The 57671-nt window shown below is 36.5% G+C and carries 53 protein-coding genes and 1 tRNA gene (1 of these 54 running past the window's edge); 15 read left to right on the plus strand and 39 right to left on the minus strand.

Going from position 1 to position 57671, the window contains the following annotated elements; genetic code table 11:
* Positions 1-89: 89 nt before the first annotated feature.
* The gene (gene rpsO / locus B8967_RS11415; RefSeq protein ID WP_034704056.1) at positions 90-359 is read right to left on the minus strand and encodes a 30S ribosomal protein S15; all 270 of its coding nucleotides are present in this window, start codon (positions 357-359) and stop codon (positions 90-92) included.
* Between the two features lie 173 nt (positions 360-532).
* Here rpsO and B8967_RS11420 point away from each other — a divergent pair, with 173 nt between their 5' ends.
* The 7 genes from B8967_RS11420 (at position 533) to B8967_RS11430 (ending at position 4599) form a co-directional block, all read left to right on the plus strand.
* A complete protein-coding gene (locus tag B8967_RS11420; RefSeq protein ID WP_084086181.1) occupies positions 533-1081 on the plus strand; it encodes a pyruvate decarboxylase in 549 nt (182 codons plus the stop codon).
* Between the two features lie 270 nt (positions 1082-1351).
* A complete protein-coding gene (locus B8967_RS22485) occupies positions 1352-1495 on the plus strand; it encodes a bacteriocin-like protein (protein ID WP_156126039.1) in 144 nt (47 codons plus the stop codon).
* Between the two features lie 35 nt (positions 1496-1530).
* Positions 1531-1674, plus strand: a complete 144-nt coding sequence (locus B8967_RS22490; RefSeq protein ID WP_156126038.1) for a bacteriocin-like protein — start codon at positions 1531-1533, stop codon at positions 1672-1674.
* Between the two features lie 177 nt (positions 1675-1851).
* Positions 1852-1995, plus strand: coding sequence for a bacteriocin-like protein (locus tag B8967_RS22775; protein WP_410493783.1), 144 nt, complete (start codon positions 1852-1854; stop codon positions 1993-1995).
* A 38-nt stretch (positions 1996-2033) separates the two neighbouring features.
* Positions 2034-2198 (plus strand): hypothetical protein, encoded by a 165-nt coding sequence (locus B8967_RS22495; protein WP_156126037.1) that lies wholly within the window; start codon positions 2034-2036, stop codon positions 2196-2198.
* Between the two features lie 314 nt (positions 2199-2512).
* The gene (gene mgtE / locus B8967_RS11425) at positions 2513-3835 is read left to right on the plus strand and encodes a magnesium transporter (RefSeq protein ID WP_047487697.1); all 1323 of its coding nucleotides are present in this window, start codon (positions 2513-2515) and stop codon (positions 3833-3835) included.
* 26 nt (positions 3836-3861) lie between these two features.
* A complete protein-coding gene (locus tag B8967_RS11430) occupies positions 3862-4599 on the plus strand; it encodes an ABC transporter substrate-binding protein (RefSeq protein WP_084086182.1) in 738 nt (245 codons plus the stop codon).
* A 415-nt stretch (positions 4600-5014) separates the two neighbouring features.
* On the opposite strand, the gene B8967_RS11435 is transcribed toward B8967_RS11430, so the two are convergent.
* Positions 5015-5464: a GAF domain-containing protein gene (locus B8967_RS11435; RefSeq protein ID WP_047487693.1), complete on the minus strand. Its 450-nt coding sequence runs from the start codon at positions 5462-5464 to the stop codon at positions 5015-5017.
* 11 nt (positions 5465-5475) lie between these two features.
* On the minus strand, positions 5476-6903 hold the full coding sequence (locus B8967_RS11440) for a hypothetical protein (protein ID WP_047487690.1): 1428 nt from the start codon (positions 6901-6903) through the stop codon (positions 5476-5478).
* A 54-nt stretch (positions 6904-6957) separates the two neighbouring features.
* Here B8967_RS11440 and B8967_RS11445 point away from each other — a divergent pair, with 54 nt between their 5' ends.
* Both B8967_RS11445 and B8967_RS11450 read left to right on the plus strand, forming a co-directional pair.
* The gene (locus tag B8967_RS11445) at positions 6958-7725 is read left to right on the plus strand and encodes an MBL fold metallo-hydrolase (protein WP_047487687.1); all 768 of its coding nucleotides are present in this window, start codon (positions 6958-6960) and stop codon (positions 7723-7725) included.
* 68 nt (positions 7726-7793) lie between these two features.
* Positions 7794-7875: transfer RNA gene (locus tag B8967_RS11450), tRNA-Leu, on the plus strand.
* Positions 7876-8039: 164 nt separating this feature from the next.
* Here the strand turns inward: B8967_RS11450 and B8967_RS11455 are convergent.
* From B8967_RS11455 to B8967_RS11515, 13 genes are all read right to left on the minus strand, one after another.
* A complete protein-coding gene (locus tag B8967_RS11455) occupies positions 8040-8306 on the minus strand; it encodes a hypothetical protein (RefSeq protein ID WP_143330509.1) in 267 nt (88 codons plus the stop codon).
* A gap of 126 nt (positions 8307-8432) precedes the next feature.
* Positions 8433-9377 carry a hypothetical protein gene (locus B8967_RS11460; RefSeq protein WP_084086183.1) on the minus strand — a complete coding sequence of 315 codons (945 nt, stop codon included), beginning with the start codon at positions 9375-9377 and terminating at the stop codon, positions 8433-8435.
* Between the two features lie 3 nt (positions 9378-9380).
* Complete coding sequence (locus B8967_RS11465; protein ID WP_084086184.1) at positions 9381-10751, minus strand: DUF4280 domain-containing protein; 1371 nt, start codon at positions 10749-10751, stop codon at positions 9381-9383.
* Positions 10739-11440, minus strand: coding sequence for a hypothetical protein (locus B8967_RS11470; RefSeq protein ID WP_084086185.1), 702 nt, complete (start codon positions 11438-11440; stop codon positions 10739-10741). Before B8967_RS11470 ends, B8967_RS11465 begins: the two co-directional genes overlap by 13 nt.
* Positions 11440-13266 carry a phospholipase effector Tle1 domain-containing protein gene (locus B8967_RS11475; protein ID WP_084086186.1) on the minus strand — a complete coding sequence of 609 codons (1827 nt, stop codon included), beginning with the start codon at positions 13264-13266 and terminating at the stop codon, positions 11440-11442. The genes B8967_RS11470 and B8967_RS11475 overlap by 1 nt, the downstream gene beginning before the upstream one ends.
* A gap of 10 nt (positions 13267-13276) precedes the next feature.
* Complete coding sequence (locus B8967_RS11480) at positions 13277-14359, minus strand: DUF2931 family protein (RefSeq protein ID WP_084086187.1); 1083 nt, start codon at positions 14357-14359, stop codon at positions 13277-13279.
* Between the two features lie 362 nt (positions 14360-14721).
* On the minus strand, positions 14722-16581 hold the full coding sequence (locus B8967_RS11485) for a type VI secretion system Vgr family protein (RefSeq protein WP_115918260.1): 1860 nt from the start codon (positions 16579-16581) through the stop codon (positions 14722-14724).
* Positions 16582-16841: 260 nt separating this feature from the next.
* Complete coding sequence (gene tssD, locus B8967_RS11490) at positions 16842-17249, minus strand: type VI secretion system tube protein TssD (protein ID WP_047487665.1); 408 nt, start codon at positions 17247-17249, stop codon at positions 16842-16844.
* A 343-nt stretch (positions 17250-17592) separates the two neighbouring features.
* The gene (locus B8967_RS11495; RefSeq protein ID WP_084086309.1) at positions 17593-18288 is read right to left on the minus strand and encodes a VIT1/CCC1 transporter family protein; all 696 of its coding nucleotides are present in this window, start codon (positions 18286-18288) and stop codon (positions 17593-17595) included.
* 83 nt (positions 18289-18371) lie between these two features.
* A complete protein-coding gene (locus B8967_RS11500) occupies positions 18372-19292 on the minus strand; it encodes a carbohydrate kinase family protein (protein WP_084086188.1) in 921 nt (306 codons plus the stop codon).
* A 54-nt stretch (positions 19293-19346) separates the two neighbouring features.
* Positions 19347-20078 (minus strand): hypothetical protein, encoded by a 732-nt coding sequence (locus B8967_RS11505; protein WP_084086189.1) that lies wholly within the window; start codon positions 20076-20078, stop codon positions 19347-19349.
* A 96-nt stretch (positions 20079-20174) separates the two neighbouring features.
* Positions 20175-21521, minus strand: coding sequence for an MFS transporter (locus B8967_RS11510; protein WP_084086190.1), 1347 nt, complete (start codon positions 21519-21521; stop codon positions 20175-20177).
* Between the two features lie 6 nt (positions 21522-21527).
* Positions 21528-22964 carry a mannitol dehydrogenase family protein gene (locus tag B8967_RS11515; protein WP_143330510.1) on the minus strand — a complete coding sequence of 479 codons (1437 nt, stop codon included), beginning with the start codon at positions 22962-22964 and terminating at the stop codon, positions 21528-21530.
* Between the two features lie 163 nt (positions 22965-23127).
* Between B8967_RS11515 and B8967_RS11520 the strand changes: the two genes are divergently transcribed.
* Complete coding sequence (locus B8967_RS11520; protein ID WP_084086192.1) at positions 23128-24132, plus strand: LacI family DNA-binding transcriptional regulator; 1005 nt, start codon at positions 23128-23130, stop codon at positions 24130-24132.
* A gap of 180 nt (positions 24133-24312) precedes the next feature.
* Here the strand turns inward: B8967_RS11520 and B8967_RS11525 are convergent, their stop codons facing one another.
* Complete coding sequence (locus B8967_RS11525; protein ID WP_084086193.1) at positions 24313-25068, minus strand: SDR family oxidoreductase; 756 nt, start codon at positions 25066-25068, stop codon at positions 24313-24315.
* Between the two features lie 711 nt (positions 25069-25779).
* Between B8967_RS11525 and B8967_RS11530 the strand changes: the two genes are divergently transcribed.
* Complete coding sequence (locus B8967_RS11530) at positions 25780-26208, plus strand: cold shock domain-containing protein (RefSeq protein ID WP_047487645.1); 429 nt, start codon at positions 25780-25782, stop codon at positions 26206-26208.
* A 201-nt stretch (positions 26209-26409) separates the two neighbouring features.
* On the opposite strand, the gene B8967_RS11535 is transcribed toward B8967_RS11530, so the two are convergent.
* The 8 genes from B8967_RS11535 to queG all read right to left on the minus strand — a co-directional run bounded on the left by B8967_RS11535 (position 26410) and on the right by queG (position 35798).
* On the minus strand, positions 26410-27861 hold the full coding sequence (locus B8967_RS11535) for a TolC family protein (protein ID WP_047487643.1): 1452 nt from the start codon (positions 27859-27861) through the stop codon (positions 26410-26412).
* Positions 27842-30964 (minus strand): efflux RND transporter permease subunit, encoded by a 3123-nt coding sequence (locus B8967_RS11540; protein WP_084086194.1) that lies wholly within the window; start codon positions 30962-30964, stop codon positions 27842-27844. The genes B8967_RS11535 and B8967_RS11540 overlap by 20 nt, the downstream gene beginning before the upstream one ends.
* 28 nt (positions 30965-30992) lie before the next feature.
* Complete coding sequence (locus B8967_RS11545; protein ID WP_228406135.1) at positions 30993-32033, minus strand: efflux RND transporter periplasmic adaptor subunit; 1041 nt, start codon at positions 32031-32033, stop codon at positions 30993-30995.
* A gap of 105 nt (positions 32034-32138) precedes the next feature.
* A complete protein-coding gene (locus tag B8967_RS11550; protein ID WP_047487635.1) occupies positions 32139-32471 on the minus strand; it encodes a hypothetical protein in 333 nt (110 codons plus the stop codon).
* A gap of 236 nt (positions 32472-32707) precedes the next feature.
* Positions 32708-33160 (minus strand): SRPBCC family protein, encoded by a 453-nt coding sequence (locus B8967_RS11555; RefSeq protein ID WP_084086196.1) that lies wholly within the window; start codon positions 33158-33160, stop codon positions 32708-32710.
* 10 nt (positions 33161-33170) lie between these two features.
* Complete coding sequence (locus B8967_RS11560) at positions 33171-33818, minus strand: murein L,D-transpeptidase catalytic domain-containing protein (protein ID WP_084086197.1); 648 nt, start codon at positions 33816-33818, stop codon at positions 33171-33173.
* A gap of 1 nt (position 33819) precedes the next feature.
* Positions 33820-34467 (minus strand): TIGR02117 family protein, encoded by a 648-nt coding sequence (locus B8967_RS11565; protein ID WP_410493784.1) that lies wholly within the window; start codon positions 34465-34467, stop codon positions 33820-33822.
* Between the two features lie 386 nt (positions 34468-34853).
* Positions 34854-35798: a tRNA epoxyqueuosine(34) reductase QueG gene (queG, locus tag B8967_RS11570; protein ID WP_084086199.1), complete on the minus strand. Its 945-nt coding sequence runs from the start codon at positions 35796-35798 to the stop codon at positions 34854-34856.
* Between the two features lie 172 nt (positions 35799-35970).
* Here queG and B8967_RS11575 point away from each other — a divergent pair, with 172 nt between their 5' ends.
* Positions 35971-36270, plus strand: a complete 300-nt coding sequence (locus B8967_RS11575; protein WP_047487614.1) for a rhodanese-like domain-containing protein — start codon at positions 35971-35973, stop codon at positions 36268-36270.
* Between the two features lie 29 nt (positions 36271-36299).
* Positions 36300-36917: an HD domain-containing protein gene (locus B8967_RS11580; protein WP_084086200.1), complete on the plus strand. Its 618-nt coding sequence runs from the start codon at positions 36300-36302 to the stop codon at positions 36915-36917.
* A gap of 11 nt (positions 36918-36928) precedes the next feature.
* Here B8967_RS11580 and B8967_RS11585 read toward each other — a convergent pair whose 3' ends face one another.
* On the minus strand, positions 36929-37702 hold the full coding sequence (locus B8967_RS11585) for an alpha/beta fold hydrolase (RefSeq protein ID WP_084086201.1): 774 nt from the start codon (positions 37700-37702) through the stop codon (positions 36929-36931).
* A 379-nt stretch (positions 37703-38081) separates the two neighbouring features.
* Between B8967_RS11585 and B8967_RS11590 the strand changes: the two genes are divergently transcribed.
* Entirely contained in the window at positions 38082-38699 is a 618-nt protein-coding gene (locus B8967_RS11590; protein WP_084086202.1) for a hypothetical protein, read from the plus strand.
* Positions 38700-38784: 85 nt separating this feature from the next.
* Here the strand turns inward: B8967_RS11590 and B8967_RS11595 are convergent, their stop codons facing one another.
* From B8967_RS11595 to B8967_RS11635, 9 genes are all read right to left on the minus strand, one after another.
* On the minus strand, positions 38785-39774 hold the full coding sequence (locus B8967_RS11595; RefSeq protein WP_228406138.1) for an NAD(P)H-dependent flavin oxidoreductase: 990 nt from the start codon (positions 39772-39774) through the stop codon (positions 38785-38787).
* Positions 39775-39847: 73 nt separating this feature from the next.
* The gene (locus B8967_RS11600) at positions 39848-40345 is read right to left on the minus strand and encodes a hypothetical protein (RefSeq protein WP_084086203.1); all 498 of its coding nucleotides are present in this window, start codon (positions 40343-40345) and stop codon (positions 39848-39850) included.
* A gap of 141 nt (positions 40346-40486) precedes the next feature.
* The gene (locus tag B8967_RS11605) at positions 40487-41854 is read right to left on the minus strand and encodes a peptidylprolyl isomerase (RefSeq protein WP_047487601.1); all 1368 of its coding nucleotides are present in this window, start codon (positions 41852-41854) and stop codon (positions 40487-40489) included.
* 87 nt (positions 41855-41941) lie between these two features.
* Positions 41942-42865: a PfkB family carbohydrate kinase gene (locus B8967_RS11610; RefSeq protein ID WP_047487598.1), complete on the minus strand. Its 924-nt coding sequence runs from the start codon at positions 42863-42865 to the stop codon at positions 41942-41944.
* Between the two features lie 27 nt (positions 42866-42892).
* Complete coding sequence (gene gldD / locus B8967_RS11615) at positions 42893-43450, minus strand: gliding motility lipoprotein GldD (protein WP_084086204.1); 558 nt, start codon at positions 43448-43450, stop codon at positions 42893-42895.
* A gap of 44 nt (positions 43451-43494) precedes the next feature.
* On the minus strand, positions 43495-44529 hold the full coding sequence (gene mutY / locus B8967_RS11620) for an A/G-specific adenine glycosylase (protein WP_084086205.1): 1035 nt from the start codon (positions 44527-44529) through the stop codon (positions 43495-43497).
* An 82-nt stretch (positions 44530-44611) separates the two neighbouring features.
* Positions 44612-45073: a hypothetical protein gene (locus B8967_RS11625; RefSeq protein ID WP_084086206.1), complete on the minus strand. Its 462-nt coding sequence runs from the start codon at positions 45071-45073 to the stop codon at positions 44612-44614.
* Between the two features lie 79 nt (positions 45074-45152).
* Positions 45153-46514: a DUF5458 family protein gene (locus tag B8967_RS11630; RefSeq protein WP_047487587.1), complete on the minus strand. Its 1362-nt coding sequence runs from the start codon at positions 46512-46514 to the stop codon at positions 45153-45155.
* Between the two features lie 21 nt (positions 46515-46535).
* Positions 46536-46982, minus strand: coding sequence for a type VI secretion system contractile sheath small subunit (locus B8967_RS11635; RefSeq protein WP_047487911.1), 447 nt, complete (start codon positions 46980-46982; stop codon positions 46536-46538).
* A 340-nt stretch (positions 46983-47322) separates the two neighbouring features.
* On the opposite strand from B8967_RS11635, the gene B8967_RS11640 reads away from it, so the two are divergent.
* Complete coding sequence (locus B8967_RS11640; protein ID WP_084086207.1) at positions 47323-48369, plus strand: hypothetical protein; 1047 nt, start codon at positions 47323-47325, stop codon at positions 48367-48369.
* A gap of 64 nt (positions 48370-48433) precedes the next feature.
* Here B8967_RS11640 and B8967_RS11645 read toward each other — a convergent pair whose 3' ends face one another.
* The 4 genes from B8967_RS11645 to B8967_RS11660 form a co-directional block, all read right to left on the minus strand.
* Positions 48434-50530, minus strand: a complete 2097-nt coding sequence (locus B8967_RS11645) for a M13 family metallopeptidase (RefSeq protein ID WP_084086208.1) — start codon at positions 50528-50530, stop codon at positions 48434-48436.
* A gap of 448 nt (positions 50531-50978) precedes the next feature.
* Positions 50979-53036: a M13 family metallopeptidase gene (locus tag B8967_RS11650; RefSeq protein WP_047487574.1), complete on the minus strand. Its 2058-nt coding sequence runs from the start codon at positions 53034-53036 to the stop codon at positions 50979-50981.
* A gap of 77 nt (positions 53037-53113) precedes the next feature.
* Positions 53114-56512, minus strand: a complete 3399-nt coding sequence (locus tag B8967_RS11655; protein ID WP_084086209.1) for a glycosyltransferase — start codon at positions 56510-56512, stop codon at positions 53114-53116.
* An 87-nt stretch (positions 56513-56599) separates the two neighbouring features.
* Positions 56600-57671 carry the 3' portion of a CinA family nicotinamide mononucleotide deamidase-related protein gene (locus B8967_RS11660; RefSeq protein ID WP_084086210.1) on the minus strand. It continues 179 nt past the right edge of the window, so the window shows 1072 of its 1251 coding nt (coding positions 180-1251); its start codon lies beyond the right edge, outside the window; its stop codon occupies positions 56600-56602.

The raw sequence follows: 57671 nt of genomic DNA on the forward strand, positions 1-57671 counted from the left end.
AGGATTATTCTTTCAATACATTTTTTGACACCAAACAAAAAAAAGCAACCTCTTTCGAAGTTGCTTTTTTTGTTGAAAATCTTTACAGATTATTTTCTTAAACCTAGTTCAGCAATGATAGCTCTGTATCTTGTAATATCTTTTTTCTTAAGATAATCCAATAAGCTTTTTCTTTTACCTACCAATTTCACCAAAGATCTTTCAGTATTGAAGTCATGACGATTAGCCTTCAAATGCTGAGATAAGTGATTGATTCTAAATGTAAAAAGAGCTACTTGTCCTTCAGCGCTTCCTGTGTCTTGTGCAGATTTTCCATGTTTTGCGAAAATTTCTGCTTTTTTTTCTGTTGTTAAGTACATTCCAATATTGTTTAATGATTATTATGTAACGGGTGCAAAATTACGACTATTTTTTGATTCTGCAAACATTATTGATTTCATAAATCAAAATTGATAGAAAAAAATGTTAAAAATTTCTTAATAAATTATACGGAATCCAACGAAAAGGCAGTAATTTTGCATTCGAATTACAAATGAGAAAAATTATACTTCTTACAACGGTTACTACTTTCTTATTAATTGGCATTATTTCAGTACAAGCACAGAAAAATGCTGATGATAAAATAAAGAAAGTTCTTTACTTCAATCCCGAGGTAGAGCCTGATATTGATGAAATAAAAGAGCCTACCAATAATGCCTTCTTTGATGTTGTTTCCGACAGTTTCAGCGGAAGAAGAAATAAAATGCTCAGAGCAGAGGTTCAGATTCCTTTTGATAGTATCGATAAACAGACGATCATGGATTATTGCGTCAATAATGATGCAGATTTTGCCATTATTTCTAAGGTAAGATATTTCAAAGTAGGTATTGGAAAATATGTTTTCTCTAATCAGGTAGTGGTCAGTATGAAACTTTTTGCATCCGATGGAAATCTGATTACGGAGAGTGACTATGATACCTACCGAAAAAATATGCGTCTGCTGGGGTCTACTGTAAATTCTGTAAAGATAGGAACAGAAGGTGCTATAAGAGACATTCTTAAGAAACTAAGAAAACTGAAACCGACTGAAGCGGAGCTTTAGTGCAACAGTAGAAATAAAATTCCTGTAAGCACATCATTGATTGCCTATTTCATACTTCTTACTTATCAAAACTTTCCCTTTCTCCGATCTTTCCTCAGGATCAGGAGCAAATTTCAACAATATATGCAGACCCCTAATTTCAAGAGGGTCTTTTTTATGCAGAAATAAAAAAAATACAACAACACACTGATTACCAGTAAAATATTTTCACCATTTGATGAATAATTTAAAATTTTTTACTATTTTAGTCTGACATAAAATCTAAATCATATGAAAAATCTAAAAAAACTTAGTAGAGAAGCCGCTAAGCAGATTAACGGCGGAGCTATCAGAAGATGTAGCAATACAGTACCTTGTACTATCGGATGGTGTTGTGACGGTGTTTGTACACCCATTATGTGTCCTATCGAATAAGATTCAGTTCAGAAGCACATTAAAACCTAGCCTATATGAAAAATCTAAAAAAGCTTAGCAGAGAAACCGCTAAGCAGATTAACGGCGGAGCCACCGAAAGATGTAGCGAACACAACCCATGTTCTGTAGGATGGTGTTGTAACGGGATCTGTTCACCACACATCTGTATAGAGTTTTAAGATAGTATTGAATACCATTCCATAGAACTGCATTTTGACACCTGTTTTACGGGTGTCTTTTTTATGCACAAATGGAAAATATAAAATAAAACCCTGATTTTCAGTAAAATATTTTCACTAAATGATGAATAATTAGAAAAAAAATATTATTTTAGTTACACATTAAAACTAAATCATATGAAAAATTTAAAGAAACTTAGTAGGGAAGCTACAAAGCAAATCAAGGGTGGAGATCTGAAAAAATGTACAGAACACTCACAATGTATTTTTGGGATGTGCTGCAAAGGAGTTTGTATGGAACATATATGTTTTGAAGATTAAAAAAGGACTTTTATCCTTAATTATTAAAATCAATACCCATGAAAACTCAAAATTTAAAAAAGCTGAGCAGAAAGGAACAAACAGAGATCAATGGCAGTGGAATCATCAAAAAATGCAGTGACAGTTCACAATGTGATCCGTTTCAATGTTGTACAGGTGGGGTCTGTCTGTTTTCACCTACTCCGGAATGTGAACCAATTTGATTCAACAATATTGGAATTTAAAATTTAATTTTTTGACATCTGCCCCAGGCAGGTGTTTTTTTATAAAGCTATATTTTAACCAGGTTCAAATACCCTTATTTTAAATTAAACAATCTTTATGGTAACTACTCCGGGAACACTTATCCTAAAAAATGAACCAGACAAGAAAAAACTATGGTGAAAAATGCCTGTCATACAGATGTTATTTTGTGCTTTTCTCATAGCTTACACTTTAATAAATCCTTAATTTTCCCAGTTTATGGCTCAGTCTTAAAAATTTGAATTATTTTTGCATATCCAAAAAATTTCACGTTTTGAACTCTAGATACCAACTTATTTTCAATCCCGCCGATATTGCCGAAACTCTCAGCGAACTTCCAGCTGACGAGAGGCTACTCGCGTTTTTGAAGGTTCCGAAGGAGTACAAAGCAGAAGTATTCTCCCATCTTGATCCTGATTTCCAAGAAGATACTATCAGAAGTATCGGAAGTGACGAAGTTTCAGAAATCCTGAATGCAATGACTCCCGATGACAGGACTGCCCTTTTTGAGGACTTTCCGGATGAGCTTATCAAGTATTCAATCAATCATCTTAATCCGCAGGAAAGAAGAATTGCATTGAAGCTTCTAGGTTATAATTCTGATTCTATTGCCCGTCTGATGACCCCTTATTATATTCAAATCCGTAAGGAATGGACAGTAAAGCGATGTCTTCAGCAGATCAAAAAAGTGGGAAAAAAGGTAGAAACAATGAACTATCTGTATGTGGTGGATGAAAGAAACCGTCTGATAGATGACCTTGCTATCGGTACTCTCCTTCTTGCTGAGGAAGATACTTTGGTTTCTGATATTACAGATAATCATTTTGTAGCCATTATGACGACGACTTCGAAAGAAGACGCAGTAACTTACTTCGAAAAATATGACCGGGGTGCTCTTCCTATCATTACGGAAGCCGGTGTTTTGGTTGGTATTGTAACGATTGATGATATTCTTGACCAAATTGAACAGCAAAATACCGAGGATATTCAGAAATTTGGGGGATTGGACGCATTAGATCTTCCCTATATCCAGACTTCATGGACAGAAATGATCAAGAAAAGGGCTACCTGGCTGATTATTCTTTTCGTTTCAGAAATGTTAACAGCCTCAGCGATGGGATATTTTGATAAAGAAATTGAAAAAGCTGTTGTTCTTGCATTATTTGTACCGTTAATTATCTCCAGTGGTGGGAACTCCGGATCACAGGCTGCTACACTGATTATCCGTGCTATGGCACTTCAGGAAATTGGATTGAAAGACTGGTGGTATGTCATGAAAAAGGAAATTATTTCGGGGATTTGCCTGGGGCTTATTCTGGGGATTATCGGTTTTGTCAGGATTATGCTTTGGCAGAAAATCGGGCTCTTCAACTATGGTGAATATTGGGCATATGTAGGACTCAGTGTCTCTGTTTCTCTGATCGCCATTGTATTATGGGGAACTTTATCCGGGTCTATGATTCCATTTGTCTTAAAAAAATTAAATCTGGATCCAGCAACTTCTTCTGCTCCTTTTGTAGCAACATTGGTAGATGTAACGGGACTTATCATTTATTTTACGGTAGCCGGACTTTTCTTAACCGGAAAACTTTTGTAATTTTAGGCATCATCTAACATGCCCATATGAAAATTGTTTCTCTCGTACCCTCTATTACGGAGGCTTTATTTGACTTAGGACTAACTGAAAAGGAAATTATCGGAAGGACAAAATTTTGCATCCATCCCCAGGATAAAGTAAAAAATGTAACGATAATTGGAGGCACAAAAAACATCAATATTGACAAAATAAAAGCTCTGCAACCGGATCTTATCCTTGCCAACAAAGAGGAAAACATCAAAGAACAGGTGGAAGCTTTAATGGCTGAATTCAAAGTAATTGTAACCAATGTTGAAACAATTGAAGACAATTACTATCTTCTGAAAAATCTTGGAAAAATCCTGAATAAAGAAGAAAGGGCGCAGCTTTTTAATCTTAAGATCTATGACATTCTCAATCAGTCAAAGCTGGAAAACAAGGTAAAAGCAGCCTATCTCATCTGGAAAAATCCCTATATGACCGTTGGTTCTGATACTTTTATTCATAAAATTTTATCAGAAATAGGTTTTGAAAATATTTTCAAAGATAAAACCCGGTATCCTGAAATTACTCCTGAAGACCTTGCTGAAGCTGATGTCATTATGCTTTCTTCCGAGCCATTTCCGTTTAAAGAGAAACATATTGAGGAATTAAAAATGGTTTATCCCGATAAAAAAATAATGATTGTTGATGGCGAAGCATTTTCGTGGTATGGAACCCATATTGCAAAGTGTGAGAATTACTTTAAAGACTTCCTGGCAGAGATACACTTGATGCAGATTTAATTTTTTACCACAAATCGAAGATTCGACGTCACCAAGAGGTACAAAATTTTTAAACACTTAAGTTTATTTTTAGTGAAAAGATTTATGTACAAGAAGTACACTTAAGCTTTTGAAAATCTGCAATTTTCACCGATATCATAATGTATATTACAATGGAAGAGGTAATATTCCCATGCTTCGGAGGGGTGTCAAAAATTCTTTGAATTTTTGACGGGGTGGTTAAAAGCCTGTTATGTCATTCCGTAGGAATCTCTACAACCTATTTTTCTTTACATCATTTAAATTCCTGCGGAATGACAGAGATTATTTTTCAATTATCACGCCTATAAAATACTGTATCTTCCAGCATTCCGATCCAAAAAAACTCCAGCTATAAAAAGCTGGAGTCTGTATTTTATCATGAATTGATTTTTAATTATAAAACCTTGGAAACTTCGTTACAAAGCCATTCTAATAATTCACGGTCCTCAGTAGTAAAAGGATCAATTTTATGCGAATCAATATCAATCTGGCCAACGTTTTTCCCGTCTTTAAATATAGGAACAACAATTTCCGCTTTGGTATCAATTGAACAGCTTAAATAATTGCTTTCTTCCTGAACATCAGGAACAACAAATGTTTCATTGGAAACAGCTACCTGACCGCAAATTCCTTTTCCATAAGGAATAATGGTATGATCTGTAGGAGCTCCCACATACGGGCCTAAGATCAGCTCATCTTTATCTCCATTTTTAAAATAGAACCCTGTCCAGTTAAAATAAGAGATTTCCTGATCCAACAGGTGACAAACTTTCTGAAGTTTTTCTTCTGTATTATGTTTAGGACTTTCAAGAATTGAGGAAAGTCTTTTCTTTAATTCTGACATTTTATTTATTTTTAAGAGAATTGTTTTAAGGAAAGTTCTTCTTTATAACCAAACATTCCACGTTCTTTAATCATTTCAGCTACGCCTTCCGGAACCTGAGTTTCCCAACCTTTAACACAGCATGCTATTTTTCTTAATATTTCTCTCGAATAGATTTCCAAAAACTCAGGATTATAGTTGGTAATGTCTACAATACGGTTGTTATGTTTAAAATATTTGTAGAGTTCTTTAAGGTTTTCTTCTACTTTAAGGTTGGAAGAATCCAGCAACTGATGGGTTTCGGGATCTTTATATGGATACAGGTAAACTCTCATTCCGTTTCGGAAAAACTTCCCGAATGCTTCAAGAATTCCCCCTGAAAGGTTTTTATAATATTTCTCATCAAATACCATTAACAGGTTATTTACTCCCATTGCTACACCAATATCTCCACTTGTATAGGATGCAAAATAATCAATTAGTCTGTAATATTCAGAGAAGTTGGAGATGATAACAGTATACCCCAGCTTACCGAGAATATCTACTCTATCCAGGAAATCCCTTTCATCAATATCCCCATCTGCCCTAAGGTTTGAAATCGTAATCTCGATAAGTACTTCTGTTTCTTCATGGGTACAGATAGCGTCTTTGAAAAACATATCCATCCCGTTCTGAAGCATATCTATATTCACTTTGGTAACCGGTCTGAAACTTCCTCTTACTGCAAAAATATTTTTCTTGTACAATACATCTGCCGGAAGCATATTACTCCCCTGGGAATTGAAGATGACAGCATCCGTCATTCCGTTTTTCACCAGCTGTAATGACATCAGTCTGTTATCTACATAGGCAAAAGCCGGCCCACTGAAATCAATCATATCGATTTCCAGGTTGTCTTTTGCGACATCGTCATATAGAGACTCTACCAATGTTCTTGGATTGTCAAAGTAATTAAAAGCTCCGAAAATAAGGTTTACCCCCAGATTTCCTAAGGTTTCCTGTTGTAAGGTAGCATCATTTTCGTTAAACTTTACGTGAATAACAATCTCGTTATAATCCTCATTTTCTTTGGTTTGAAAACGAATTCCTACCCAACCATGGCCTTTTACTGTTTTGTCAAAATTAATGGTGGTTACAGTATTCGCGTAAGAGAAAAATTTTCTATCAGGATTATTATCGCGTGAAATTCTTTCTTCAATTAACGCTACTTCATAGCGAAGCATTTTTCGAAGTCTGTTTTGGGTAACATACCTGTTTTTAACCTCTTTACCATAGATCGCATCACTAAAATCTTTGTCATAAGCAGACATGGCCTTAGCAATCGTACCGGAAGCTCCTCCTGCTCTAAAAAAGTGACGAACAGTCTCCTGCCCTGCTCCAATTTCTGCGAAAGTACCATAAATAGTAGGATCTAGATTAATTGTTAATGCTTTTTGTTTAGGAGTTAGTTTCTGATACATTAGGACGTGAAATTTTTTGTAAATTTACCAAAATTAAACCAACCTCAAAACAAAATGAAGTTGAAATTTTTAGGAACCGGTACTTCCCAAGGTGTACCCGTTATAGGATGTACATGTGAAGTGTGTACTTCCAAAAATCCCAAAGACCAACGTTTTCGCTCTTCAGTAATGGTTACTACGGAGGAAAATAAAAAAATACTGATCGATTGCGGTCCGGATTTCAGGCAGCAAATGCTTATTAATCATGAGCATAACGTAGATATAGCACTGATTACCCACGAACATAATGATCATGTCATTGGACTTGATGATATGCGTCCGTTGATTTTTAAAAGTGGAAAAGATGTTCCCCTTTATTGCTATCAGAGAGTGGCCCATGAAATAAGAAACCGTTTTCCTTATGCCTTTAGTGACGTAAGGTATCCGGGTGCTCCTGCTTTTGAGCTTCATGAAATTGAAAATAAGCCGTTCCGGGTGTTGGATACGGAAATTACTCCTGTAGAGGTCATTCATTTTAAAATTACGGTGTTTGGGTATAAGTTCAAAAATCTTGCTTATATAACGGATGCCGGTTTTATTTCGGACAAGGAAAAGGAAAAACTGAAGAATTTAGATGTTCTGATTTTAAACTGTATCAGAAAATTTGACCCTCATCCTGCCCACTTTATCCTTCCGGATGTTATCAGGCTGTTTGAAGAGCTACAACCTAAAAAATTATTTCTCACTCACATCAGTCATCATCTGGGGCTGCATGACGTTGAAGATAAGCAGCTTCCAGCCGGAATCCACCTTGCCTACGATGGTTTGGAGATTAATTTTTAAAAAAAATATTCCAAAAAGCTTTTGAACATTAAAAAAAGTTTCTATATTTGCACACCGATTTAAAACAAGCCCAGTTGGCGGAATTGGTAGACGCGCTAGACTCAAACTCTAGTATCGAAAGATGTACCAGTTCGATTCTGGTACTGGGTACAAAACCCTGCAAAACAGTATTCATAGTACGTTTGCAGGGTTTTTCATTTTTATTAATTTATAAGACTCAACTATTACCGTGTAAGGAAACGTGTAAAAATCAAAGTATTAGAAATAAAAAAAGCAACAATACTGATATTGCTGCCTTTCTTTATTTTATTATTTTACCTTGGTCTGTCCGGCTTTGTGGGATCAATTGTTGGATCTTCTCCAACCGGCCCTGTCGGATCCTGTGGATTCAGGGTGTTATCATTTGAATTAACTGCACTTTGAACAGATACTGTATTATCCGGATTATTTATTTTTAAGGTCTGAGAACTCGCTTTAACCGATTCTATGGCTTTTTTTCTCGCTTCCTCATCTCTATCGTTGTTACATGATAATACGACTGTAGTGATTGCCGCTGTTAAAATAATTAGTTTTTTATTCATAAGATGGTCATTTTTTAATCCAAAACAAAAATACTCATTTATAAACCACATATGCAATTTTATATCACATTCTCATGAATTGCTGATATGCTTTTATACCAGAAGGATTACAACTCACCTCTTTTTTTATTTTGATGATATAATGTTGGAAATATTGCCAGAGGTAAGCTTCAATTCTTTGAACGGAATTTTTTTATAGGAGATCTGCTTACTTTCATATCGGGTTTCTTTTCCCAATCCTACCTGAAGTGAAGTTACTTTTTCGTCGTATCTATGATTATTGACGTCCATTTGGATGTCAGTATCAGTAATCAATCTGCTCTCCGAATTGGTATGTTTTGTATATTTAAAAATTCCTTTATTAGAAGAAATCAGTTTTTTTTCTATTTCCCGATCTCCTTCTACAGATTCTTTTAAAACATAGCTTGGTATTCCTGTCTTAGTATACGAGAACTTTACATTCCATTTATCCAGATAGTCACTTGCCTGGGTTCTGAAAGATTCCATATAAGCTTTTGTTATTTTGAAATCCTTATGCTTGTATTTTTCATATGATGAAATATATTTTAAATCTTCCAGTGCATACCCTGCTAAAAAATCTTCCAGGAAGTCAATCAGATCGGGGATGTTTAAATTATCGCCAACACTTTTCTGTATATATTTATAGTAAGAATCATTTAAGTAAAAGATATCCTTATCTCCGATTAAAACTGTCTTTTCATTATTATTGAATGTAATCTTAAGCTTTGTACTGTAGCTTTCATTTTTATAAGTCAACAAAAAACTATTCTGATTTTTTGTCAAAGCACATATATTGGGTACTTTCTTTTCCGATACCGGAGAATCATTAAACTCATAGAAAGCAATACTATCATTTTTAGGGCTGGAGATATAAATAAGGTTACCTGTACTTATTTTATCCTTTTTGTCAATTCTTTTATCATCTACGTATTCTCCCTTATCAATAGTTTTATTAACAACATGAGTAACGGTATAAGATTTTGGTGTTTGTGCAAAAGCGTTTATATGAAACGCCACCAGAATAAGTAATGTATGTATTAAATTTTTCATTCATTAAACTTTTATTTTTTTCCAAAATATAGTATACCCGGCCACCCGGGTTGCCTCTAAACCAAAAGATCTCGCAGTTGCATTCTTATAATAAAAATCTCCTGTAGTCCAGTAATCTGTCTTTGCAAAGTCACCATTGGGAATATCATAAACAGCTTTATTTTTACCTTTTACTGTTTTATGTGTGTGGGTTCCTTTATCACACTTTTCATCATGAATTGAGTTATAAGCTAGCGTTGAACCTCTTCTTCCTGTTACCTTAGCAACAAAAGAATCGTATAGGCTCTTACTTATTTTTATAGAATTATATTCATCAAATTTATTGTGTCCATACTTTGTTGTACTATCAGGTTTTAAATCTGTATCTATACCCCAGGCCAGGAAATCTTCACCATCCCATTGTGTGGCATTATCTGTGGGATCGCTCTTCACCTCATCTACATCCCTTAAAAGAGCATCTATTGCTCCGGCTCTGGAATATAGAGAAATGGTATCTTTTTCTGTGGTTTTCATTTCAACCTTATCTTTAGCCTCTACACTTGAATAGCTGGAGTTTAATAATTGAAACATCGTTTTTCCTACTCTTTTTGCTTCGTTATAATTGGTGTGTGCTATATATAAATATTCTTCTTTCTCTGAGGATAGCCCTTCGTGTTTGATAATATTACAAACTTTCTGGAAATCACTATGCACAATATTCAGTTTTTTAGGACTTTTATAAACATCCTCTTCCGTACTTTTCCCTTCACAGGCATATACATCCGTTTCATTTCCTTTTTTCTGGTCTTTTACATTTCCTTCGAAAGTTCCGTTATAATTATAAAAGTAGCCATTGATTTTTTCTTTTGATTCCGGTACCGGCGCACCTACTGTATCTATACTTTCAGGCTGATGAACCTGTCCGCTATCTGTAATTTTAATATCCACTCCTCCATAAGTACAGGGGATCGTGCTTTTCTGCAAAAGAATAAACTGTTCCTGAGACAAATAAGTACCTACATCCTGCCAGTCTCTTACATTCATAACGGAAGCACATGGCACTGCCATTTGAGGACTTTTTTTACAATTCCCGGTAAAAACCAAACTCTTAGGGCCTCTTTCTTTTACAGTAGCCGTTTTCTTTTCCTGTATAGTGGGAGTATCATAATTCACTTTCATGATTCCTTGTGGAACAGTACATAAAGTACATTCCAGAGTTGCCGTATCTATGACAACTTTCAGTCCAGCTTCAGCTTTATCTTTCTCCTCATTTTCGGCCCGCTTTTCTTCCATTTTCTGGCTGTTGGCAGCTTTCATCTGATCGGGAGTCTGTGCCGGAGCCTGATCTTGAGTTTCCGGGATGGTATTTTCGCCATCGTTATTTAACCTATCCATACTAATGAATGTTTTAAATGGGTATTGTCTTTTTTAACTTCTGTAAAGCCTTCCTCATAAAGATCGCCTTTGAAAACAAATAAGCCTCTGAAATAGCTGATTTCAGTCTGTTCTAAGTTTTCAGAAGAAATAGTCAGCATCATTTTTTCACCATCCATTACAGGAGTCATAATTTCCGTATATCCCTGAGGAGATATTCTTTTTCTTTTGGTATCGAATGACTTCAATAAGCCATTAAAAAGCAGGCCAAACATATGATAACTTCCTAAAAATTCAATCAGCTCATTTTCATTTTCCAACAAGCGGCTCACCCGGCTGAAATAGCTGTCTACCGCCTCTCCTTTATGGGTCTGTGATAATTCAGTTTGAATTTTCACCCATCTCATCTGCAGAAAAAATAAATTGTCTACTGCTGTAATATTCCCTTCTTCATCTACCCTGCATTCTATTTCGTCAAACAAATAGCTAACCTTTTTAAAAAATTGTCCCATTGCATCATCATCATCTGAAAAGTCGAAATCAACGACTAAAATCTGGAACTGATGTTCTTCTTTCATTTTTCCCAGATAATAGATCTCCACCTGTCTGACGTATTTTTTTTCTGTGGAATAGAATTCGTTTTTCTGCTCTGTAACAATCGTTTCCAGGCGGTATATTTTCTGATGAAGGTTTTGCAGTATATTACTCATTATTCCGGATATATTACTCTTTGATAATCATTATTGGGATCCATTCCCATCCAGTCCCTATTCGCCGACCAATGAAGGTATTTATTACGTATAATTCTTAATAAGGTCTGTGGATGATAGGAAGTAACTGTCACTTCTTCCAATGTTGTTGTTTTGATTTTATTACCGTTTTCATCTACCATCTCATCAGGAGATTGTTCCTGTACCGGTTCCGGGTCTAGCAGCCTTTGCAATGCTCTTTCCTGTTTTTCTTTTTCAACTTGTTCATCTGTTTTGAAATTCCACTTCTCATCATTTTCAAATACATAGCCATGTAAAAGATCTTTTGCATGAGGCAAATACTTATCATTTTCTATAGAATAGGTAGTTTCTGTTTTCATCATCAATTGACTGTCATACAGATTTTTACCATGCTCTTCCATAAAATGCAGAGGAATATAGCTGTATTCTTTTCTCAGAAATCGGGTTCCGGTTATTTTACGATAGACACTTCCCGCTGTAATAAAATTCAGAAAGCTATTATTGATTTCAATCTGTTCTTCATCATACCAATGTTCATCAATCAGTTGTTGTCTGCGTTTATTTAAGAACCATACCGGTTTATGGTTAGAAGTTTCTATTTCATCCACTTTTTCCATTCCGTTTTCATAAGCACCGCCTATATCACAATGAACCCCTGGAAACTCCTTTTCGATACTGCCCGGGAATCTGGTTAATGAAAAGTTTTCCCGATGCTCATTGGCTGCCGTAAAATGAACCGCTTTGAAATAAGATCCTGGATTCAATAACTGTAACTGTTCTACATCATCTCCGAAATTGTATGCAGAACCTAAGGTAGAATGCTTCATCCCTTCCCATCCGACACGTCTCATGCCGCCCATATCACCAAATTCCTCATAAGAAGAAACAGTATCATAAACCCCGATAAAACGAACATCCAGTTCTAAGTCTTCAAGTTGTTGTTCTGATAAAATTCTCTTACTTAAAAGATAGTATCCTAAAAATCCAAATTTTGGAAGTTTACCATCTTTAATATATCGAGGATCTACCTCCGTATCATCTTTATCTATCCAAATATCTCCATATTCCGGAACAGTAATAGGGCCCTCAGAAGAATCCATCTGAGTATATCCTATGATCTTTCTGGATTTTTTTATCTCAATATCTTTTGTTCTCTTTCTTCCATTGATTTCGTAAGCAAAATTCCTCGCAGCAGCAGCTCCGCGGCTGAATCCGAAAGTATCAATAGTAATTTTAGTCAATCCTTTTTTATCACGTTGTTGTTTTTTTAAAACACCAATTCTATCAGCAACCATTTCACATCCTTTCCTTACTTTCCCCCGCACTCCGGTTTTACCGGATCCGTACTGGAACCCATCATCTACATCCCTACTGTTATCAAGTGTACCAATACCCTCCACATAAACCCCATAATTATATTGCTCGCTACATTTATACATTCTGGCTACATTGGTATAGTCATTACTAAAACTATTATCAACCCCCTGACTATCCAGCCAAGATCGGTGACTCCCTTTTAGGTAGCGTTCATACTCGGAGTCATTATCAGATACTTCTTTATTTTTAAGTTTTTTATATTCTTTTTCCTGTTGGGCCCTCGTGTCTTTAATGGCCTTTTCTTTCTTCAGTATTTCCTCCTCGGTATCAGTACTTTCTATTTTATTCTTTCCATCCCTGTACTTCGCTCTCAATTCAGAATTTTTTAAATTGTTTAAAGTACCATCGAAAAATACTCCTATTTCAAGGTGCATCTCATTGAGAGGAATTTTAGCATTACCCGTGTTATATACAAAAGTCTTTCCCATCGTTTTTGTTTTAGAAAACTTCTACTTTATCAGCTTTTATGAAAGCTTCTTTACCATTTTCACCTTTTAGCATTATCGTAAAGTAGCTATTAGACTCATTAACCTTTACAATAATATTAGCTTTAGTTGAATTAGGATCATTTCCAAACACAGTCTTATAGGCTTCAAAAGCTGACTTTTCATTCAGATCACAATCTGCTCCATATTTTTTATTATCAGCACCCATAAAGTCGAAACCAATACTTCTGGGTATTGCTCTTAGCTCATTCCCAACCAAAGAGATTTTCGATGCATCAAGCTGTTCCCATTCGCCATTAATTGCTGATATTCCAACATCTGTCAATGGGTTGAGTTTAGCATTTTCCGGTAATTCGAAAACCGGTTTCCAGCTGTATCGTATTCTATAAGTATCCCACAAACCAAATGGAATAGGTTTTCCTTTATTTTTTTCTTTTACCTCAGCAGGGATAACCTTGCCATTATTAAATACTTCATCAAGGTAATCTTTCCTCCAAAAACGGTCCTCATGGCTGTCCAGCTTAGCAATTTCCGATTCAGGAATCGTCACTTTTTTGCCTTGATATCGGCCTACTTCCTTCTGAACCCCAACACCGACTACCCAGATTACAACCACACCCCCCGGAGCCATTCCTACAGCAATATTGTTATAATTTAAATGCTCAATTTCACCACTTCCATTCGTTACTTTTACCTGATAGCCTTTACTGAAATACTCTTTAATCTTAGCGGTATCAATAGCAGTATCAATCATGTAAAACTGGTTCTCCATATAAGACATCCAGATAAAATCCAAACGGGAGGGAAGACTTTTAAAACCATTCCCCATTCCATGATTAATTGAACCCCAGGGGCGGCTCCCTGGAGCGATACCAAAGCTTAATCCTACCCATTCTCCTCCTTCGCATTCCATTCCCCCTTTGTATACTTCCATTGGATATCCTAAAGGGGCAGAAGTTCCCTCAGTCCATTCATATTTTGTCATAGTTTCAGTTTTTTTATGGTCTTTTTTTTCCTGACACGAGATCTGGGTAAAAAATAAAAAGCTTAATAGATATTTTATTAGTTTATTCATTATTAATACCTTACATTTTTTTTAATAATTTACTCTTAATTGTTGTTACTTAATGATTCTTATGACATCAACGGAAGGATAATCACTAAAATTAACGATATCACAAGAAAACATGCACAAAAAGAGTAAAAACAAAATAAAAGAAAGTCATTTATTTCGTTTTGTTTACGTTTAGAAGCAATTACAAACGGCAGAGCAAATAATACCGGAAAAAAAGCGAAGATCAACCAAAGGGCAACCCATCCATAATCTCCGTGACTATACTGTGTAGACAGATCCATAAAACCTAATTCAATAATAACAAGTGCCACTACTGATAAGACCGATGAAAAGAAAGAGATCAGTACTTTTTTAAACATTCTCTATCCTTTATTCACCTTAGCATCTATTTTACCCAGCATTTTCGCCACTCCTGAGCTCTGTAACAAAATATCACCATTTTTTGCTTTATGGGTGGTGGTAGAAGTTGTTTCTTTTAAATCCCCGGTTACATTAATGGTTTTATTTTCATTGACCGTCTGTTTATAATTTTTTGAGGTAAATCTGTGATCATTGATAATAGTAGTTGTATGATCATTTCCCACACTGGTCTTCATATCTTTTCCTACATTAATATTAAGATTCTCTCCTGCATTGAACGTCATATTTTTAGGGGCAGTGACCACAATATTACCTTTTCCATCCATAAAATAATTATTTCCGCTAGGGTCGATAATATTGACACTCCCTTCTGCATCATTCATTAGAATCCTGATTCCGCTTCTGGTCTGTATAGATTTCAAATGATTATTGACACCGCCACCCATAGCTGTTCCTCCATGAAACATTCCTCCCATCACGAAAGGACGGTCAGGGTGATTATGTACAAAACCAACCATCACCTGATCGCCTACTTCAGGTACAGCCACATACCCCCTGTTTTGGGTAATCTGATCTGTTCCTCCTGCATCGGGAGCCATCATTCGGATGAAATTGGTCGTATCATTAAGCTGCCAGTCAAATCTTACAGTTACCCTTCCCTGTTCCTGCGGGTCTGTATTGGATATGACGGTGGCAATCTGAGGTTGCGCCACAGGAACAGTAAAATCAGGTTTCGGGATAAATCCAGTATCTGAGGCTATGGCTTCAAATCTTCCTGTATAGCGTCCTAAAGCATCCACCTCATGAATCACTTCCGTCATCATGAGCTTTGTAAAATAGGATGTTTGATTAGTATCTGTTTTGCGCATATTGATATCGGCAACGCATCCCGGATATAAAAAAGGAATAGTTGTTCCGCCTGAAACCGTAAAGACTTCTACCGCCTTACTTCCGGCTGTACTGGTTTGGGAGATAACAACATCCATATCGGTTGCCGCTTTTATGGGAGCTACCTGTAATGCCGGAGTTTTGAATATTCCATCATTATTCTGGTAAGCCGTTTTTGCTAAATTTCCTACATGTTTTATAGGAGTTTCTCCTGAAGAGAGTTTAGCATTTGAGCTGCTGTTATATCCATAAAAACTGGGTTTGATGTGAACTGCCTTTAATTCAACATTCACATCAGAAACATTGCTTCCATACACCAGTTCCAGTGCTTTATTCTGAGGTGGCATATTTCCGAAGTGCAGTACTTCGCCATCATAATAGAACTGTTCGCCATAGGCTTCAGCCATTCTGCAGAGGTAATTATAATGAGTTTCGTTATACTGAGCACTGTAGAGGATCTGGGAAGAAGCTTTGGCATTTACTTTTACATCAAACTTAGTATTTTCTATTCCCTGTTTGATAACTTCCTCTGCAATGATTCCCATATTAACAGGCTGACCTCCTCCAAAACTTTGTGTATGGGGAGCTGCATCCAGCAGAATGGTAGGGCTATGGCCTTTCAAAACAATATTTCCAAGATTATGATTTTCCTGGCTGAAACCCACTTTTGTGATCACTCCTACAAAGGTCCTTTCCGGACTTCCTTCCACATCTTTATATTTAAAAACTATTGTTAAACGTTTTCCTAAAAACTGTTGGGCTTCTTCCAGATCATGGTTTTGTCTTCCATCCAGGGTATCATGAGCTAAAGTCAGTTCAAAATCATGATGTTTTTTTACACTTTGCTGTAAACGAAAATGCTTAAAGTGCTTGATGATTTTGCCTTCTATTACAATATCCAGTTTAACCACACGGTTGATTCCGGGAATATGATTCTCGGAAATCTTATCTGAATTCGAGGTATTTTTATTCATATTATGTAAGGTGTTTTCGGGGAAATTTATTTAATAAAAAAATTAAAAAACAAATGACCTTTTCATAAAGTTATGAATTTTTCACAATATAAAATTCACACTATCAGCTTTATGTTTAAAATTATAGAATTTTTAAAAAAGGTAAAGCTGCTTGTCCATTTATGATGTCCCGATGGAAATAATTACAGACAAAAAAACAGAACAGCATCTTTGTAGCACCATTCTGTTTTATGTTGAGTTAATTTTAAGAGATCAGATTCTTATGCTGTAGGCCAAGCCCCATTATAAGCTGAATTACCAAGATCAATTTGTTCTGCACTTACAACAAAACTGATGTACATACTGTTTTCATCTACGGCATCGAAATCTACTTCGTGCTGGATGACATACCCGTTAGTCCATTTTAATGTTGTCAGTGTTCCTTCTTCGTGAGATTTGTTGAAAGTTACTTCCCCTACTGTAGGTTTGTATTTTCCGTTAAGAAGACTTTCAAGAATATCAGATTTCTCCGTAGCTTCTACTGTAATTTTAATAAGAGCATTAGAAGGATCAGATGCTACTCTACCGGACACGTCTGTAGCACGGGCTACCGTATAATTAAGTTTTAATAACTTTTGTCCTTCACCGTTGTTGAATTTTAGAATTCCTCTTGAATTTCTTTCTGCCATGATCGTAAATTTTAATCGTTAATATTTTGTGATTTGTGGTTGGTTATATCACCAAAATTAGAAGTATTTACCAGACTGAAAGAATATTTAAGTGTAAATCTGGAAAAGTGTAGTATTTCTACGACTAACACTTGTTAGGTTTTTTATTATTTGTAAATCAAAAGATTAGCTTTCAAAAAAAGTGAAATTTCTATAATAAAAGCAAATAAGATGAACCCTGTTGAGCTCATCTTATTTGCTTTATACAGATCTTCAAACATGCTGTCCGTCGTGAATTCCTGCTTTCTATTTTTGCTTATTTTAATTTCATTTTCCGTCCTCAGCAGATCAAAAAAATATGGGTTTATGCTACACTCACGCCAAAAAACCGACCTACCAATGCTGTAATTCCCATTGCTACTGTCCCCCAGAAACAAATTCTGAGCATGGCAATTTTAATATCTGAACCGCCTGTTTTGGCAGAAATTGCTCCTAGCAACATAAGGAATATAATGGAAAAACCATATTGAAAATAGATCATCTGTTTGATAGGAGCCAGTAAAGAGACCATAAAAGGCAATAAAGCTCCCACTGCAAAAGATCCAAACGAAGCAACAGCTGCCTGTAAAGGTTTTGCCTGTGTGATTTCATTGATTCCCAGTTCATCCCGGGCATGAGCGCCTAATGCATCATGTGCTGTGAGCTCTATAGCAACCTGCATTGCTGTTTCCTGGGTACATCCTCTTCTTTCATACACTTTAGCTAGTTCTCTAAGTTCTACTTCAGGCATTTCTTCAAGTTCACGTTTTTCACGGATTAAATCTGCTTTTTCCGTATCTTCCTGTGAACTTACAGACACATATTCACCGGCAGCCATAGACATGGCCCCTGCAATCATGCCTGCTAAAGCGGCCAGGATAATGATATGACGCTCCGGTTCTGCGGCTGCAACCCCAATAACAATACTTGTAGTGGACAGCAATCCGTCATTAGCTCCCAAAACAGCTGCCCTAAGCCAGCCTACCCTGTTTACATAATGTTTTTCCAACTGATGATGCATACTAATTTCTGTCTTAATTGTGCAATTAAAGGTATAAAATGTTTCTTCAAGAATCATTTTAAATTAGTGTACAGCCTGTTGATTTATTTCAAAGCCGAAAGAGGGTATTCACTTTTAAATCTGTTAAAATCTTCGACGGTATATTCAGGGCACGCCCCTTCCTGTGATGTAATAAAAGCTCCGAGCGATACAGCCTGTATCATTGTTTCATCCACAGAACTTCCTTTTTCCAGTTTTTTTGATAAAAACCCGGCTAAAAAAGAGTCACCACTTCCAACAGTATCTTTTATGGTAACCGGGATGGTAGGATAGAGATAAAAATCGTCCTTATCAGCATACAGAGCTCCTTTACTTCCTTTAGAAATAATAATTTCCTGGAGGTCAAACTGGTCCTGCAAATAATGTATACTGTCTTCTTCATTGGTATATGTTTTACCTAAAAAATCTAACATCATGCGCAATTCTGCTTTGTTAAACTTTGCAAGATCTGCTTTGTGCAACAGATCCTTAATCATGCTAATGTCATAATATGGCTCTCTAAGGTTAATATCAAAAACATTGTAAGAACTAAGCTCCAGTAAATGGAATAATGTGTTTTTGGATTTCTCATTTCGCGCTGCCAGTGTTCCAAACACCAAAACATCCGTTTTACTAAGAATTTCCTTATCAGCCCTGGTCGTATCAATAAAATCCCAGGCTACATTTTCTACAATATCATAATGTGCATCATTATTCTCATCCATTGAAGCAATAACGGTACTGGTAGGGTACTCTGTGTTTATCTGGATGTGCTCTGTGGAAATGTTCCAGTTTTTCATTTTCTGTAACAGATCATGCCCAAGCTGATCATCACCAACACTGCTGATCATATGGGTCTCAACACCCATCCGGGAAAGATGGTATGCTACATTAAAAGGGGCTCCCCCTACTCTTTTCTGTTCTCCTGGAAAAATATCCCAAAGAACTTCTCCAAAGCAGACTGCTTTATTTTTTTTATCTTCCATTATTTTAAAATAATAAATATATTGTTAATAGACTTCTTAAATTCATCTCTGTTTTCAGAATGAATAGACCTGTACAGAAAACTGCAGAAATGCATTATTGTTTACCGGATTCCACATCCCCCATATTCCAATGGGTATTTTATATCCTTCAATGGTCAAGTTTTTTGAAATAATAAGGCTCACTTCATTGAATCCTTCTTCTTTAGCAAAAAAATTATTCTTTTCGCCGTTGCTGTTGTTTAATGCAAAGCCATATCCCACTCTTCCTCTCACTTCCAGGTTTTCTTTCTTATACACAGGATATTCTCCCGAGACAAATGATGAATATTTGTTCTCTGTATTGTCACTGTTCCTATCTCTCCCGAAAACAACAGTGTTCCAACTAAGAACTAACGGAAACTTTTCACTTATGAAATAGTAAGATCTCAGATCCCAAAAGCGCCCGGTTTCCCTTGCCGAATAATTAAAAAATTCTTTGTTATTATACGAGGCATCGGGTGAAAAATTATAAATATCCCATAACTCTAAAGTAAGGTGTTTATTTCTGTATCCTATATAATTATTAAATTCTTTATAAGAACCATTCACATTACCACCAGCCCAGAACCCTCCATAAAAGTTCTTATAATCCAAATGGACATCTCCTGTATAAACCAACCCTGCAGAAACTTCAATACCACGCCATAAATGACTGTTTCGAAGCTGTAAAGCAGAATGTATCTCCTGTGCATTCAAAAATACACTTCCTATAATCGAAGGAAAAAGCAATACAATAAATTTTAGCATGACCTAAGTATTTTTTAATATAAACACCAAGCATTCTCTATCCGGTAATTATGTACAGGATAATAAAATGATTCTAAGAAAATAGATGATTGTGAACTAGTGAATAAGATCTTTTTCTCTTATCCTTGATCCAAACAAAGCATAAGTCAGCATCACCAATTCGCAGATTACAGTAAGCACCCACGTCCATCTCCATGAACCTAAAATATCTGCCAGACCACCCTGGATAAGGGTAAACACAGCCCCGCCAAATACTGCAGAAATAAAAATACCTGATGCTTTTGATGTATACTTATTCAGTCCTTTTATGGAAAGGGTATAGATACAACTCCACATAGAAGAATGCAGAAGACCAATTGCTACAAGAAACCAAAGGTTTTGTGTCATCATAGATGTTAGGGCAAGAATCGTCGCAAGAATTGTTGTGGTTATTAATTGTGTCCTTGCAGAAATTTTAGTCAAGAAACTTGATATCGCCCTTCCTACAAGAAAGCCTCCCCAGTATAATGTAGACAGTAATGCATGAATTCCTAAATCTACCCCACCCACAATAATATCTGTTTTTCCGAAAAATGTAATGGGATGCCCAGAATCCATCAGCTCAAAGGCATATAGGTTAATATTGGCTCCAATAGCCACCTCAGTTCCAACATAAAAAAAGATCGCCAGAACCCCCAGTACAAAATGTCTGAATGACCAGATGCTTCTTTCCAGTTTTTCTTCTCCTACTACTCTTGTATGGGCAATATCAGGAAGGTGAAGCTTTTTGGTAATCACAATTACAATTAGTATGCATACGATAAGTGCTGATAGAGGCAGCAACAGCTGTCTGATTTCTATATTTTCAATGGAAATTCCACTGAACATGACCACCGTAACAAAAAATGGTCCCGAAGTGGTCCCGATAGAATTAATGGCTGTCAGAATATTCAGACGCTGTACCGGCTGGGTTCCCTTCAGTTCATATGATGCGGCATAAGGATTTACAACTACCTGAATAATGGCGGCAGAAGTCCCCATTAAATAGGATCCTATAACGAAAATGATAAATCCAAACGGAATAACAGCGTCCTTAATACTGAATTTTAAATCCGGATACTGACCCCCAAACCAGGATGAGCATAAATACATAAAAAGACCTGAAATCATAAAAAAAAGACCGCGCAGGATCGTATTTTTATATCCAAATGCATTGACCCATTTACTTCCCAAAGTTCCATTCAAAAGATAGCCCAAAAAGAAGAAAAAGGAAATTAGAGTGGTAAATGTATTTTTCAGACTACCCGCATGACTTAGAAAAGTGAACTTCAGAGGTGCCTGCAATTGTTCATTCACGGTGGTCAGAAAGCCTACAATGAAATAAATAAAGGTGATGATTGCAAAGGGCAATATGGCATTGTTTGTCTTATTTTCTGAAGAACTTATATTAGTATTTACTTGCATGGCCTTTTATTTTATGATTGATTGTAAATCCCAATCGATTCCTGAGTTTCTGATATCCTGTACGAACCGGATATACAGATCTGTGAATTGTTCAGTAGCCTTCAGATGAACTCCTTTAAAAGCTGATAATTCTAAAAAATCCAGGGGATTTTCATTAGCAATAAGTAACTCGTCATTGATAGTCAGCCAGGGTTCAGACACTTCAAAAGTATTTCCATGGTCATCTGTTTTGTATTTCAGATAATGTCTATAGGAAGCAATAAGAAAAGTAAGCCTTGTAAGATCTTTCCCTTCTTTTATCATTTTACCAAGATTAGGAATAATATAAACCGGAAATTTTGAAATTCCGTCAGAGCACAAACGGCTTACCTGGTCGCTGACACTATGATTGGCAAATCTTTCAATAAGTGTTTTTTTATAATTTTCTAAATCTGTGTTTTTAGGGACGGGAACAAATGGTGTAATATCAATATCCATAAAGTTTCGGATAAATTGTACCAGATCTTTGTTTTCCATTGCCTGGTCTACTTTTCGATATCCCATCAGAAAAGACGGATAAGACAACAGACTGTGTGAAGCATTCAACAGGCTCAGTTTCATATTTTCAAAGGCGGTGACATCATCCGTAAATTCTACTCCTACTCTCTCCCAGGCAGGTCTTCCAGCCATAAATCGATCTTCTATTACCCATTGTGCAAAATCTTCACAATAAACAGGAGCTTTGTCGTTCGTCCCATTCATCTTGTTCAGTCTTTCAATATCTTCGGGAGTTGTGGCAGGAGTAATACGGTCTACCATACTGTTGGGGAAAGTCACATTTTCTTTTACCCATGCTGCAAGGTCTTTATCCTGTGCTTCTATAAATGCCGTAAAGGCTCTCTTTGCAGTATCACCATTATGCTGAAGATTATCACACGAAAGTATGGTAATTCCTCCTCCATTTTTCACTTTTCTATTCCGTAACCCTTCTGCAATAAAACCAAAAACGGTAGTAGGGCTGGCAGGATTTTCCAGATCATACTTTATTTTTTCATCATCCAGAATAAATTCTCCAGTTTCCTTATCCAGATTATATCCACCTTCTGTAATGGTTAAAGTGATTATTTTAATCGAATCGTCGGCAATTTTTCTGACTACAGCATCCGGATCTTCAACTCCCCAAATCAATTCACATAATGAGTATATTTTATGCACTTCGTTTTTCCCGTTTCTTCCGCAAACCGTCAGCGAATATTTGAGATCCTGAGTCCTTAAATTATTTACGATCTTCTCATCTGAAGGCAGTAAACAAACTCCACAAATCCCCCAACTCTGCTGATCCTTTTCATGCAACAGCATATGGGTATAAAATTGTTGATGAGCCCTGTGGAAGTTTCCTACACCAATGTGTAAAATCCCTGCACGAATTTCAAGTAAATCATCATTACAATACATCTTATTCATAAGCAATAAATTATTAACGGATTAATCAATTCGCTAAAACTATATTAACAAATAGTTAATTCATTAGTTTTTTTAAAAAATTTAAATTGGGAACGTTCCCAAAATTTAGGGAACGTTCCCAATTGCATATTTTTTTGTTATTTTTGGCGAAAAGTAAGGTCTAATGAAGCGTATTACTATTAAAGATCTGTCTAAATTTTTGTCATTATCTACCTCTACCATCTCCAGAGCACTCCTTCATGACAAAAATGTTAATGATGAAACAAGAAAACGGGTATTGGACGCAGCACATAAAATGGGCTATAAACCAAACCTTACTGCGCTAAGTCTCCAGTCCGGACAATCCAAGACTATCGGATTTGTTGTACCTGAAATGATCACTCCTTTTTCTGCAAAAGTTCTTAAAGGAATTCAGAATATTTTGTATCCACTTGGATACCGGATTATCATCACCCAATCAGATGAAGATCCTCTTATAGAAAGAAAAAATCTACAACTACTGGAAGAGTTTAATGTGGATGCCATTATTATCAACCTCTGTCATGAAACTTATAACAACGACATATATCAGCATATTATGGGACAGGGAATCCCTTTAATATTCTTTGACAGACTCCCCCATCAATCCTTAGATGTTTCGAAAGTAATTGTTAATGATTCTATCAAAGCATCATTAATGGTAGAACATTTGATTAAAACAGGGAGAAAAAGAATTGTCTATATCATGGGTCCTACAACCATCCGGAATGTTACGGAAAGAATGAATGGATACAAACGTATTCTTATGAAATACAACATCTTTGATGAAAACCTTATTATACAGGCTAATGGGATGACCGTTCAGCATGGAAGAGAGATAATCAAACAACTATTGGATAAGAATATAGAATTTGACAGTATTTTTGCATTTAGTGATACCTTAGCAATGGGTGTCATGAATTATCTTCTTGAACAAAAGGTAAGAATACCTGAAGATGTGGCTGTCGCAAGCTTTTCCGGAACCGAATTATCGTCAATGGTATATCCTCAATTAACCAGTGTACAACAGCCCCTGGAGAAAATGGGTGAAAAGGCTGCAGAACTGGCACTGGAAAAAATCAAAGATAGTTCAGCCGCAAGCCAATCAGTTATAATGGATGCAGAATTGGTCTACAGAGCTTCTACTTAACAAAATTACGGGCAGATTTCAAATACCCCATTTGTATTTCCAGGACTGTCCATCATTATCAAAAGTATTTTGGGAAAAGGAAAAGTAATCCTCTTAATTGTATGGGTTTCTTTTTAGAATCAATAACAAAACCACTGAAAATAATTCAGTGGTTTTGTTATTGATTACAGGTTTCTTGGATTATCTGGTTGTATATCCTCCGTTAGCAAAAATAGTCTGCCCGGTGATCCACCAACCTTCTGTTACCAAAAACTCTACCAGTGGAGCGATGTCTTTGATATCGGTAAGTCCTCCTAAAGCAGCAGCTGATTTATGATAAGCCACTGCATCATCCGTTTCCTGCCCATAGAAGAAAGGTGTATCCATAGGACCTGGAGCCACAGCAGTTACAGAGATTCCTCTTCCACCGAATTCTTTAGAAGCCGCTCTTGTAAAATGTTCTACCGGTGCCTTTGCTCCTGCATATGTGGAATACAATCCTGTATAAGCGGCAAGTAATGAAGTGACGATAGTACAAATCTTACCGTTATCATTCAGTTTTTTCCCGGCTTCCTGCAGGAAGAAATAAGCAGATTTTGAATTGACGTTGAACATTCTATCATATTCTTCTTCTGTAGTTTCTGCAAATGGTTTTTTCAGTACCATCCCCACTGTATTGATTGCAATATCAATTCCTCCAAACTTTGAAATGGTTTCGTCAAAAAACTTAGTTACATTTTCTACTTTCGTCAGATCAGCCTGAAACAAAAATGCTTCTGCTCCTAAAGACTGAACTTCAGCAAGTGTTTTTTCGCTCTCAGCTTTAGAACTTTCACTATTGTAGTGTATCGCTAATTTTGCTCCTTTGGAGGCAAAACCTTTACTTAATAATCCACCAAGGTTTTTCCCTCCTCCGGCAATTAAAACAACTTTTCCTTTTACATCTTGTGCTGACATTATTCTTATTATTTAAATGTTAATGAAACAAAGGTGAAAAATAAAAGTCATCTCAGTATGGTGAATTTTTCGGTATTTATGTTTCATCCTGTCAATTGGACATAACACCTGATGCGGAATAAAAAAATATTTAATTATTTCAAAAAAAAGAATTTCATGAATACTTTATTATTTCTCAGACAGATACAAATAATTCATTCTATTTTCAACCTTATTAATCGCTGCAGATCTCCTTCAACAGTGAGTTTTAGGCATAGCATTTGATATTCACCCATCCATATTATCACCACTTCATTTCTATAATATAGTTTCATAATCCTCAGCTTGCTGGGGATTTGTTACTATTCTGTTCCGGAAAAAGATTGAAACCTGTCTTTTATACCATGCATACAGCTGTTTCCATGGAATCTATTTCTGATAATCAATTATTTAAAACCGTATTATTCATTTTATTGTTGTATATTTGCATATTAATAGCTAAATTACTACTTGTTTTCTGCCGCGGCCGAATATCATTTTATTCAGCCTTTGCTTTTAAAGCAACCATATTTTTAACTTTAATTCTTCTACTAAGAACAACTTATCGGAATTTTAAAGCTCTGTATGATAGGGAGAATCCAAGACAGGAAGCATCAGTAGGCTCTATAAATATAAAGCTAAATACACTGAATCAATAACAATATATTAGAAACTAAATACTAAAAATAATTTATGGCAGATTCTTTTTCTAAAAAGGAAAATTTCAAGAAAAAAATTCAAAAGCAAAAAGAAAAAGCGTTGAGACGCGAAGAGCGTAAAACGAACAACAACAAAGGAAAGGATATGGAGGATGTATTCATGTATGTAGATGAATTCGGAAGATTAACTTCTACTCCACCTGAAGAAAGACAGGAGGTAAACCTTGAAGAAATTCAGTTAGGGGCAGCTCCGATTATTGAAGAAGATATCCGTAAAACAGGAATCATCACATTCCACAGTGAAAAAGGATATGGCTTCATTACTGAAGACAATTCAAAAGAAAATATTTTCTTCCACAACAACAACTGTACAGAGCTTGTAAAAAAAGGAAACAAAGTATCTTTTGAAAAAGAAAAATCACCAAAAGGTTTTTCTGCAGTCAATATCCAAGTGATCAAATAATTACAACGATCTTATAAAAATAAAAGCCACCTCAAAAAGGTGGCTTTCTTCATCGTAAAAAATAAAAATGGGCCAGTTTTTCAAACCGGCAAAATTGTTTTTGTTTTAAAACCATTAAGAAACAGGGCTGCTAAAAAATAAGATCTTCAAAAGATACTCTAAGGAGAACAGCATTGCCTCTTAATGGCTACTATTATAAAATCAGTCCAGTTTGCCTCCTAATGCTTTAAACAGTAAAACATTATTTCTGGTATTCTGATGCTGAAACTGCAGCAGGTCAAGCTCTGCGGTCAATTTACTTTTCTGGGAATTGATCAGTTCAAAATAATTGGCATATCCTGTTAAATACAGATCATTGGAGACTTCCACCCCTCTGTCCAGAAATCCAACTTCTTCTGACTTCAGTTTCAAAACCCTTTCGTAGATTTTTGTTTGCTTTAAAATAGACTGAAGTTCGTTAAATGCAGTAGTAATACTCTTCTGATAGTTAAGAAAGGCTATTTCCTGCTCTGTATTGGCTATTTTAAATTCATATTTCAGCTGTCCTTTATTAAAAACAGGAACCATTAATCCTCCCAGTAATTGTCCGGCTAATGAACTTGGTTTAAATAAAGTCTCTACAGAAAAAGAGTTAAGTCCGAAACCTGCTCCGAGATCAATTTTAGGATAAAAAGCGGCTCTTGCTGCCTTGGCATCTGCCTGAGAAGCTTCCAATACATAATAATTGGCAGCTACATCCGGTCTGGAATGAACTACACCTTCCACATTAATGGTTTTATTTAAAATATCCATATTGGTAGGCATCAGCATTTTTCCCCGCTTCACATCTCCTCCATAGCTCCCTGTCAGTGTGGTAATGGCCTGTTCCACAGTTACAATCTCTACTCTTATATGTTCTATTTCTGCCAGCCAGTTGTTATTCTGAGCTTTAAATTGCTGTACCGCAAGTTCTGTGGCCTTTCCCACTTCCCTTTGTGCCAAAACAATTTCAAAGGCCCTCTGCTGGAGCTTATAGTTTTTTTGATAAATAGCCAGACGATTGTCTAAGGTCACCAGCTGATAATACAGGTTGGCAATATCTGTAAAAAGCTCTACCTGCAGCAGCCTGAGCCCTTCTGTAGAAGCCAGGTATTTCTTTTGGGCAGCAATTTTTCTGTTTTTAAGCTTTCCCCAGGCATCAATTTCCCAGCTGCTTCTTGCTCCCAGCCAATAATTAGGAGTGAAGTTTCTATTAATTTTCTGCTCTTCAGTAATATTGGGAGAAAGATTGGTATCGTAATTTCCTACTCCCTCCATTGTGTATTTTCCATAGCGGTTCCCCGAAGCTTCAGCACCTACATCAAGAGAAGGTAAAAGATCCATCTTGGACCGCTGCAGAAAACTGTTCGCAATTTCTACCCTTTGCTGGGCAATCTGAAAATCAGGATTAGCCTGTACTACTTGATCAAAAAGTTCCAACAAAAGGGGATCTGAAAAATAAGCTTTCAGATTAATCTGCTGGAATTCATCTACATTTTCTTTTTTTCCTGTCTTTATTACTTCTTCAGGCAGTGTCTTTGCCTTTTTCAACGTGGCAACTTTTGGAACCGCACATGAAACCATGCTCAATAAAGTAATTCCGTAAAATATATTTCTATGGTTTAATCTTCTCATCTTTCTTCTTATTTTCAAGTTTTGCAAAGAATATATACAGCCCCGGAATAACAACCAATCCGAAAATAGTTCCGATCAGCATTCCTCCTGCCGCAGCCGTACCAATGGAACGGTTTCCTATTGCCCCTGCTCCGGAAGCAATACAAAGCGGAATAAGTCCTGCTACAAAAGCAAAGGAAGTCATCAGAATGGGCCTCAAACGCTGTCTTGCTCCTTCAATAGCAGCCGGGATAATATCAAAGCCCTGTTTATTTCTTGCCACCGCAAATTCTACGATAAGAATTGCATTTTTAGCTAAAAGCCCGATCAGCATGACTAAAGCTACCTGTGCATAAATATTATTATCCAGCCCAGCTAGTACCAATGCGAAATAGGATCCAAAAATCCCTGTAGGCAAGCTTAACAGCACCGGCATCGGAAGAAGGAAACTTTCATATTGTGCAGCTAAGAGAAGATATACAAACAACAGACAGATCAGGAAGATATACACGGTTTGGTTTCCGGACAAAATTTCTTCTCTTGTCATCCCCGACCATTCTATATCAAATCCTCTCGGAAGGCTTTCTTTAGCCACCCGTTCTACAGCTGCAATTGCATCTCCTGAGCTGTAGCCATCTGCAGGTTCTCCGTTAATCATTGCAGACATATACATATTGTACCTTGTCAACACTTCGGGACCATATACTTTTTCCATGGTAATAAATGTTGAAAAAGGAACCATTTCACCTTTATCATTCTTCAGATAGAGATTCAGAATACTTTCAGGAGTATCCCTATGTTCCGGGCTTGCCTGCACCATCACTTTATACATCTGGCTGAAGCGGATAAAATTGGTGGCATAATAAGATCCAAGCATCGTCTGTAAAGTGGACATAGCATTATCTACGGAAATTCCTTTTTTAGCTGCCATATCATAATCGATATTGATCATATATTGCGGGAAAGTAGCATCAAAGCTGGTAAAGCTATTTTGTAGTTCCGGGGCAGTATTCAGTTTTTTGACAAAATCTTTCGTAATTTTATCTGTATTCTCAATAGTTCCACCGGTTCTGTCCAGTAAACGCAATTCAAAACCGCTTGTATTTCCAAATCCAGGAACTGTAGGTGGTGCAAAGATTTCAATCTGTGCATCTGCGATAGACTTTGTTTTTTCAGAAAGCTCCGTGATCAGATCATTCACTGAAATATCTCTTTCTTTCCAGTCTTTAAGGTTAATCATCGCCATTCCGTAGGATGAACCGGCAATTTCCGTTACAATACTGTATCCGGCAAGCGTTGTTACGTTTTCTACACCTTTTATTTTCTTTGCAATAATCGTTACTTCATCCAATACTTTTTCCGTTCTTTCTACTGTTGCACCCTGGGGGGTGGTAACACTCACATACACCATTCCCTGGTCTTCCATAGGGATAAAACCGGTGGGAAGAAACTTACTGGTTACAAAGGTAAGCCCGATGAACAGGAATAATAATCCAAAGGTTACTGTAGTTCTCGTTGCAAATTTTGATAAAATGCCTACATAACCGTTTGTCAACCGGTCAAAACCTGTATTAAAGCTTTGGAAAAGCCTGTCAATCACGTTTTTTTTCTTATTATGGTCATGTGGTTTCAAAATAATAGCACAAAGTGCCGGAGTAAGCGTTAGTGCATTCACCCCAGAAATAACAATACTGATGGCCAGAGTTAATGAAAACTGGCGGTAGAATACACCAACCGGACCGTCAAGAAATGCAACAGGAATAAATACGGCAGACATTACAATTGTAATGGCAACTACTGCCCCCGCAATTTCTTTTGTAGCACTTACCGTAGCATCCATGGCATTCATTCCCTCCTCCATTTTAACATGGACGGCTTCTACTACGACGATTGCATTATCCACCACAATACCAATCGCAAGAACCAAAGCAAATAACGTCAGCAGGTTTACCGAGAAATCCAGCATATTCATGAACGCAAAAGTTCCTACAAGTGCTACAGGAACGGCTAATACCGGAATCAGTGTTGAACGCCAGTCCTGAAGGAAAATAAATACAACAATTCCTACCAGAATAAAGGCTTCAATAAGGGTTGTCAGTACCGCACTAATGGAGGCATCCAGGAATCTGGAAACATCATATGCCATATTATATTCCATTCCCGGAGGGAAAGAGGAAACTTTCAGTTCTTCCATTTTGGCCTTTACACTCTCAATGACTTCAGAGGCATTGGAACCGGGACGCTGCTTCATCATAATAGAGGCGGAAGGTCTTCCGTCTGTTTTGGAAACCATTCCGTAATTCATGGCCCCAAATTCTACTTTAGCAATATCTTTAAGCTTCAAAATAGTTCCGTCTACATCAGATCTGATAGGAACTTCTTCGTATTGCTTGGGTTCAAAAAATTTACCTTTATACTTAATTACATACTGAAGCTGACTGGACGTTTTTCCTGACGTTTCCCCCACTTTTCCGGGAGCCGCAGAAATATTCTGTTTCTGTAATGAATTTATCACTTCATCTGCTGAAATACTGTACGCTGCCATCTTTTGCGGATCCAGCCATACTCTCATCGAATATTCTTTCTGTCCCATAATCTCTGCACGTCCTACTCCATCAATACGTTTCAATTCCTGAAGAACATTGATATCTGTAAAGTTGTAGATAAACTGCTCGTCCTGGCTTGGATCTGTACTTGTAATGTTGAGGTACATCAGCATACTGTTCACTTCTTTTTCAGTGGTTACACCAGCTCTGATCACCTCTTCAGGAAGTTCATCGAGGATTGTTGTCACCCTGTTCTGAACATTCACTGCAGCCACATCGGGATCTGTTCCCACTTCAAAGAATACCTGGATCAGGGTAAGACCATCATTGGATGTTACTGTAGACATATACGTCATTCCCGGAACTCCGTTGATGGCACGTTCCAGCGGAAGAGCAACAGCATTGGCTGATACCTCGGCATTAGCCCCGGTATATTTCGCGGTTACAGTAACAGAAGGAGGTACAATGTCCGGAAACTGGGTAATGGGCATTTTCATCAGGGCCATAATTCCCAGGAGGACAAATAATATGGAAATAACCAACGAAAGAACCTTTCGTCTTATAAACATTTCTACCATTGTTAGTTGATTTAAAGATTACGAAAGGTTAATACTTCTTTTTAATTTTGATTATATCACCGTCTTTTAAAGACTGTGTACCCTCATAAATAATTAAATCACCCTTTTTAAGACCACTTTCTACCAAATAAGAATCTCTCAGGGTAGTTCCAATCTTAATATTGGTCATCTTTACTTTATTGTGTTTATCCACCACAAAAACATACATCTTATCCTGAATGGAGAATGTTGATTTTTGAGGAATCAAAACGGCATTTCCCTGATGTTCGGAAATAATCAGCTTTCCGGAAGTACCATGTTTGATCAAGCGGTCAGGATTGGGAAATAATACTTTATACCGTATGGAACCTGTCGTTCTGTCTATTTCTCCTTCGGCGGTTTTTAGTGCTCCGTTAAACTGGTAGTTAACGCCATTGGGCAGTGTCAGTTCAATTTTCTGATGGCTTCCTATCTTATCATTAGCTAAAAGCTCAAAATATAAGTTTTCAGGGATTGAAAAGTAAGCATACACCTCATTAAGCTGAGATAAAGTGGTTAATAAAGTCCCATTTTCCACGAGGCTTCCATCTTTAAGGGGAATAACATCAATGACTCCGTCAAAAGGAGCTGTGATTTTTGTAAAGCTTATTTTTTGCAGAACAGTCCTTTTTTCAGCATCAGCAAAGGCATGCTTAGCTTTAGCGGATGATAATTTTGCCTTTACCATCTCCAGCTCGTTGCTGGCCACAAATTTCTTAGCATACAGACTCTGGATCTGTTTCAGTTCCACTTCCACAATACGAACATCGGCTTCGGTTTGTTTTAAGGCCGCATTTGCCTTTAAAAGCTCCATCTGAAGTTCGGCATCATTGATTTTGAATAAAGCCTGTCCCTGGTGCACAAACTGTCCTTCATTGACATATATATGCTGTATGATCCCTCCAATCCTGGAACGCATTTCTACATTCTTCTTAGCTTGGATGTCAGTGACAAACTGATTGCTCACCAGGGTATCTTTTTCTTTGATTTCAAGAACAGGAACTTCCTTCTCGTTTTGGTTGTTTTTTTTCTTGTCTTTACTGCATGACACAGCGAATAATATTGCAAAAGTGCAAATTATTACGTTTTTAAAATACATTGTAACATGTTTTAGTTATAAAATTTCGATAAATAAACTGAATTTCAACAACTTACATTAATACAATTGGAGGAGATGGAGAAAAGACTTAACCCCACAGATAATAGAGACTGCAATATTGGGAAGTGTAATTTTCGGGCTCAGTTTTAAGATGGCTGAAAAGTCACCTGCCGTGCAGTCATTTTTAGGTGCTGAATGTTTTATGATTTTCGAGGCAGCAGCTAATGCGTGGGTATTCATATCAGCATCCTCAAAAACATCTAATAGATAGATATTACTGACATGGGGTACATGAGGAATATTTTGCAAGGAATTTTCTACCCAATTCGAATTGAAAAGGGTAAAAACCAGCATAATATAAAAAATGATAAATGACTTCAGACCTGCCATGTCAAAGAGAACGCTTTGTTTTTTAGTAAAAACGATAGTGGCGCAAAAGTACGAATTTTAGATGGAGTTCAGGCCGTTTCAAATGTTAAAAAAACTTAAACAATCAAGAAAAATGAATGTTTTCAACCATGATGTCGAGATTCCTTCGGAATGGCAAAGGGTACTTATAGCTCCGTTTTTCTGCCTGCCATTCCACAGGCCACTTTCCGATATCCTATCAAGATCTGACGGATAGTTTAAAACAGCCTGCTCAGTACCCGGAAACGGTAATCAAAAATATACTCCAGTTTCTTTCTGACAAAAAGACGGTGGGCTATTTCTCCAAGAAATCCTGCAGGAAGTTCATAATCTATCGTATCCCTCATTAAAACACCTTCATCATTCGGAATAAACTCATGATGGTGATTCCATAATCTATACGGTCCTTTTTTCTGAAAATCAGTAAAGCTTTTCTGAAAATCCACATGGGTAATCTCTGTCTGCCATTTCATCTTAATCCCAAATAATGGGGAAACATAGTAATCTATGAGCATTCCTTTATAAATTTCATCATCTTCCAGTTCTGTCAGGACAGTAAATCCCATATCTTTTGGAGTGATTTCGGAAAGGTTATTGGCGGAGGAAAAGAATTTCCATGCCGTTTCTAGATCGCAGTTTAATTGCTGTTCTCGGAAAAGTCTATATTTCATCTTACTTCTTTTAATTATAAATCCACATCAGAACAGGTTTCTTAGTGCTCTGAATCATTGGATCAATTTTTCTCATAGCATTATTTGAAATGGTGGGACAGCCCCATCCTTCCGGTGATCCTTTAGGAAAAACTTCTTCATCGCTCATCAGATCCCAGGAATGAAAAACGATAAACCTTTTCAATGCATTAGTATTAGTATCCTCGAGGCCATGCATCAGGTATTTTATGTTGACACCCCATTCGCTGTATCCTCTTCCTTCCAACCTGTATTTCCCCAGAGATGAAAGATGGCTTCCATCTTCATTGCTGAATTCCGGGCGGTCTCTTGAATCATCTTTACTCCATGCATTTATACCACAACCATGCCCTACGAGATATTTCCCTGAAATAGTTTTGTTTTTAAAATCCCAGACAAAGAAACGTTTAATTCCTGAATGAAGACTCATGTCTATAAGGATACAAAAATCGGTACTGAGATTTCTTGAGGTACAGAACGCTAAAGCTTCTTCAGCTTTTATTTTTATTTTAGAAAGATCTGCTTCTGGTCTTTTCTCACTCGTTACCACAGCATTTCCTGTCTTATAACTGTTTATTTCCTTCTCCTTGACACAGGAAGAAAGCACAGGTAATAAAAAGAAAAGAAAAAACCTTCTCATTTTATTTGTAGTGTTGGAAAATTCCAAAATCAGAAGGAGTCCACAGGGCCGCTTTTTGTCCGGCAGCTTTTAAAGCGTCATTAGTCCAGGTATTGCAGGTATACAGGAAACTGTATGTACCTCTGGCATCATAGAAAGCATCATTATCTCCATACACAGCATTGGTAGGAATCACCATAAAATTGCCATTCTGATCTCTGTCGAATTTATCTTCTACAAATTTCACCAGCCTTGTATATTGGCTTCTGCTGATCATAATCATTTTACAGTCGTCCCCTTCTTTCATTGTGGTATAATAAGTACAATGCATTGCTGAATCGCTTAACCAGAATGCGGCTTTCACAGCAGTAGAAAACTTCAGGTCAGCCCATGTGGGGGTATCCAGGTAAAAACCTTTATCTCCCCATCCTATACCTATATAATTATAGTCTGTTTTCTTTGATTTCAGATTGGCAAAAGGAATCTTCAGGCTCCAATCCTGCAGGTCATTTTTTACGGGCATTACAATATCTGTGTGCACTCCGTTGGTATAAATATAAATGGGAATATCTTTCTTTTCACCATCATCTTTTGCTGAGACAGAGATAAAGGGGATCAATAAGCCAAGAAGGACATATATGATCACGATTCCTACAATTATTCCCAACATTTTTAAGATATATAATACTATAATTTTCACGGTCATGTTTTAATAAAATTTAATCTGTAATTTTTAGTAAAAGTATTTGTTTTAATCGAAAAAATGACTATATTTAGTTACGAAATATTCACAAATATGCGTAAAAATACCAAGTCTCAGAAAAGATTTAAAGTAAGAGTAAAAACAGCTCCAAAAAGAATACAAAAAAAACGTTGATTTTCGGTGAGATTTAATCTCCTGAGAGTCAATTTTTCTTTTTAGGAAAGGTTTTTAAGAAACTTATTCTACCAAATCTTAACCTCCTTAAAGCGGAAATTTTAAGGAATGGTCGATTATCAGCTTTAGTTTGGAACTCCAAAAAATTCCAAAGAAGGAGTTGTCACCAAAAGTTCCGGCTAAAATAGATCTGAAGACCTCTCCAAAAACTCAATATTTCTCTTTAAACCGGCAAATTTGGTTCTTTTCACCGGTGATTTTTTAAAGATCTCAGAGAAAATTTCCTGAGTTAACTCTTTCCATTCCCCTTTTTTAAAATTTTTCAGGGCTTCATTAGGGGTAAATCTACTTTGTTTATTGGGTGCTGAGAATCGGTTCCAGGGACATACATCCTGGCAGATATCACAACCGAACATCCAGTTTTCCATTTTATCCTGAAAGTAATCCGGAATTTCATTTTTCAGCTCTATGGTAGCATAGGAAATACAGCGGCTTCCGTCAATGATCTTTTCGGAAACAATAGCATCTGTAGGACATGCATCAATACATTTCCGGCAGGTTCCGCAATGATCGGTTGTTTCATGATCGGAAATAAGCTCCAGGTCGCAGATAATTTCTGCAAGAAAATAGAAAGAACCATTTTGTCTGGTGATCAGATTAGCATTTTTCCCTACCCATCCTATTCCGGATTTTCTGGCCCAGCTTCTTTCCATAACCGGTGCTGAATCTACAAAGACCCTGAATCCGAATTCACCGATCTCTTCCTGCAATTCTGCCACCAGTTCACGAAGAATTTCTTTGATGACTTCGTGATAATCCTCTGCATATGCATATTTTGAAATCTTATAATTCTCCAGCACCGAAATTTTTTCTTCGGGAAAATAATTATAAGAAAGTGAAATTACAGATTTAGAGCCTTCTACCAAAAGCCTTGGATCTAATCTCTTATCGAAATGATTTTCCATATACTTCATTTCCCCATTGAAGTTATTCTTAAGCCATTTTTCGAGATGTGCGGCATCTTCCTCTAAAAAATCAGCTTTAGAAATGCCACAATTCTGAAACCCAAAACTTTTGGCTTTGGTTTTTATCAGTTGGGAATATTTTTCGGCTCCGGCATTCATACTTATCACATTGCAAAATTAAGATTATTTTATCAATCTTTCAGTTTTCAGAATGCTTCAGCCAGAAACCCTGGTCTAGCTCTGTTCTGAAAAAATTATGTTTTAATTAAGATTTTTTTCAAAAAAAAATTACGTATTTTCGTTTATAATTTAATGTTTAAAATAAACAACTATGTCTTTAATAGAAGTAATACAATCCGGAAATTATGAGTTGATCGACGTTCGCGAGCCTATGGAGCTTGAAATGGACGGAAATATAGATGGGGCTAAAAATATTCCTCTAGGTGAAGTAGAAGATAGACAGGATGAGGTTTTATCTATCGAAAAACCAGTGATCATATTCTGCAGAAGTGGAAACAGAAGTGGAAAAGCATTAGAATATCTTAACACTCAAGGATTAAAGGATGGCTATAACGGCGGAGGCTGGGCTGAGCTTAAAGCTGTTCTTGAAGCAAATCAGGGAACTTTTTAAAAGTTCCTTTTTTTACCTTTTTACGGATCATGATTCTGCAAGACCGCTTTCTACAACTTTGTATTTTATTTACTGATGATCAGGCTTTAATCCAAAGTCTATGGAAGGAAATTGAAAAAAAATACTCTGAGAAAAGCAGATATTATCACAATCTGTCTCATCTTGAAAATATGTTTCAGGAACTTGAAACGGTAAAACACCATATCTCTGACTTTACCACAGTTTCTTTTTCTGTTTTCTATCACGATATTATTTATGATGCAACCTCCAGGTCTAATGAGGAAAAAAGTGCTGGTACAGCTGAAAAAAGGCTTAAGGAAATCGGTGTACCCCATGATACAATTCTGAAGATTTCAAAACAGATCCTGGCCACTAAATCCCATCAAAGATCTGAAGATGAAGATACCCATTACCTATTGGATGCTGATCTTTCTATCCTTGGAAAAGATCTTGCCACTTACCTGGCCTATACTAAAATGATCCGAAAAGAATATTCTATCTACCCGGATTTTCTCTATAAACCCGGGCGAAAAAAAGTTCTTCAACATTTTCTGGAACTTGAAGACATCTTTAAAACTGAGTATTTTAAAGGCCAATACGAAATACAGTCCAAAAAAAATATCACCGCAGAAATTCAGCTACTGTAATTTTTTAAGCTTTAAAAAAGCTTACGGATATATTCAGCAGATTTTTCAAGAACCAGCTCAGGAACTTCCTTATGTGGAGTATGTCCAATACCCGGAATAATGTATTTCTCACTACTTCCGCTTACCTGGGAAATAGTTTTCTCTACCTGGTCCAGTGTACCATATTCATCGGATTCTCCCTGGATAAATAATAATGGGCAAATTATATCTTTTAAGAGATATTCAATATTCCAGTTTCTGTAATCATCACGTGTCCAGGTTTCTGTCCATGCTTTAAAAAGCATTTCTACTTTATCACCATGGTATTTCTTCAAACGTTCCGGAAGATTTGTCGTTTTATAGGCTTCCCATGCATCATAAACCCCTTTTAAGGTAATATCTTCAACAAAAATATGTCCTGCTTCACAAATTACCGCTTCTACTCTTTTGTGATATTTTGCGGCAGCAATTAAAGCAATTGTTCCACCGTCACTATGCCCGAACAGGATCGCTTTGTCAATATTGAGCTGCACCAACAAATCATTAAGCAGATCTGCTTCCTGTTCCATATAATTAACTGCTCGTTCATGGGTAATCATAGGATATGATTTGCCATAGCCAAGACGGTCGTACACAAGGACATTAGATTGGGTAGCTTCAGACAGTTTAGCAGGAAAATCTCTCCAGAGCACTACTGATCCCAGAGAATCGTGAAGAAAGACAATCGTGGGTCTATTTTCAAAGGAGTTATTGTATTCTATATAAAGATTTTTATCACCAACATTTACTATCGTATTCTGTATCATATTCTTTCGCCAATTCTTTTTACAACGTCAAATCTCTTTTAACGTGTAAAATACTATTATTTCTTGCAAAATTACCAAATAACAGAATAATATGATAGAAAAGCTCCGGATATTCGAAATAATCCAATTTAGAAGTCTGATTTTAATTTTTAAATGCGCTTTTATTCAAATACTTACCTATTTATTAAAAATTTAATATAAAACATAAAAATAATAACAAATCAAAAAAGACACTATTTAGTGTGTTAAATATTTTATAAAGCCGGGAATATATTTAAAACAGGTACATCAATAAGCTAAAAAAGATACATATATCACAAAAACGAGATTATTATACTTATTTTATATTTGCCGCTGTAAAAAATTAATAACAACAAACATGAAAAACGCAGTAAAGATTTCATCTTTAGCTTTATTGGCATTGGTAACCTTTTCCTGTTCTACAGAGAATGACATTGCCACAGAAACACAGCAAACAGCCATGGCAAAATCATCGGTAACCAAGTCTACAGAAAGACTGTCAACGACCAAAACCACAGTTCTAGCTGAAAGCAGCAGATCTTATGGAATGGCAGCAGGAGGTTCTTTGGTTCTTAATTATGGAAATGTAAATCTTCATCTTGATCTTCAGCACGACTGTAACCTAGTATTGTATGCAAGTCCTATTCATTGGGTAGGTCTTCATCCAAATCCAGCAAGATGGGCTTCTAATACGGTACAGTCCGGAAGTAACAATCCTTATTTGTCTGCTCAGGGAGACGGTAATCTGGTATTGTATAAAAATACCCCTTATATTGCTTCAAATTCTTTATGGGCTACCAATACTAATGCAGGAAATGTATCTAATCCACAATTTAAAATACAGATTATTAAGAAGAAGGATCAGATATTTGGAGGGATCAGATATTATGCAACTTTTATTCTGGAAGGTAACAACTCTGAAAGACATGAAATGGCAGTTGTAGAGATCACTGATATTTATGAGATAAACAATTAATAACTCTCTATAAAAAGAGATTGCCTCCTATGAAGGCAATCTCTTTTATTATTTTAAAATAAATACTGAAATATAGTACAGTTAACTATAATATAGGCATTTTGATATTTTCAAATTCCTCCAACAGATGATTAAAAACGGTTTCTACCGGCAATATATCGTCGATTAATGCGGAAACCTGTCCTATTTCTAATTCTCCATCTTCCATATCTCCTTCAAACATTCCTTTTTTTGCTCTGGCTCTTCCTAATGAAGCAATTAAAGCTTCTTTATCTCTACCACTTTGGTAAATAGTTTCCAACTCACCAAAGAACTTATTTTTAACCATTCTTACAGGGGCTAATTCTTTTAAAGTAAGATGTGTATCTCCTTCCTGCAGTTCGGTAATTTTCTTTTTCCAGTTTTCATGTGCACTGGCCTCAGTAGTAGCAGCAAAACGCGACCCGATCTGTACTCCATCTGCTCCTAAAATCATGGCCGCTTTCATTTGTGATCCCAAAGCAATACCTCCGGCAGCGATTAATGGCTTAGAGATATGTTTCCTCACATTAGGGATCAGACAGAACGTTGTCGTTTCATCTCTTCCGTTATGCCCTCCAGCTTCAAAACCTTCCGCAACAATAGCATCTACTCCTGCATCTTCACATTTTACTGCAAATTTGGTAGAGGAAACTACGTGAGCTACTTTTAATCCTTCTTTCTGAAGTGTTTCTGTATACGTTTTCGGGTTTCCTGCTGATGTAAAGACAATTTTCACACCTTCTTCAAGGATAATCTGGATGATCTCTTCAATATTAGGATATAACATCGGAACATTCACCCCAAAAGGCTTGTCTGTGGCTTCTTTGCATTTCCTGATATTTTCTCTCAGGATATCAGGATACATACTTCCTGCACCTATTAACCCCAATCCTCCACAATTGGAAACGGCAGAAGCCAGCCTCCATCCGGAATGCCAGATCATACCGGCCTGAATAATTGGATATTTTATATTAAAAAGCTCTGTAATTCTATTTTGGCTAGCCTGCATGTCATGAAGTTTTTTTGCAGAGTTGAAATCTATAAAATTGCTCATGCGTAAAAATACTAAAAACAACGTTTACCAGGTATCTCAATTGACTAAAAAAGTTATAGAAAACGAAATATTATCATTTCTTATGTGAATCCAAAATATGATCTATAATGGAACTTATCTTTAAAAAATTCTGAACCAGTTCATATACATCTTTTTGTATCCTATCATTTTTTAATTGTATCCAGCCCTGCATTAAGGTAAGTGGTCCATACTGTACACTTACATTAGGCCAGTCTTTATGATACTTCAAAAATTCCGTTCTAAAATCCTGCGCAAAATTTCTACCGGAAACCCTATAGTTTTTTAATTCTCTTACCTTTAGGGCATGGATATTATAATATATTCTATCCTCTTGGATCGCCTTATCATTTACCCATACCGAAAAGAAAATCCTGCCCATTGCATCTAATGGTGACTGATGATCTCCAGACCACTCCGGTTTATATACTTTAAGAGCTACGGATTCCAGAACAATATCTACCGATAGTTTCAATCCTTTACGGTCAAGTTTTACTCCTGGAGTTTCCCCTGCTGCCAAATGGAATTGTTGAAGATAAAAGGCAAAGTCCATACGTTTAGTTTATGTAAAGATATTCAATGTTACGATACAAGTATATAAAGAAAGGTAAATAAGATTTTCCATTCACACCTGTTTCAAGGGATAAAGTTTACTGATAAAAAAAACCTCCAGAGATTCTGAAGGTTTTTGTTTTTATTTTTTAACTGTTGCTTTTTTCCAATTGGATTTAAAATTACAGCTATCATAACGTCCGTTGATGGAGATGAAAATGTTTGGTAATTTAGAACTAACAAATTTTTCAATCATTTCATTCTTCTTCTTATTCAGCGCCATTTGTTTTATTCTGCTAAAGTCTGTTTCCAGTGTAATCTGGTGTGCAGGTATAGCATCTTCCAATTTAATGATCTTAACCGTTTTTCTTTTGTTTTCTTCGTCTTCAAAAGCAGTAGTAATATCACCTTTGTTTAATCCGGCTAGCTCATAGCTGATTGTTCCCGGGATACTTTCTCTTTCAATTTTATCAGAACCGTCTCCTCCCGGAATAACTCCAGCATTAAATTTGGTTCTTTTATCATCAGAAAACTTAAACGCAGCATCTTTAAATGTCATCTTACCATCTATAATAAGACCTCTGATACTATCTAATTTTGCTTTTGCCGTTTTTAGTTCTTCATCTGTAGGAGTAGCCTTTAATAGAATATGTCTTGCGTCATATACTTTTCCGGATTTTTTTAACAACTGAATAATGTGGTATCCGAATTCAGATTCGATAGGATCTGAAATTTCATTTTCCTGAAGGTTTAATGCTGTAGCTTCAAACTGCTTCACCATCTGACCTTTATTGATATTCTTGTATAATCCTCCGTTGGAAGCAGATCCTTCATCTTCAGAATAAATTCTAGCCTGACTTTCGAAAGTTTCTCCACCCAAGATATCCTGCTTAACTTTTTTCAGTCTGTTGATCAGATCTTGTTTATGAGCTTCCGTCAATGCCGGATAAATCATAATCTGAGCTAAGGTTACTTCATCTTTTATCTGTGGCAACTGCATTTTGTACAGGTTATAAAAGTCGGTAACCTCATTAGGTGTTACGTCGGCTTTTTCAGTAATTCTCTGATATTTTGCCTGCCCGTAGTATTGGTCTATATCAATTTTTTCGATAGCATTCTTCATCTCATAAGCATTTCTGAACTTATAAGCTGCAAGCATTGTTTTTTCATCTGGAAATTGAGAAAGCAACTGACGGTATTTTCCATTGGCTTGCTCCTTGATCGCTGCAGAACGGTTTTCAATCAACGTATCTTTTTTTGCCTCGTATACAAGAAGCTTATTGCTGATAAGGTTTTCCAGGAACTCACATTTATCTGTATTAGAAGCTCCCTGCTGCTTTCCATAATTCATTTGCTCAGTTACATCAGATTCCAAAACAATCTCATCACCGATAACAGCAGCAATACCATCCACTAAATCTCCTTGTTTTAGCTGGGCATTCATCATATTTGAAGAGAATATCATTATGAAAATCCCAAGGAGAAAAGTGATTTTTAGTCTATTTGTCATTTTACTATTTTAAACAAGTTGCAAATTTAGAATTCTTAACGAATTTCACTCAATTTTTTATTATAAATATTTCTTAAAAAGACTTATTTACTGCAGTTCAACATCAAATGTTGTTAATTCTTTAAATTGTCTCAATCTCTCAAACATATCCGCTTCTCCAACTTCCTGAATTCTTTCTGTTCCGAATTTTTCTACGGTAAATGAAGCCATTGCAGAACCTACAATTAAAGCAGATTTCATGGTTTCGAAATCCAGTTTCCCTTTTTTAGCAAGATAAGCGGCAAAACCTCCTGCAAAAGTGTCTCCTGCCCCTGTTGGATCGAAAACATCTTCTAACGGAAGTGCAGGAATAGCAAATACTTTATTATCATGGAAAAGTAAAGCTCCGTGCTCTCCTTTTTTGATGATTACATATTCAGGACCCATGGTATGAATTTTCTTAGCTGCTTTTACCAGAGAATATTCTCCTGAAAGCTGTCTTGCTTCTTCATCATTGATTGTGATTACATCTGTTTTAGCAATCATATCCATCAGAATATCCCAAGCGCTGTCCATCCAGAAATTCATGGTATCAAGGATAACAAGTTTAGGACGCTTATTCATTTTTTCAAGTACAGACAACTGAACTCCAGGGTGTAGGTTTCCAAGTAATAAAATTTCTGAATCCTGCATAGAATCCGGAATTTTCGGATCAAAATTTTCCAACACATTCACCTCTGTAGCTAAAGTGTCTCTGGTATTTAAATCATTATGATATTTTCCTGACCAGAAGAAAGTTTTTCCTTCTTTTACAATTTCAATTCCTTCGATGTTTACGTCTCTGTCTGTAAACATATCCAGATGTTCTTGTGGAAAATCTCCTCCTACTACAGAAACGATACCCGATTTAACGCCTAAAATAGATGAAGTGATCCCAATATAAGTGGCTGCTCCACCTAAAATTTTATCCGTTTTACCAAATGGTGTTTCGATTGCATCAAATGCAACACTTCCTACAACTAAAAGTTTCATATATTTTTCAATGTATATTAAAAGTAATTATTTTTTCCATTCAAAAGAGTCCAGCAGGTGCTTCATATCGTTTTTGATATAGTTCACTGCAGGAGCCAGAGAATCCGGTTTCGGTCTCGTATCAAAGTATAAATAAGCAGTCACAAAATGTTTTGTACTGTCTGTGATGTAAAATTGAAGATTGGAAGCACTCTGCCCTTTAAGCTCATAAAAGTTTCCATAGACCTTTTTTTCAGGATACTCAAAAGACTTTGTATCTATAGAACTGGCTTTAACGGTATGTTCATAAACCATTTTTTCGGCTTCCTTGATATGTTCAGCAAAATCATTTTGTATCGGATAATAAGTGACAAAGATTTTGGCTTTCATTTTTGGATAATTAAGATAGTACCAACACGGTTTTTTAGCTGCCGTAATGGAAGCAAAATCAGAATATTCAAAAGTATATGCACAATTGTTTTCAAACTTTTGGTATTTCGGAGTTGGATATTCCAGACGTAATTCTCCGTAAGGTTTCGGAGTAGTGTCTTTTCCACATGAAAGTAAAAGCAGTGATACAAAAATAAAAATGACTTTTTTAATCATTTTGCAAAAGTACAAATTAGATTTCAGATTTCGGAAGACAAATTTCAGTCTTTCAGAGAGTTTTGAATGTAATTTTCCAAAGGCTTAGGAAAGGATTTTTCATGAGAACCCTGAATATCCGTAATGAGGTATTGATTTTCAGCTATAAAAGTATTCCATTCCTTCTCTGAAGATACTGCCACATTGAATATTTCAATACTTAAATTCTTGTGAGTCAGTTTATGGGTAATGGTTTTTGATTGGGTAATAAATGGTTCCATTTCTTCAGGAATAGCTGAAGGAAACTCAAATAATTTTTTCCAGATAAAATCATCTTTTCTCTGACGGATCAGAAATTGTCCGTTTCTATGAACGAAATAATAGGTTAAAGCAAGATCTTCTGTCTTTACCTTCTTCGTTTTCACCGGATAATTGGTAACTTTCTGTAAAGAAAATGCAAGACAGTCTTCATTAATTGGGCATTCTCCGCAAAGGGGATTTTTCGGCTTACAGATCTCGGAACCCAGATCCATCATCGCCTGATTAAAATCGCCGACATTGTCAGGCATCACCAAAGCAGCTAATTCTGAAAAATAGGTAAAAGCTCTGGAATTTGAAATATCAAAATCATCAGCAAAAAGACGGCTTAGCACCCTATAAAAGTTTCCGTCAACCGCAGGCATTTTTCCTCCGAAACAGATGCTTGAAACCGCAGCCGCAGTATATTTACCAATCCCTTTTAAGGTTAAAATATCTTGATACTGAGCTGGAAATACCCCCTGATACTCCTCCATAATCTGTCTGGCAGCTTTATGAATATTAATTGCCCTTGAGTAATAGCCTAATCCCTTCCAGTATAATAAAACCTCGTTTTCGTCAGCTTCTGCCAATGTTTTTACATCGGGAAATCTTTTGATAAAATTATTATAGTGATTTAACCCTTGATTAATTCTTGTCTGTTGAAATACAATCTCACAGATCCAGATTTTATAAGGGTCTTTCGTCTGTCTGAAAGGCAGATCTCTTGCATTATTTTTATACCACTCCAAAAGCCTGTTTCCTACATGAAGAAAGTCTGAGCCTGTTCTAATATTTTCCAAAAACCTTAATCTATTTATACCACGGAAGAAGCGAGAGCTCTTCTGATGAACATTATTTCGAAGCTACAAAGATAGGTTTATTTTATTTTCTCTTCACAGAATAGACCGGAGCTGCTTTCAGCCACTGATATTTAAGGTTCCTGTCTTTTGCAATAAACCGGTACCCCTGAAGGCTTTTCAGGTAAACATACATGGAATCATTATTTTTCAGCTTGAGTCTCTGTGGTGAAAGAAACTGAAATGGATATTCCATAACAGAATCTCTTATTGTTTTCAGTACTTTTCCAGATCTTACTTTATAGATAAAAAAGGGTTTTCCACGGCCTTTTGAACTATCTATCAGCTTTACTTCTGAGCTTGCAATCACCATTTCACTACCATCGAAACATTCATCTTCATTCATAATATAAGCTGTCCCTTCCTGGCGTTCATTGGCAAACATATCGTTTTCATAATTCCCCGGGCTTTGGTATTTTTTTTCACAGCTTACCAAAACTGCCAGTAATAAGACAGGCAGAAGTACCAAGTTCAGTTTTTTATTCATCTTACTATTTATAGGTGTTGGTAGAAAAAAACCGATGAAAAAAATTGCATCGGTTTTTTATTATTTAAAATAAGTTTTTTTATTCCTGAGTATATTCTGCATCCCATTCGTTACCATCATCTCCTTTGTGTCCGTCCAGTTTAATAACGAAACTTTTTGTAGGGAAATAAGGGGTCATACGGATATCAAGCCATACTCTGTCTTTGTTCACTCTGTCCTGTTCGAAACGAACAATCTTGAATTTTTCAATTAACTTATCCGGTCCTTTGATATTGTCTAAGAATGTTACGATCTGTCTTCTCAAATCATCTTCGTTCTTAGCGTTCCAGTTTTCAAAAGCTCTTCTGTTCAGGAAGTCAAGTAGTACTTTAGTTACGTAGTCGAATACACGAACTACGGAATATGTCTGAAGACCGATGTTATCTCCTGTAAACAATGTTTTTGCAGAGAATGCCATGATTTTTCCATATTCATTTACCATCGGTACAAGACCCATTTTTTCTAACTGAGAAATTTCACTTTTCTTCAATTCGAATTTTACAGCGTCTACTTCGTTGATATTACCGTGTTTTTTACCGGCTGCTACCTGAGACATTAAAGTCTTGTGGATTTTTCCTGCCAATGAAGTGGAAGGTGGAAGTTCTACGTTTTCCTCTTCACCTACTTCTTCAGCTTTTCCACGTCCTACCAACCAGTTACAAGTCATAATCACATTACTTCTGTGAAGTTCACCTCCTGTAAGGTTTGCTGAGTGGAATAAATCTACCACGTCATCCGGCTTATCAAGATTAGCAAAGTCTGTAACCATCATTACTTTATTCTCGTTACAGATTTTCGCCCATTTTTCAATTACCTTATTTGATCCTAAATATCCTGGTATTGCAAGAATTGAATAGTTATCTCTAAGGTCTAAACGGTCATAATAATTTTTGAATTCTTCAGAAATGGCATCGATAAATAAAGGATTATCTAAATCCGAAACCTGATCGATACTTGCATTGACAATGCTTACGTTGTCTACTTTGTCCAATTCTGTATTTTTATAGAATTGCGCTACCGTTCTGTAGTTGGTTTCCAACAGACGAACAGCATCAAGTGTATTTTTTAAGTTTGTCTTTAAATTCTGATCGGCCTGCTGTGCTTTACTTTTGCACGTTTCAGCCATTTTATCTGCAGATTCGTTTCCTTCCAACAGACTCACCCAAAGGTTGATTTTCTGAAGAAGCTCTTTTCTTTCATCTGCTTTATTGCTATCGGTAAGGAAGATTTCCTTTCTTGCCTTTCTTGTAGGGTTCATATTGGCGACTCCGTCTACAACGGATTCAACAAAGCCAAAACCTCCCATTTTATTGAGCTCTGCAAGTGGGTTACCTTTCGGTTGCCCTGCGTGTTGCTGCTGCCCTTGCTGCTGGCTTTCTTGCGCCTGTAATTTGCTATCCATGATTTAATGTAAAGTCTTTAATTATTTTTCAAGTTCTTGTGCTACGTCTTTCAATACTTCGATGAACGCAGCTCTTGTCTGATCATTCTCCAGCATATTTCGTAGTATTTTATTTGTTTTCAGCTGACGTACGATTTTGTTGTACTGCTCCTGCTCCATGCTCAGCTGCTGCAGATAATCTGATTTCTGAGTAAGGCTTTTAGGAGTAAAGTCGCCAAGATTTTGAAAGCGGAATTCTTCTTCTACCACACTTCCATCTTCTGTTTCATGCTGTACAGCTACAGAAGGCTGAAAATGTCTGAAAACATCTTCTACGGTTTTTAATCCTGTTACAATTTCAGGGGTATAAGATTCTTCTGTTGTAAGCTGGCTTACTATCAGTGATTTATTTTCCTGTATTTCCTGAATAGCTTCATTAGCGTCTACTTTTACCTCGTTTCCGCCAACACCATAATTAAACATTGCCATATTATTATTATTTTGAGATTTACTATTTTGGTTTGGATCTGTTTCTGAGTAATTTACAGACGTATCAAATAAATTACCAATCCAATGTTTAAATTTAAAAAAAAACTGTAACATACAAAATTTTGTCAAGATTTTTCTTGATTTATTTAAATTTAGCTATTATTACTTATCATACAATCACCATCTTACGATATCACTAAGCTATGAAAAATAAACAAAAGTAAACCATAGAAAGATAAAATAAAATTTTGGCCTACTTTGATCAAACATATGTTAAAATAAAAAATCCTCCAACGTAAGGAAAAAATATTCTTTATATTTAAATAAAGTAAACACAATAATGAAAGATGTAAAGATTGCTTTTCGAAAACCAATATATCCTGTTTCAGAAGCACTAGAGCAGTATTTGGAAAAACACAACAGAACCACCAAGATCCAGTTTCTATATGAAGACCTGCTAAGATTCAGCGACAGTGTGAATATTCTGGATAAGGAAGGCAAAGATACTTTGTGGCTCGGGGTATTGTATTCTGAATATGAGTTTAAAGAAATAGAGGCTAATTTAAATAAGATTTATACCCTTCTTCATTCCGACGGAGATGAAGCGACTTTACCCTATCTGAAAGTAGATACGATCGACTTCTGTACTTTCGGAAATTCTAAACCTTTCCGAATTCGGGTGAGAAATATTCTGAATGACAATTATACCAATTTTTATATTAAGCAGGCCGATGCCTCACGCATATACGGACTGGAAATTGAAGACCTTCTTTCTCCCAACCGGGTTAACTTTCTAATTTACAAAAACACCTTAATAGAAGAACATATCTTAGGAATTCCCGGGGATGTTTTTATTCAGAAATACCTACCGAATTGTACAGAATCGGAAAAAGCGCAAATTTCCAAGGAATTTGTAAAATTCAATGAACGCTGCCTTATTGGGCTACTTGGTGACATGCGCTCTTATAATTATGTTATCATTCCTATACACGATTTTGATCAGGTTATTTACAGAATTCGTCCCATCGATTTTGATCAGCAAAGCTACGAGGGGAATTTGAAAGTGTATCTCCCTCAGTATTTCAAAGAAAACAACCTGATGGTTAGTATGGTATTAGAAAAATTGAAAACTAATTCCATAGAGCAATATCGTAAAGAGGTACGTTCACAAATTGTAAAAAGAGTGACCAGTAGCAAAAGCAGATTCGATGAACTCCTTTCTATTATGAAAAAAGAAAACATTGCCCCTGAGGCCAATGTTACAGAGCTAAAAACAGCTTTACAAAAACTTACTTACGATGTAAATTTCAAGTATTGTAAAACGATGGGAGATATTATAGAAACCGGAATAAAGTTCGTTATCCGAAATTATAAGAAAGCGTATTAAAAAGAGAATCCATCTCACATTGAATTGAGACGGATTCTTTCTTTTCTAACAATTTTTGGTATTACTACCAGATTTTTATTCTGTCTTGAGGAGCTTTATACATTTTATCACCAGGTTTAATATCAAATGCTTTGATAAATGCATCCTGATTAACTAATGGTCCAAATGCTCTGTACACTCCCGGAGAGTGAGGATCTGTTTTTACCTGATTGATCATATACTGATCCGTAGCTTTTGTTCTCCAAACCGTTGCCCAGCTTAAGAAAAATCTCTGATCCTGAGTAAATCCACTGATCTTACCTGGATTTCCTTTATCTTTTAAATACATTTGAAGGGCATCATAAGCCACAGATACACCACCTAAGTCACCGATATTTTCTCCGCTTGTAAATTTACCGTTTACAAAACTTCCTTTTACAGGTTCATAAGCATTGTATTGAGCTGCAAGCTGTCCTACTTTTGCATCAAAGTTCTTGCGGTCAGCATCTGTCCACCAGTTATTAAGGTTTCCGTCACCATCGAAACGGGAACCACTGTCATCAAATCCGTGAGAGATTTCATGCCCGATAACCGCTCCAATACCACCGAAATTCACCGCTGCATCTGCTTTAGGATTATAGAAAGGAGGCTGAAGGATTGCTGCCGGGAATACTATTTCATTATTTGATCCACTGTAGTAGGCATTGACAGTCTGTGGAGACATTCCCCATTCTGTTTTATCAACAGGTTTTCCTACTTTATCTAAACTTCTCTGATACTGCCATGCCGCTACATTCTGAAGGTTAGAGTATAATGTTGCTCCCTGATTGGTAGATTCCACTTTCAATTGGGTATAATCTTTCCATTTATCCGGATAAGCAATCTTTACTGTAAATTTAGACAGTTTCTCCTGAGCTTTTACTTTTGTTTCCGGAGACATCCAGTCTATATTGGCGATGTGCGTTTTAAATGATTTTAAAAGGTAGTCAATATAAGTTTCCATCTGCTGTTTTGCTTCCGGAGTAAAATATTTCTCAACATATAATTTACCGAAAGCTTCACCAAGAACCCCATTAACCATGGTAAGACCTCTCTTGTTCATTGGACGCTGCTCTTTCTGTCCCTGAAGATATTTTGCATAGAAATCAAATCTGATTTGCTCTAAACTTTCATCTAAATTACTTGCATTACCGTTAATCAGGTGATACTTCAGATAGTCTTTTAACAACGGAAGGTTTTTTTGCGTCACAAACTGATCCATATTCTGGTAATATTTCAGTTCTCCGATGATTACTCTGTCTGTATTCACCCCTGCATCTTTCAAATATTTTGCAAGGTCTATATTTTTAACAAGCCCTGAAAGCTCAGATACATTTTTAGGATTGTATCTCAGGTTAGCATCTCTGTTCTGCTCAAGAGTCAATAAATAATTGGCAAGCTGTTTCTCGAAATCAACCACATTCTGCCCTGCCTGAGCTGAATTCTTATATCCTAAAACCCCGAATAGTTTTCCGACATAAGCCTGATATTCTGCTAAAGTTTTAGTATTTGCGTCGTTTACTTTCTGATAATAATCTCTTCCCAGACCAAGATCCGGACCTCCCAGATATACAGCATTCATTTTAGAATTCTTCATATCTGCGCTTACTCGCCAGCCGTAGAATGAATTATCTCCTAATCTCGTTGCTTCCAAAAGATACTTCTGAAGATCATTAAGGTTTTTAATGGCATCAATTTTTGTCAAATCACTTTTTATAGGTGATAAACCATCTGCATTTCTTTTGCTGGTATCCATAAAAGAAGCGTACAGATTCTGAATTTTCTGACCTTCAGTTCCTTCAGCATATTTTTCAGACAAAATTTTGTTTAAGATGTCCAGAGAAGCATCATCCACATTTTCCCTCAATGCATTGAAAGACCCCCAATTTGCTTTATCAGACGGAATCTGAGTATTCTTCACCCAATTTCCGTTTACATAGCTAAAAAAGTCATCCTGTGGACGCACATTTGTATCCATATATGATACATTAATTCCCTCATCTTTTACTTCTCCTTTTACTGTCTCGGCAACGACTGCCGTAGCTTCAGTTTTTGTATCTGTCCCTGCAGTCTTTGCTGTACCACAAGAATTAAGAAATACAAGACCTGAAAGGGCAAGTATTCCAATATTTAGCTTTTTCATTAAAGATATTTTTGATTTTACACAAACTTATCAAATATACAAACTTTAATGATAATAGTTGAGGGATAATTGGAAAATGATAGAGTATATTTAGTTCAAGGAATTGGGAATACGGGGATTGAGTTTCGGGGGTAATGTGGGTTTTAAATTCGGATGGGTTTATGTTAGGTTTTGGCTAAAGCCTGATGGATGGGTATTTATGAAGAAAGCGGACTAAAGTCCGCTTCTATTGATGGATGATATTTGCTTTATAAGTAAACCGGTTATAAACCACCCCGTCAAAAATTCTTTGAATTTTCGACACCCCTCCAGAGGAGGGGAATGATGGAGGTCTTTTATTTACAAATGATGAGTAAGATATCAGTACTTCTAACTTCTTATTAAATCCCTACTACCTACTACCTACCAACTATAAAAAAAACCGTTCATTGCTGAACGGTTTGTATGATTACCAGATTTTAATTCTGTCTTCAGGAGCTTTGTATAGCTTATCTCCTTTTTTCACGTCGAATGCTTTGTAGAATGAATCAACATTGATCAGCGGGCCGAAGCTTCTGAAGTACCCCGGAGAGTGTGGATCTGTCTTCACCTGATTGATCATGTATTTCTCACTTGATAATGTTCTCCAAACAGTTGCCCAGCTTAAGAAGAATCTCTGATCCTGAGAGAATCCACTGATTTTTCCTGGGTTTCCTTTATCTTTTAAGTACATCTGAAGAGCGTCATATGCAATATTTACCCCTCCTAAGTCAGCGATATTTTCACCATTTGTGAAAGTACCGTTTACAAAAGTTCCTTTTACAGGCTCATATTTGTCATATTGAGAAGCAAGAGCTTTTGTAGCTTTCTCGAAGTTGGCTTTATCTTCCGGAGTCCACCAGTCTACTAAGTTACCGTCTGCATCAAACTGAGCACCTGAATCATCAAATCCGTGGCTCATTTCGTGACCGATAACAGCACCAATTCCACCGAAGTTTACAGCAGCATCAGCTTTAGGATTGAAGAATGGCGGCTGAAGGATTGCAGCAGGGAATACGATTTCGTTGTTTACCGGGTTATAGTAAGCATTTACCGTTTGTGGAGTCATTCCCCATTCTGATTTATCAACCGGCTTACCAATTTTAGCTAAATCTTTATTGTACTGCCATTCAGCAATATTCTGAAGGTTTTTGTATAATGTTCCGTCTTTAGATTCTGGAGTGATTTCTAATTTTGAATAATCTTTCCATTTGTCCGGATAAGCAACTTTCACTGTAAATTTGTTCAGTTTTGTCATTGCTTTTGCCTTTGTAGTAGCAGACATCCACGCTAAATTGTTGATGTGAACCGCAAAGCTTTTCTTTAAATAGTCGATCAATTCTACCATTTGAGCCTTAGCTTCTGCAGGGAAGTATTTTTCAACATATAATTTTCCGAAAGCTTCTCCCAAAGAACCATTGATCAACTCAAATCCTCTTTTGTTTAAAGCTCTCTGCTCCTGCTGACCTCTAAGATATTTACCATAAAAAGCAAACCTCATATTTCCAAGGTTCTCACTTAAGTAAGAAGCACTTCCGTTGATCAGGTGGAATTTTAAATAATCTTTGATGACAGGAAGGTTTTTAGCATTCACCAGTTGATCAAAGTTTTTATAATATCCTAATTCTCCGATAATTACCTTATCAGAATTCACCCCTACTTTTTTAAGGTAAGCAGGAAGGTCAACTCCTTTTACCAAAGCAGAAAGCTCAGCCATTGTCTGAGGGTTATACTGAAGAGTATTATCACGGCTCTGCTCATTTGTCAGATAAGTTTTAGCAATGCTTTTCTCGTAATCAACGATACCTTTTGCTGCTTCATCCGCATTTTTGTATCCTAATTCTTTAAGCATTGAAGCTACATATTTCTGATATTCAGCAATAGCTTCTGTATTTTTTTCGTTTACTTTCTGATAATAATCTCTTCCTAAACCAAGAGATGCTTCCCCTAAGTAAACAGCGTTCATTTTAGAGTCTTTCAGATCTGCATATACGCCCCATCCATAGAAATTATTTTCGCCTTCTTTAGTTACAGAAGCAAGATAATTCTGAAGATCAGCAACATTTTTGATGGCATCAATTTTAGTCAGATTTCCCTGAATAGGTTTGATTCCGTCTGCATTTCTCTTCTGCATGTTCATATATGTAGCATACAGATCCTGGATTTTTTTACCTTCGCTTCCATCAGCAAATTTATCCTTCAAAAGCGAGTTCAGGATCGTCATGGAGTTGTTATCCGTGTCTTCAGCTAATTTGTTGAAACTTCCCCAAGTTGGCTTATCAGAAGGAATTTTGGCAGTTTTCATCCATGTTCCACTCACGTAGTTATAAAAATCATCCTGCGGACGTACAGAAGTATCCATAAGGCTAATATCCAAGCCTGTATCTGTGCTGTTTACAACTGTTTTAGTTACTTTAGCCTGGGCATTCACTGTATTTTGTGAACATATTCCTGCTAATAAAAACAAAGAAAGCGTTAGTTTTTTCATTATGATAACAATTTATACAATATGTATGATTTATTTACTATTTGTTACTTTTTTATAAAAACAAATTTAAACAAATATTAAGAAGTTGCTATCTCTTTTACATTTCCTGTTCTTTTCAGGAATCCCCAGGTCTGTATTTCGCCTTTCAGAGCTTTTCTTAAACTTTTAAACAGTACGATATACATCAGCCATCGGTATCCAAATCTCTGCGGAATAACATACAGCAGATTGGTTAATCTTTCACGCTGCATAATAAAGGCGATCAAAGCTAAAGAAGCATCCACCAAAAGGAATATCAGGTAATAGCTAAATATTTTACTGCCATTTCCGGATAAAATTCCAAAAAACATGATGACGTCGGCCAATGGTGAGAAAAACGGTATAATGTATTGGAATAAGAGGATATTAGGCATCGCCCAAAGTCCCAATCCTTTATATTGGGGATTAAGAAAGGTCTGTTTCTGCTTCCAGAACATCTGCATAATTCCGTAAGTCCAGCGGAAACGCTGTTTCAGAAACTGTTTTACGGTTTCCGGAGCTTCAGTAACGGCTATCGCTCTGTTTTCATTCGCTACGGTGTAGCCCGCTTTCAAAATCTTCACCGTAATATCACAGTCTTCTGCCAGGGTATCCGAAGAATACCCTCCCGCTTCTATGATCACGGATCTTTTAAACGCCCCAATAGCACCGGGAATCACCGTAATTGCATTGATGTGGGCATAAGCAAGTCTGTCAAAATTCTGGCTTGTGGTATATTCTATGGCCTGCCATTTTGTAAGCCAGTTTACGGTATTTCCTACTTTAACATTTCCTGCCACAGCAGCAATCTTTTCTTCAGAACTCGCGTTTAGAAATCTTGCAATCAGATATTTTATAGCATCCTTCTGCAGTTGAGTATCTGCATCAATGCATACTACATATTCAGCATCTGTTTGCGAAATCCCAAAATTTAAGGCTGTCGCTTTTCCACCATTTGTTTTTGTGAAAATTTTCAGCTTTGGATTATCCGGAAATGCTTCTTTTGCCTTCTCATAGGTTGAATCCTTACTTCCGTCATCCACCATAATAATATTAAAATTCGGATAGGTCTGTTTCAGCAAATTCTGTAAAGAAGAGACAATATTGACTTCCTCATTATACGCCGGAACAATAATGGACACTTTAGGATAGGATTCCAGAACCGGAAATTCACTCAGATTTTTCTCTTTTCTTTTTTCTTTAAATGCCCAATAAGCCATCAGTAATAATCTGATCAATCCTAATACAATAAAGATTGTAAATAGGGCAACCAGAAAATGACTTATTCCATAAATTACAGTAGCCAATACCAGATTAAGTTGCATGATGTAATAAGATCGTGTTTTAGGGATTTCCGGCATCAGCTCACTTCTGCTTTTATGCAGCAGGTTGGTAAGATTCGTAAAATGGTATCCTTGTTTCTGAAGTGTTGGAATTAAAACTTTCAATGCTTTTACAGTTTCTTCTCTGGTGTCTCCTCCGGCATCATGAAGCAGGATAATATTTCCTCTTTCCTGTTTTACTCCTGCTAATACACGCTTTACAATTTCATCAGCTTTTATGCCCGGCTGCCAGTCTTCAGGGTCTATATTCTCTCCGATATCCAGATAATTCTGCTGTCTTGCCAGCGCTACCGGAATAATTTCTTCTGAAGTAGTAGGCTCTGAATCGGCATTATAAGGTGCTCTGAACAGAATTGTACTGTGCCCTGTGACACATTCTATAAGCAGTCTTGTTAGTTTTAACTCTAATAAAGCTCTTTCCGGGCTTACTTTAGCAACATTCTCATGGGTAAAGGTGTGGTTTCCTATTTCATGTCCTTCCCGATAAATTCTTTTGACAAGTGGGAGGTTTTTTTCAGCATTTAATCCTACTAAAAAGAAAGCTGCCGGAACATGATATTTCGATAATATATCCAACACCTGAGGGGTATATGTTTCATCGGGACCGTCATCAAATGTCAGCACCAGTTCTTTTTGAGGGGCACTTCCATATTTCTTTACTTCATAAGAGCTCGGATACGTAATATAATTTTCATCTGTTATAATTTTCTCTTTGGGATCAATTTCCAATGCTATTTTTCCGTCATGAGGGGTATTCAGTACATCTAAAACTTCACCATCTCCTATATAATCTACCATTGTCTGGCCTTTTACATTCTCCAGCGTCTTTAGATTCAGTTTGGAAAGACCGGCAAATGTCAGATCCTTATCATAGAAGTTCCAGACTCTGCTGTCTTCACTTCCCAATCTCCAAAGTGCCGTTCCTGCCAATGGATATTCGGATGAAAAGCGCATGGTATTGAAAATAGAAGCAGCATCATTGAAAAATACGGTATGGGTAAGATTTTTAGAATCTGTATAAGAGTAATTCAGATTAAAGGTATTGTCATTATAATCAATGACCGCTTTACTGGCACTGGCTTTTGTAATCGCCTGCATATAGGTAACCGAAGTATTGTCATCTGAATTGGAACTCCAGTCATAGCCATAAGCTCCTAACCCCAGAATAATCTTGTTGGGAGCCGTCTTTTTTACAATTTTCCCGGTTTGTTCCTCTATCCATTTTTGAGATGAAATGGGTCCGGCATCGCCGCTTGCGGAATATTCATCATAGGCCATCAGTACAAAGTAATCTACATATGGATCTAATCTCTGGATATTATAATCATCATTATCCGTCATGATATCCATGGTCACCAGCAATTGATTCTTTTTAAATGTTTCCGAAAGCTCTTTCATAAAAGCGATCAGGTTCTCATCGGAATCAAGATTCATATCCTCAAAGTCAATATTAATTCCTTTGAAATGATATTTTATACATTGCTGGGTGATTTTTTGGATAAGATGTGTTCTTTTCTGTGGATCGTTAAGGACTTTTCCTAATCCTTCAGAACGGAATTCCCTGTCGGAATTATTACTCAGGATCGGCATTGCGGCAACACCCGTTCTTTTAAGAATTTTATATCCTTCAGGGTCGATATTGGTTTTCAGATCTCCTGTTTTGGGATCGAGAAAAAACCATTCCGGAAAAACAAGATTAATATGTCTGATATTTCTTTTTAAAGACATCAGCGATTGTGGATCCCAGGCCACATAAAATGCAGAACGGATTCCTCCCGGAAACTGCGCCCAGTTTCGGTTTTGGTTCTTCAGTCTTTCGGCTCTTGCCTCTTCAATCTTAGAAAGACTGGTATGCATTGTCTTTTCAGAAATAAAGCTTCTGAATCCCTTATATTCTTTAGAAATTTTATTCTCCTGAAGATAGGGTTTGCTAGCAGTAATAACAGCTTTATAGTCTTCTTTAAAAGGAATTTTTGGATTTCTGTCCAGGGTCATCATCAGACCTAAAGCAAGCAACAGCAGAGCCGCAACAAAAATAAATATGCGGCTACTCCACTGTACACTTTTCCAGCGTTTCTTACTATTGGTTTGAAAAATCTGTTTTGAGTTTTCCACGTTTATGAAATTTATGGAATGACCTCAAAAAGTGTGAAAAAGTATACCAGAATTAATTAAAAAAAAATTAAAAAAGAAGGTGATCTATTAAGAATTTACTAAAAGGCTTACTACATCCTGAATAATCTTTTGAGAAACGAAATCCATAAAATCCACTCTCTCCAGATGGGGCATATATAATTTAGAGGTTACTTCCTGATCATTGATCCTGATTGTATAGAAAACGGTTCCTACTTCTTTACCATCCTCACCTTTTCCGGGCCCTGCAACACCGGTTGTAGAAAGAGAAATATGGCTGTCAAATAATTTTTGAACACCTTCTGCCATTTCCTGTGCTACCTCTTCACTGACCACAGTATATTGGTCTATCGTTTCCTGAGAAACATTTAAAATCTTCACTTTTTTCTCTGTGGCATATGCTACGACCCCACCAAGAAAATATCTTGAACTTCCGGAAACAGAGGTAATCATTTTAGCAAGTCCGCCTCCTGTGCAGCTCTCTGCAGTAGAAATCGTCAGCTTTCTATCAGTAAGCATTTCCGCCAGGATATTTTCAATTTTATCTTCAGAGGTTGCAATAACATGATCTTTTATGAACGGCAAAAGTTTTTGGATTTCTTCTTCGGTCTGTTGTTTTAAAAGATCTTCGTTATCACCGGATGCTGTAAGCCTAAGTTTAACACGTGTTCCTACCGGAAGGTAAGACAGGGCTATATTCTCGGGAAGAGCCAGTTCCCAGTTTTCAATGGTGTCAGCCAGGATACTTTCAGGGATTCCGACCACGGAAACAATGCGGCTATGGATATAATTAAGGTTAAATTTTTCCTGTAAATAAGGAACAATCTGGTCTTTGATCAGGGGTTTCACTTCATAAGGAACACCCGGAAGGCTGTAGCATAGTTTTCCGTTCTGTTCCATCATCATGCAGGGGGCTGTCCCGTAATGATTTTGGAATACGACAGATTTTGTGGGAACAAAGGCCTGTTCTTTATTCCTTTCCAGGATATCCTGTCTTCCTCTTCTTTCCATATATGCCTTCAGATGGTTAAAAGTAACCTCATCCAGGGCAATTTCATCATCAAAAAATTCAGCCAGTGCTTTTTTGGTTTTATCATCTCTGGTGGGTCCCAGCCCGCCGGTTGTAATGATTAGATCTCCC

It is taken from the genome of Chryseobacterium sp. YR221 (genome assembly GCF_900176315.1).
In the GTDB taxonomy this organism is placed as follows: domain Bacteria; phylum Bacteroidota; class Bacteroidia; order Flavobacteriales; family Weeksellaceae; genus Chryseobacterium; species Chryseobacterium rhizosphaerae.

Coding starts and splice junctions, on each gene's coding strand:
- B8967_RS11580 (WP_084086200.1), top strand. CDS start 36,300: ATGATTCTGCAAGACCGCTTTCTACAACTTTGTATTTTATTTACTGAT.
- B8967_RS11600 (WP_084086203.1), bottom strand. CDS start 40,345: ATGGACTTTGCCTTTTATCTTCAACAATTCCATTTGGCAGCAGGGGAA.
- B8967_RS11645 (WP_084086208.1), bottom strand. CDS start 50,530: ATGAAAAAGCTAAATATTGGAATACTTGCCCTTTCAGGTCTTGTATTT.
- tssD (WP_047487665.1), bottom strand. CDS start 17,249: ATGGCAGAAAGAAATTCAAGAGGAATTCTAAAATTCAACAACGGTGAA.
- B8967_RS11435 (WP_047487693.1), bottom strand. CDS start 5,464: ATGTCAGAATTAAAGAAAAGACTTTCCTCAATTCTTGAAAGTCCTAAA.
- B8967_RS11585 (WP_084086201.1), bottom strand. CDS start 37,702: ATGATACAGAATACGATAGTAAATGTTGGTGATAAAAATCTTTATATA.
- B8967_RS11605 (WP_047487601.1), bottom strand. CDS start 41,854: ATGACAAATAGACTAAAAATCACTTTTCTCCTTGGGATTTTCATAATG.
- B8967_RS11520 (WP_084086192.1), top strand. CDS start 23,128: ATGAAGCGTATTACTATTAAAGATCTGTCTAAATTTTTGTCATTATCT.
- B8967_RS22490 (WP_156126038.1), top strand. CDS start 1,531: ATGAAAAATCTAAAAAAGCTTAGCAGAGAAACCGCTAAGCAGATTAAC.
- B8967_RS11470 (WP_084086185.1), bottom strand. CDS start 11,440: ATGAGTAATATACTGCAAAACCTTCATCAGAAAATATACCGCCTGGAA.
- B8967_RS11485 (WP_115918260.1), bottom strand. CDS start 16,581: ATGAATAAAAATACCTCGAATTCAGATAAGATTTCCGAGAATCATATT.
- B8967_RS11465 (WP_084086184.1), bottom strand. CDS start 10,751: ATGGATAGGTTAAATAACGATGGCGAAAATACCATCCCGGAAACTCAA.
- B8967_RS11635 (WP_047487911.1), bottom strand. CDS start 46,982: ATGGCAATGTTTAATTATGGTGTTGGCGGAAACGAGGTAAAAGTAGAC.
- B8967_RS11475 (WP_084086186.1), bottom strand. CDS start 13,266: ATGGGAAAGACTTTTGTATATAACACGGGTAATGCTAAAATTCCTCTC.
- B8967_RS11525 (WP_084086193.1), bottom strand. CDS start 25,068: ATGTCAGCACAAGATGTAAAAGGAAAAGTTGTTTTAATTGCCGGAGGA.
- B8967_RS11445 (WP_047487687.1), top strand. CDS start 6,958: ATGAAGTTGAAATTTTTAGGAACCGGTACTTCCCAAGGTGTACCCGTT.
- B8967_RS11430 (WP_084086182.1), top strand. CDS start 3,862: ATGAAAATTGTTTCTCTCGTACCCTCTATTACGGAGGCTTTATTTGAC.
- B8967_RS11530 (WP_047487645.1), top strand. CDS start 25,780: ATGGCAGATTCTTTTTCTAAAAAGGAAAATTTCAAGAAAAAAATTCAA.
- B8967_RS11555 (WP_084086196.1), bottom strand. CDS start 33,160: ATGAAATATAGACTTTTCCGAGAACAGCAATTAAACTGCGATCTAGAA.
- B8967_RS11540 (WP_084086194.1), bottom strand. CDS start 30,964: ATGGTAGAAATGTTTATAAGACGAAAGGTTCTTTCGTTGGTTATTTCC.
- B8967_RS11640 (WP_084086207.1), top strand. CDS start 47,323: ATGAAAGATGTAAAGATTGCTTTTCGAAAACCAATATATCCTGTTTCA.
- B8967_RS11510 (WP_084086190.1), bottom strand. CDS start 21,521: ATGCAAGTAAATACTAATATAAGTTCTTCAGAAAATAAGACAAACAAT.
- B8967_RS11535 (WP_047487643.1), bottom strand. CDS start 27,861: ATGAGAAGATTAAACCATAGAAATATATTTTACGGAATTACTTTATTG.
- B8967_RS11495 (WP_084086309.1), bottom strand. CDS start 18,288: ATGCATCATCAGTTGGAAAAACATTATGTAAACAGGGTAGGCTGGCTT.
- B8967_RS11500 (WP_084086188.1), bottom strand. CDS start 19,292: ATGGAAGATAAAAAAAATAAAGCAGTCTGCTTTGGAGAAGTTCTTTGG.
- rpsO (WP_034704056.1), bottom strand. CDS start 359: ATGTACTTAACAACAGAAAAAAAAGCAGAAATTTTCGCAAAACATGGA.
- B8967_RS11420 (WP_084086181.1), top strand. CDS start 533: ATGAGAAAAATTATACTTCTTACAACGGTTACTACTTTCTTATTAATT.
- B8967_RS11625 (WP_084086206.1), bottom strand. CDS start 45,073: ATGAATAAAAAACTGAACTTGGTACTTCTGCCTGTCTTATTACTGGCA.
- B8967_RS11575 (WP_047487614.1), top strand. CDS start 35,971: ATGTCTTTAATAGAAGTAATACAATCCGGAAATTATGAGTTGATCGAC.
- B8967_RS11590 (WP_084086202.1), top strand. CDS start 38,082: ATGAAAAACGCAGTAAAGATTTCATCTTTAGCTTTATTGGCATTGGTA.
- B8967_RS11440 (WP_047487690.1), bottom strand. CDS start 6,903: ATGTATCAGAAACTAACTCCTAAACAAAAAGCATTAACAATTAATCTA.
- B8967_RS11515 (WP_143330510.1), bottom strand. CDS start 22,964: ATGAATAAGATGTATTGTAATGATGATTTACTTGAAATTCGTGCAGGG.
- B8967_RS22485 (WP_156126039.1), top strand. CDS start 1,352: ATGAAAAATCTAAAAAAACTTAGTAGAGAAGCCGCTAAGCAGATTAAC.
- B8967_RS11460 (WP_084086183.1), bottom strand. CDS start 9,377: ATGAAAAATTTAATACATACATTACTTATTCTGGTGGCGTTTCATATA.
- B8967_RS11630 (WP_047487587.1), bottom strand. CDS start 46,514: ATGGATAGCAAATTACAGGCGCAAGAAAGCCAGCAGCAAGGGCAGCAG.
- B8967_RS22775 (WP_410493783.1), top strand. CDS start 1,852: ATGAAAAATTTAAAGAAACTTAGTAGGGAAGCTACAAAGCAAATCAAG.
- B8967_RS11650 (WP_047487574.1), bottom strand. CDS start 53,036: ATGAAAAAACTAACGCTTTCTTTGTTTTTATTAGCAGGAATATGTTCA.
- gldD (WP_084086204.1), bottom strand. CDS start 43,450: ATGATTAAAAAAGTCATTTTTATTTTTGTATCACTGCTTTTACTTTCA.
- B8967_RS11550 (WP_047487635.1), bottom strand. CDS start 32,471: ATGGCAGGTCTGAAGTCATTTATCATTTTTTATATTATGCTGGTTTTT.
- B8967_RS11505 (WP_084086189.1), bottom strand. CDS start 20,078: ATGCTAAAATTTATTGTATTGCTTTTTCCTTCGATTATAGGAAGTGTA.
- queG (WP_084086199.1), bottom strand. CDS start 35,798: ATGAATGCCGGAGCCGAAAAATATTCCCAACTGATAAAAACCAAAGCC.
- B8967_RS11480 (WP_084086187.1), bottom strand. CDS start 14,359: ATGAATAAACTAATAAAATATCTATTAAGCTTTTTATTTTTTACCCAG.
- B8967_RS22495 (WP_156126037.1), top strand. CDS start 2,034: ATGAAAACTCAAAATTTAAAAAAGCTGAGCAGAAAGGAACAAACAGAG.
- B8967_RS11595 (WP_228406138.1), bottom strand. CDS start 39,774: ATGAGCAATTTTATAGATTTCAACTCTGCAAAAAAACTTCATGACATG.
- B8967_RS11610 (WP_047487598.1), bottom strand. CDS start 42,865: ATGAAACTTTTAGTTGTAGGAAGTGTTGCATTTGATGCAATCGAAACA.
- B8967_RS11455 (WP_143330509.1), bottom strand. CDS start 8,306: ATGAATAAAAAACTAATTATTTTAACAGCGGCAATCACTACAGTCGTA.
- B8967_RS11565 (WP_410493784.1), bottom strand. CDS start 34,467: ATGTTGGGAATAATTGTAGGAATCGTGATCATATATGTCCTTCTTGGC.
- B8967_RS11560 (WP_084086197.1), bottom strand. CDS start 33,818: ATGAGAAGGTTTTTTCTTTTCTTTTTATTACCTGTGCTTTCTTCCTGT.